Source organism: Leptospira tipperaryensis (assembly GCF_001729245.1).
GTDB lineage: Bacteria > Spirochaetota > Leptospiria > Leptospirales > Leptospiraceae > Leptospira > Leptospira tipperaryensis.
On record NZ_CP015217.1, the window covers coordinates 229,313 to 286,983 of the forward strand.

A 57,671-nucleotide genomic window follows, 5' to 3' on the forward strand; every position below is an offset into this window, starting at 1 on the left:
CATTATAAAAAATCAATATCTGATCTTCTTCAATTCTTGGAAATGAAACCCGACGTTCTTCAGAATCTTCTTACCGATTTTGTAAGTATCGAACCTGCGTCTTTGGGAAAATCGGGTTACGGGCATAGCGTTAGAATCGCGAACGAACTCGGATATACGGGCTTCCGTTCTCACTTAATCGATTTGGGCGGAGCGAGCGTAACCGGAGCGATCGGACAAGCAAGAACGATTCTTCAATCCGATCCCGAAGCTGTGGTTTTGGTTGCGGCGGCGGACATACCTAAATCGGCCTTCAAACAAGTATCCGATTTGAAACGTTTGAATGAAACCGTTTGTCATCCCGTCTTTGAGCTCAACTACGGCGCAACGTTGATCGCAATGTACGGTCTTCTTATGAAAAGAATGATGTTTGATCATGGGATCGTTCAGAATGACTTGGAAGAGATCACAAAGAAATTCAGATCCAATGCGATCTCCAATCCGAGAGCGAGCGTTTATCAACAAGAAATTACCGAAAAACAAATCTCTCGTACGATTGCGGATCCGTATTCTATTCCTATGATTGCGATTGTCACCGATCACGGCTTTGCAACTTTACTCATGTCCGAGAAAAAAGCGAAGAAACTCCAGACACAAGGAAAACTAAAAAAAGATTTGGATCCGATGTATCTCATCGGCGCAGGTCACGCGGCGCATTCCGAATACTTTATGCTCAAAGGCGACTTCGCGACACCCGCAGGATTGGCTGGTGAGATCGCTTTCGCATCCGCCGGGATTCAAAGAGAAGAGATCGACTACGCTTGGATCTATGATTGTTTTACGGGAATGGTAATTCTTCAATCCTCCGAGTATTTCGGATTATCAAAGAAAGAAATTGCAGAAACGTTAAAGAACGGAGAGTTGCAATTTAAGAACGGAAAAAAAATCAAAATTAACGAAATGGGCGGGATTTTAAATTATCAAGCCGCCATGTCCATGTCTGCCGCAACCGGACTTATCGATCTCGCCGCGCACTACGGATTGTATTCTCGAGAAGTTCCGAACATCAAGGTGACACGACCTGAAAAATCTCTCTTAGGTGGAAACGGAGGAGTGGATAGTATCAATTCGGTTGCGATTTTTTCTTCGAAACCTTCTAAGCTGAAGGCGAAGTCCGTAAAACGCCCTAAACTTTTTTTAAATCAAAACGGCGCGAAAGAGAACGAGATCGGAACTGTTTTTTCTTCGACAACAGTCAACATGAATCCCGGTTCTTTTACGAAAGCGCCTTATTCTTTGGTGCTCGTAAAGATGAAATCGGGCAGATATGTAATGGTAAATGCATATAATAAGAATGGAGAACTCTTAAAAACGGATCAAACGCTGGAAATCGATCGTTCGAAATTAAAAATCGTAAATGAAAACGGTTTTTTAAAAGGAATTTTATCTTGAATTGAAAGAAATTTTCAAGATGATAAGTCAGTACGTTTTCCGAGTATCCGCCGAGAAAAAACAGTCAAAGTAAGTGTTGGTCTTTGCGGATATCAAAATCGAAAAGCTGATTCTAAATTCAGATGCAGTTGTGGAACGATATTAGTCAGATTTCCGGATTGGTTATTTTTTAGCATTCTCCAAACATATAACGCTAATTCTAATCAAGAACGGATGAGGGAACTTCTCTCAGGATTGGTTCGAGTTATGCATATTAAGGCTGAGAATATACAGACAGGCCAGATTCGCATCTTTAACGGTTCGGATTTGATCTTAATTCCGGATTCTTCCAATGAACAAGAAGGAACCATGTTTCTTCACGGAAGAAAGGTCGAGAATTGTCTGAATCTCCGAAAATACTCAACATTCTTCGTCGTTTCCGATTCTGTCTCTAAAACCGGGTTCCCGGACAAGATCAAATTGCAAGAATTCGGCCCAGACGGGTCCGTCATTGAAATTTCAGAAAGCAAAATGGACTGTTATCGCGTAATGGGAATATTTTTGGAATAAGATTCACTTTCTGCTGGATTCGATCCAATACATAAATAGAATCCGTATCCACCATTCTTATCCGAGGGGAATTTATCATGGTCCAAAAAAAGAAGACCAAAATCCAAAAAGCTGCTCCGAAAAAAAAACGAGCTCACGTATCTTCCTCCGTAAACAAAAACGACATTCGTCTTTCGGATATGGTAGATTTAGCCGCTGAGGAATTTGTTAAGACGATTGAAATTATGGCGAAGCTGTCCTCTGGCAGTCGAACGAAATTAAAAAACTCGATTAAGTCCGCAGCGAAACAGATTCTTCAGGGGAAATAGATACGATCGATTCGTTTTAGTTTTTTTAGAATCCACTTCTCCTTTATACCTTAAACAGTTTTTTCTTTTAGAATCGATTGTGAATGTGAAAAAGAGAAATGGAATCCTCTCATCCCAGCTCTTTTCTTCTATTTTTCCTTATAGTCCTCAAGAAAAGTGTGCCAAAATATATTTCCTTTTTTTTAAAAACAGTCAATTTATTTCCAAAAAAAGGACGGTCTGAAAAAAAACTTTTGGAAAAAAATTTCCAAAAAGATTCGATTTTTTTTATGAATTATAGTCAACTGTAAGTATGGAAAACTTATTTCTGATCACCTTACTCTTCTTAATTCTCTTTGAGCAGTATAAAACCAGGGTTTCCCGGGAACGAATTCCAATTCGGGCTCTCAAACAATACGTTCACCGTTAGTTTTTGAGTAATTTCGAACCGGGAATACATTTGTGCGCCCGGTTTTTCATTTTTTAAACCCGCCCTTTTTCCGATTCTACTCATAGAATCGCTTCTTTAGAGAGTTGAAACATTCTTATTCCGCTAGAACCTTGTCTAAAGACCGAGGAAAGCATGTATAAGAAACCAATGACTCCGACCCGAGCCGTAGAAACTTTTATCCGCTCTAAAAAGAATCAGGAACCGATCTCAGAAGAAGTTGTGATGGTCTTGGATTCTTTTAAAACCTGGAATGAAATCGAACTCACCGGGCTTCTCAACGCTTCCTTTTATCAGCCGGAAGTGTTAAACGAATATAGATCCGAGGCCTCGATCCAATCTCTCCTCGAAAATTTTAAGAAAAGAATCGTGGATATCCCTATTCAATGAATCAGACGATGGAACCAAAAGTTATTTATCAAGAGGCAAATCCTTACGGAACCTTTACGGCGTTTTTAGAAGACGATGGAAGAACGGTTTATCTTTATCTTCAAGGGGAACAGAATCCTGAATTCGGCATCAAGTCGGTCTGGGTTTGTAACCGAGTGGAAGCGCCCGAAATAAGAAATCGAGAAGATCTTTCCGATGGCTTGGCTCCCATTCTTCTTCGCGCGGAAGTGCTCGATTCTAAACCGCACGCTGCGTTGGAAGAAAAAGATATTTATTTTATCTGGACGGAAGAAGGGGATGGAGTCGCTCTTTTTTACAAGGAAACGTTGTATGCGTTTCTTCCTCCTTGGTCGGGAATCAAAGGGTTCCACGGTTATTCAATTCATGCAAAAGTAGATTCTTTAACTGCTTATCCTCTGGGGAATTCCGAGTTCGGCGTAATTCCGGATCGTGTTCAAGCTTCTCGAAATTTTTGGGAAGCCCGTTCCAAAAAAGGAGCTTGGAAAGAAATTCAAGAGAAGCGTCTTCATTTTTTAGAATCAAAACTTGGTAAGCACGATAAATATTGGTCGGCGGACGGCGGTAAGTATCCTCAACTAGGAATCGTTCGTTTTCGATCATTAAACAATCCGGATATATGGATCTACACTACGATCGGCATGAGCGCTCAAAATATGCCGTCTGTAGAGCTTTTTCATAAGGATTATGAGGATTACGCACGTATAGAGCTTGTATTGGCCGTTAAAATCGGTTCTGAAGGCTTAGAGAGATCCGATTCTTGGGTTCCACATCTCATCGGCGAGCTGATTCGTTTTCCATGGAATATGGCGAAGTGGTTCGGCAATGGTCATACGATTTCTATGTCTCGGAAAGATCCCGAAGCCTTGTTCCTCAATTTCACTTCGATTTTATTTCGTGATTTAGAAACTTTCTCTTCAAATGCGGATGCTCCGGACTTAACGGGTTTGATTTCTGAAAACGGAAAGAAGGTTCGATTCTTATCCTTATTACCGGTTGCGGAAGAAGAAAAAGAATACGCTCAGAAAGACGGAATCCAATCCTTCAATCAGATCTGGGATGAAAAAAAATTTCCTTGGTTTCACGACGCGGAAAGGCAATCGCTTATCTAATGTTTCTAATGGAAGACATCATCCGTTCTATCAGACGTTATTCAAATCAGTCTGCGTTTCTTTTAACGTTGATTTGTTTCGGATTGATATGGGTGACTCTTCCTCTGTCTCTTTTATCCGAAAGCACGGACCCTCTGAGTGCGGAAGTGCAAGAAAAGATCTGGCAAGAGATTTATAATCAAGATTTTCATTCTTCTAAGAAGTTAATACAACTAGAACTATCAAAGAGTGGTAAAAATGAGACAATACCTCTCTTATCACTCTTAGAAATTTCTTTAAACGGACTTCAGAGACACAAACAAGCGAATGAAACTCGCAAAAGAATCTTATCCATCTGGGAAAAAAAGTATAAGAAGTCTTTCTTAGATGAAAATTATCCGATCAACCTCGCGACTTGGACAAGAATGATCGTAGTAAAACCGGATTCATTGTTATTAGGCGCAGAATATTTCATTCCATATCCTATCAATGCAGGAAAAGACGGGTTCTATTATCATAAGTTTACCTTATACAATCGCTTTTCGAGAAAGCCGACTCGCTTCTTCAAACTAGAAAGATCGCCTGCAACTAATCAAGAATATCGTCTTTATGAGATCAATGCGGACGGCGAATCCAAACAAATCAAAGCTTATGGCGATATTATGCCCGAGATGAAGGACGAAATGATATTTCTTACCGGATTTTTAGGATTTTAAGCTGATTTCAGCTCGAATGAACGATCTATAACGATCAATTTGATGTGTATAAAAGAAAAAACCCGCTTCGAAAAGCGGGTTTTAAAGTTTCATCCCTTCTTAGAATGAAAGTGTGTTGCGAGATTACTTATTTCTTCTTCGCAACTTTCTTTTTAGCTGCTTTTTTCTTAGCAACTTTTTTCTTAGCTGCCTTCTTTGCTGCTTTCTTTTTTGCAACCATTGACTCTTCCTCCGTGTTACTAACATCAGTTCTGAATTTTGTTCAGTTCTAAATGCCGTGATTAGGGACATAATTAATGGATCAAGATAAAAATGTAAAGTGTTTTAATAAAATTTTACAATTTTTTTTAAAATTTATTTCTCATCATAATTTTTGATTCATGATGATTACTTATCATTCACTTCAACGCAGATAAAAGATATATCATCGCTTGGATCTTTTATTCCGCGGAAGTCTTGAATCGTTTTTAATACAAGATCAGCAAGATCTTGTGGATTCAATTGATGATTACTCTTCAAAAGATTTAAAAAATTCTCATCTCCGAAGATTTCTTCATTCTCATTGAACGTTTCAGTGATCCCATCGGTGAATAAAATTAATTTATCACCTGGATAAATCGGAATCGTTAAGTGTTTATAGTCGGTAGGTAAGACTCCGAGAACTCTTTGTGTCTCGGTTCTCAATTCAATTTTGCCGCTTTTTCGAATGCAGATAGGAGAAGAGTGTCCCGCATTGATATATTTGAAGGTTTCTTCTTGAGAATTGTATTCTCCGCAGATGAAAGTCATGAACTCGCTTCCTCTATATCTTTCTATGAGAAACGAGTTGATCACTTTGAAGATCGTAGATAGGTCCGATTTTTTACGAATTTGATTCTGTATGATACCTCTGATCGCACTTACGAGGTATCCCGTTCCCAATCCATGACCGGAAACGTCTCCTAAAGCCAACAACATTCGATTTGAATTCAATTTTTGAATATCTAAGTAGTCTCCGGAGATTCCAACCGCAGGAATCGAGAAGAATCCGATCTTTGTTCCCTTGATCGCTCCTCCTTCCGCAACGTGAAGAGTCTTATCGATGATCGCTGCCATATTGAGATCACGAACGATTCTCTTTTTTTCAACTTCTTCCGCTAATAACGCGTAGTTTTGCAGCAACATAGAGGCCATTCTCGTGCATTCTTTTAGAAAATGAAGTTCTCCGAGGTTAAAATTCTTTCGATTGTTCTTTTCACCCACCAGAAACACTCCGAGGACTTCTTTTCCTTTGGAGTAATTGAAAATCGGATACGTTAGCTGCACTCCGGAGTTTTGCAGAAATTTATAGACCGATTCTCTGATTCCAAGTCCGTATGCGAGGTGCGTGGTTACGGTAACTTCCGTATTCGCCGCGAAATACTGCCAAATTTCGGAGGTGGAAGAGATTCTTATGAAATTGATGTTCCTTAGGTCAGTTCTCGGGAATTTATCGGCGGGAATCAATACAAGAACCTTGCTGATGTCCAATGCTTCCGAAACTTTTCTCATTAGGCTGTTAATCGTCGCCCTCATTGAAATCGGAGCGCTGATCATCGAAGAAACCTTTTCAAGAGCTGAATGTAACTTTTGATTTCTCTTGAAGCTCCAAGTATCGACGAGATTTGCAAGTCTTCGGTTCAAAGAGTTAAGAGTATAGATACTCATGGAAAGAAAAAGAATATTGAATTCTTCCAGATACTTGTCGGCCGCGATCGGATTGAACTTAAAAAACGCGCCTAATAGGAAAAGATAACCGCCCGCTAATATCAAAATCAAATATATCGACGTGAGAGAGGAACTAAATGCAATCTGAACCGGAACGATCGAATACGTGAACGTTCCGTAGATGATCAAGACCGGAAAAATCAGAAAAGCGAATAGAATCAGTAGTTTTGAAAGATCCGGTGAAATGATTTCGGAAAATTCTACGGAGACAAAAGGTAGAATCGAGATCGCGCTAAAAGCAAGGATCAAACTGAGTTTTTTGAATAAACTCTGAAGAGGGAATAAGTTCCGAATCGAATCCAATATCAAAAAGAAAATACAAATTACGGAACAAAGAAGAATAAAATAAACTCCGTTGGTCGCGAGAATTCCGAAAATATGCGGATCCGCTTTCTGTGAACGTCCTACAAACCCCGCGATGAGAGAGAATATGAGTTCCGGTGCAAACCAACGAGTCGGCAATTCCTTTCCTCTCAATCGAAAGGAGATGTTTAAAATTACAAAGGCAGTAAAATATAAAAAGAAGAAGAATAAAAAATGAAATTCATGAAACCCGACCAAGAAAAAATTAAATAAACTCAAACAGGATAAGGATCCAAAGAGCAAGAGCATATAAAGATCTCTTGTATAAAAGAAAAACCAAATCGCTACGGAAAGATAGATTAATGAGATCAAAATATCCCGAGTAAAATCTTTTAGAACGGAATAATCCGATTTCGGCGCGAGAATTACAGGAATTGTTTCACTCACGCCCTTATCATAGACGTGAATTCCGTTTTCGTAAGATTGACCGGACTCGGCCATCTTTACCGCAATCTCCAATTCGAGAAGATCCACTTTTTTACCGAGAACGCCGGGGAATTCTTCGTTGGTTTGAATGATCGTTCCATTCGGATAATAATAGAAGGGCGGTCTTAGACTTTCGGAAGAAGTTTGTAAAACTCCGATGAGTAACGCAAAGCTAAGTAGAATCAGAGAAATAAATAATAAAAGAATATTTCTCACGCTGGAAACCTCAGATCATAAAAGGAAATCATAGCTCGGGTTTTCCAAGTCAGGATCAAAGGATCGTTTCCGATCTCTTCTTCCACTTCCCAACCGATGGACAAAAGATTTTTACCAAAGTTGGAATTTCTATGTACTTTGAAATTTTTTCCGGAGCTTCTCAGGGAAATCGTACTTTCAGTTCTACGAATGACTCCCACTAAAAGATCGTATTCTTCGTTCCACGAAATTTCTTTGAGATACGATTCCACGAGATTCTTTACGTAATTCAAACTCTGAACGGATCGAGATGTTCTTGCTGAATAAAGAATTCCTAATATGTAGCAGAGAACCAAAACGGAAACCTGATTTGTAATTCCTAATTTTAAAATTACAAAGTAGGTTTCTTCACCGTCTGCATTTAAGAATTCTACGAGTTCTCCCGGTTCTCTGGAGAGAATTTCGGTGCGAATGTTTCCAATCATCGGAGGTTCACCCGCTTCTAAGAATTTTCTGATCTTACCGGCGGTTTCCAATTCTTTTCTGTACTTTTTGTTTTCAGCGACTTGAGAAGAAAGGATATGGTTGTGTACGGCGATTCCACATTTACCGGAAAGAAAACTTAAATCTTGGCGGACTGAGTCTTTCGGGATGTTGGAAACTGCAAGAAAACCAAAAAGCGTTTCTCTATAAACAAACGGAAGAATGAAGTTGGCTCTTAAACTTACAAAGTCTTCGTTGATTTCATGATTTTGATCCGGTTCTCCGATCATCGCGCCGTTCTTCTTATTTAAAATGTATTTTAAAAGCTTGGCTTCGGGATTGATTCCGTCGTGAGTGATTACTTTTCTTTGTTTTTTCTTTGCATATGTATAGAGTTCGAACGTTCTGAGATCGTTATTCAGGAGGGCTAATTTGCCGTAGTTGCTTTCCGTTAAACGAACTAAATCCGGAAATACGTTTTTGATCAATCCGTCGTGATCGAATCTTCTGTAAGCCATTCTGGAAGAACGAGGATCGTCGCTCAGATATTCCGAAATCAGAATTGATTTGAGTTTACCGCTGAGTTTTTCCTGAAGAGGGAATATAACAAAAACTGCAAATAGGAGCGTCGATAGAAAACTTACCTCCATATAATATTCGATCGCAGTGGGGATCATCGAAAGGATAAAAAAGTAGAGGCCTAACGCGATAAGGATGGAGATTCCTTTTGCGAATAGGTTGATGATCCCGGAAATGAGATAATAATCCGTTACGAGGGAACGAAACGCTTCTCTAAATCCGGGTTGGTTGTTTTCGCTTTCAGGTAGTATAGTAAGCATTCTCTTCGATATATTTTTCAGTGAGATCACAACCCCAAAATTTCATGGAAGTCGCTCCAACATTCAATACTACATTTAAGGAAATTTCAGTATTATTTTTTAAATATTCGGAAAGCTTTTTCAAAGTTTCAGGACTCGCCCCCTTTACGGCTAAGGACCCAAAATAAATTTCCAAACCCTCAAAAGGAATCGGTTCGTCAAAAACCTTTCCGACGGCCATCACCAAACGTCCCCAGTTGGGATCGCCTCCGTAAATCGCGGTTTTTACTAAGGGAGAATTAAGAACGGATTTACCGATCTTTCTCGCTTGGACTTCGTTTTTGGCTCCGGTGATTGTGAGTTCGATCAACTTGGTCGCACCTTCTCCGTCGATCGCGACTAGTTTCGTGAGATCGGTGCAAATTTCTAAAAGGGCTTTTGAAAAATCATCCGCTGAACTTTCGCCCGCCAATCCGTTACAGAGTAAAGCAACCGTATCGGATGTCGAAGTATCGGAATCGATCGTTAGACAATTGAAACTTTGATCCACGGAAGACTTGAGGATTGAATAAAGATCCGTGTTCTCCGGAAGAGAGACGTCCGAAAGAATATAACAGAGCATCGTCGCCATATTCGGTTCGATCATCCCGGCGCCCTTTGCGATTCCGTAGATCGTACCTTCTCCGGACTTCGTTTTAATTTTTCGGAAAGAAATTTTTTTCCGAGTATCGGTGGTCATGATTGCTTCGGCGACTTCTTCCAGATTTCCGGGCTTTAAAAGTTCCTTTGCCTTTTTACAAGCGGGGAGGATTACTTCCATTCTTAGAGGAACTCCGATGACTCCCGTGGAAGAAGGAAGTACAAGTGTTTCCGAGATGCCGAGGGATTCTGCGATGGATTTACAGATATCTCTAGAATTCTGAATTCCTTTTTCGCCGGTTGCGACGTTGGAATTTTTAGAATTGATTACGACGGCTTGAAGAACACCGGATTGAATGTGTTCCTTTCCTACTATTACGGGAGCCCCAGGAAAATTATTTTTAGTAAAAACGGCAGTCGCTTTACAAGGAACTTCGGAATAAATTACACCGAAGTCTTTCGTATTATCTTTGATTCCGATATTTATTCCAAAGGAAGAAAAACCTTTAGGCATGGTCATATATATGATCCCTCAACGTGTCTATTGGGATCTATATTTGGAAAATTATTCCTGCGGGAAAGAAGAATAATTCAGGAAACTTCGGGTTGATAACGAATCGGGATCGTGACGGAAAAAATGGTTCCACCTTCCGGATTGTCGAAAACTTTCACAGAACCATGATGAAGACGAACGATGTGTTTTACGATGGAAAGACCGAGGCCCGTCCCGCCTTCTTTTCTGGAACGGTTTTTATCCACGCGAAAGAATCTTTCGAAAATTCTACTCTTATCTTCGTCTTGAATCCCGATCCCTTGATCTATCACTTGAAATTGAACCTGGTCCGGTTTGATGGGAAGAATTTTGAGAGTGATCGTTTTTCCATCGGGGGAATAGGAAGACGCGTTTGAAATCAGATTTAAGAGCATGTGTTCTAAGAGAACCCAGTCCGCATAGATCATCAGAGGTTCGTTCATCTCGACCGCGAACTTTTGATTTTTCGAAGAGACTACGCCTTCTACCGTATAACTTAAATTCTCCACCAAAGATTTGAGGGAGAATTCCTCATCACCGGAGATCTTAGTTTGATTTTCGATTCTTGTAATCGTGAGCATATCTTCGACGATACGGACCATTCGATCCGTGTTTCTAGAAATCGCATCTAAGAATCTTTTCTCATGACTTTCCGGAGATAACTTGAGACGGTCGAGTAACGTTTCCGTATAACCTTTGATAGACGTAATCGGAGTTTTAAGTTCGTGAGACGCATTTTGAACAAATTGTTCGCGGATGATATGAGATTGTTTTTCTTCAGTGATGTTTCGGATAACGCCGATGTACATCAAAATTTTGCCGTTGGTTCTTAAGGGATACATTTTGATCGCGTAGAAATTCTGTCCGAGATCGATTTCCATTTTAGAATCCCCAGAACCTTTCAGATGAGAAGTGACGAATTCTAAAAGTCTAGAATCTCTTGTAGCGTCGGCGACCTTTCTGGATCGAGAGTTTGGTTCTATCAAAGAACCGGGAACACTTTTGTTTTGAAAAAAGAATGGAAGCGTTTTCCGGATCGATCGCAAAAACCCCTTCCTTTAAGTTTTGTAAAACCGAATCGAATTTTTCTTTTTCAATCGTGAGATCGACGAATTGATTTTTAAGTCTTGTGGACATTAAGTTGATGGAAGAGGCAAGATCTGCGAGTTCTCGAATGTCCGGAAGCGCAAGTTCCGAACCAAAGTCGCCGGCGTTGATATCGCCGGTTTTTTTTTCGATTCTGTCCAACGGTTCCGAAACGCTCTTTGCGATCGAGTAAGACATATAAAATGTCCCGAACATCGCAAACAAAACGTAAAAGGAAAAAAGAAGAATTTTGAAATCGGGAGGAACGTATTTTTCAACAAAGAGGACGGCGCCCGCCGCGACGATGAGTACGAGCAGAAGCAACCAATTGCTAAGAAGAAGTTTTGAAAATAAGCTACGCCTCATTGAATCTATAGCCGATTCCGCGGATTGTCTCGAGTCTTTCTTTTTCATCCCCGAGTTTATCGCGTAATCTTTTAATATTTACGTCGACCGCTCTGTCCGTAACGTAAATATCTTTTCCCCAAACTCGATCCAATAATTTATCTCTTGTAAATGCAACGCCAGGGTTGGTCATAAAAAGATTGAGAATTTTATATTCGATTAAGGTTAAATCGACTTCGGCATTGTTGATAAACGCTTTATGCGCTTTTAGATTAAGGAAAATATTTCCGATCGTGATATTCCCTTCGAATTGTTCTTCTTCCTCGGCGTCTTTGGTTCTTCTTAAGACCGAACGAACTCTTGCGATCAATTCTCTTGTACTAAAAGGTTTACGAACGTAATCGTCCGCACCGAGCTCCAAACCGAGAACCGCTTCCGTTTCCCCGGACTTTGCGGTTACCATAATGATCGGCATGGAATATTTCTCTTTGATTCGTTTACAAAGATCCATTCCTCCGATGCCGGGAAGCATCAGATCAAGAATGACTAGGTCGGGAGTATTCTTTTCGAGTTTAGGAAGTACTTCCAATCCGTTTTGGCACGTGTCTACTTGGTAACCGTTTTCCTCAAGGTGGAATCGGATCAAGTCGGCGATATCTTCCTCATCGTCTACAACGAGGACTTTTTGTCCCGGGTTCCCTGATTGGTTTTTCATGAGTCCTATTCTTTTTTGCCGGCTTTACAGTTTATCTTACAACTTGATTTTCGTTTTCGAAAATTCTAAAATCATAAGATTCTGACCTATGTGGACAGATTGTCTATTTCTTACCGGACAAAGTTTATAGTTCTAATATTCCAGAAATTCGTTACAATTAGAATACGAAAAAATTACAAACTCCAGAAAATCGATTCTCTTTTAGGAATTTGATGACAGAGAGAAAACAAAAGTTACTCTTTCTCACCCAATTGTGAATTTATCTTACGAATCAAAGCTCGTTGACGGAAAATCGAAAAGACTAAAAATCCCCCAAGCAGCAAGGAACCGATGAGATACACTTCGTTGAGACTTTTGAGTCTTGCTTGTTCTTCTTCGATTGCTTTGATCGCTTCCAGATGAGAGATTAAAAAGTAAAACTTATCCGCGTTCGGCCATTCCTTCTTAGATTCTTCTCGAATCTGAGTGATCAGGACGGCCGCGTCTTCTTTTTTCATTTTTTGAATCAATGGAAAGACTTGATCCAATTCTGAATTGAGATATTCCTTCGCACCCATAACGGGTTTGGAATCGGAAGAAACTTTATCCGCGAAAACGGAATGTGCGGGATTCAAAAATACAAAAATAAAAAGTGAAAAAAGAGAAGTTCTCAGTGTCGTTTGATTCATTCAAAAAAGCCTAATTTATTTTTCCATTCTTTCGTATATGGATTTCTATAATGGACAAGATAGATTCCGGCCAGTATTGCGAAAACACAAAAGAGAATACTGCTAGTTACTAAAATCAAAGGTAACAATCCCGTCTCAATCAGAAATTCCATATCTATAAAGAAGAGAACCGTTAAGGGCGAAAATCCCAAAAGAAAAAGACCGGTTAAGATAATCTTAATATGACGTACGGGAATGATGTGAAGCATCACTCTTCTTTTTAAGTCGGGAGGTACGGCCGTGTTCTCCGAAGAATTTACGGGCTGTTCCTCGAAAAAGTGAAGTCTTTCTTCGAGGTCGGCCGGAACCGGCTCGGGCGGGGAAGACTGGGAAGCTGAACTATTCTTGTTTTTCATTCTCTTCCTTATTCAACCAATCCCTCATGATTTCTTTTCCCCTGAAAATATAACTCTTTAGAGTGTTCATTTTCAAGTTTAATTTTTTCGAAATTTCTTTATAGGACATATTCTCGAAGTAGTGAAGTGCGATCGGTTTTCTATAAACGTCAGGCAGGTTCTCTACAAGATTTCGTATCTTTTCGGAGCTTTCCTGTTTTAAGAGTTTGTTTTCCTGTTCCGAGGAGATTTCTTTTTTCTTCTCTTTTTCGTTTTCGGCGAGAATCAGGGCATCGAGACCGGAAATCTCCGGGTGTTCCTTTCGGTATCTTCTGATAATTTCATTTCGGGCGATGGTGAACAACCAGGTGGAAAATTGGGAACGTCCTTGAAAGGTGGATAAACTCTCGAAGGCTTTTAGAAAAATGTCTTGGGTGAAGTCTTCGGCTTCGGTTTCGTTTCGAAACGCTTTGATTGCCTGGGAGTAAACGAGCCCTTGATACCGGTTCATCAATTGCTCGAAAGAATTAAAATCCCCTTGTAGGACTTTTTGAATGCAATCCCAGTCTTCCGGTTTGCATACAATGGGAAGATTTTCCCTCATCGAGAATATTTATAGTAGCAGAGTAATCCTAACCCGGTTCCGAGGGGAACTAGTCCGCCGAGCATCGCGAGTGATTGTCCTAATACGGAAATGAATCCGATAGAGAGGGCGATTCCGACAAATGTGAGAATCAATCCTAAGAAGAATGAATAGGTTCTAAGATCAAAGGACTCTTTCTTGTAAAGCCCCGCTTTGATGATCTCGATCCGTTGTCTATACCACCAATAAAAAACAAAAAACAACAAAGCGCATCCAAATACAATTCCAAAGATGGGTACCGAATAAAGTACAACTTTGTATTCCGATCCGGAACTGGCATTTTGATCCTGAAGGTGTTTCAGAATCAAATCCAGTGTTTGTAGTAATTTTGCTTTTTCTTCTGGGTTCATCTTACAATGGCTGTAGTAGTTTTTCTATTTTCTGCTTTGGTCTTGAAGTAAGGAAATCTTTCTTCTATGCCTGGGCGATTGATCAGAGATTGATACCATTCTTCTTCTTGAAAACTTTCTTTTAAGAATGAGTTACGAATTTCCGTTTGAAATAAGTTCTTTAGTATTTTCATCGCTTTTTACCTCCTTATAAATTATGTCCGATTAAATTATCGGCAGAATCAAAAATTCCATCGAATAATTTACAACTTCTTCCTGGTCCGCTTACTTTTTACGGAAGAAGTGAAAGCTCCGTCGTTTTGCGACAGAATCCTTATCCACAATTTTCAGACGGAGATCTAAATGAAGAAAAAAAACTCTTTTTAACTTTTTTTAGAGAATTTACGAATTGGATCAAAAAAAGGAGGAATTCCTAAGTTTGGTTCGACTCTGACGGGCTCACGATTGAATTCTGCGTGTTCTCGGAGGAAATTTACGATAATTCTTCCCGTTGCTCCCCAGAGTAATCCTTCTTCCAGGTCGAAATAATAGATTTCTAACTCTTTCGCGCCGGATCTTCGAATCCGAATCGAATAAAACGGAGACGTGTTCAACCGATTTAGATCCAATAGAATTGGTCGTTCTACTTCCTCGGGATTGGGGTTGAATTGAAAAGAACCTTTGTAACGCGCAATGAATGGAGAAATGTGAAATCCGGTATTTGTGCAAAGCCCCGGATATTCTCCTAAAACCTCGAGAACGGAACTCGATTCTCCCATTTCTTCTTCCCATTCTCGAAGCGCGGTTTCTAAAAGATTTTTATCATCAGAAGAATGGGCTCCTCCCGGAAACGAAATCTGTCCGGGATGCGATTTTAGATTGGAATTTCTTTTTTGAAGAATGATACCTTGGGTGTCGTCCGGTTTTTCATAAATCGGAAGTATGACCGAAGAAGCTTTTGTTTTTTCTTCTCCTAAGGGCGGCGCCGGAATTCCGTTAAAACTTTCCTGGGGAATTGTAAGTCTGTTTTTCAGCGCCTGAAAATCGAATTTCATTTTGAACCTTCATTCAAAAAATTGAATTTTCCTTACACGAATTTTTTATTAATCGGAATCAATCCTTTGAGATTGGATTCGTAAGGAATGTTTTCCAAAGCGGCTAAGATCGAAGGTCCGTAGTGAATGACTTTCCATTCCGAGAATAAATTCATTTCTCTCAGTTCGTCCAAGGTTTTAGGATTTCTCTGCGCGAGTTCGGCGATCATTTTATTAGAAGGCATCATCTGATGACTCATTCTTCGAATGGACATGATCGTTTCTCTCCAAATTCTCAAACGTTTGAATCTTTCGCCTTCTTCGTTTGTGAGATTTTCTCCGGGCTTTTTAAAAAGTTCAGACTTCTGAATCGGAGGTCCGCTCGGATTTGCATAGATTTGAAAGAGAGTTTCCGCGTCTTTTTTTCCAAGCACTTCCGTCAATTTCGCCATATCTCTTCTGGATTTCATGAGAAGAACCACCTTCTCATTATTAAAAACTCGAAACGGAGCCTTATTCAATTTGCGGGATTTGTCGTCGCGAAAGACTAACGTGTCGTAGATAAATCTTCTTTCGTCCGCGCTGAATTCTAAGATATCCGGAAACTTATCCATGGAAATGGAGTTTCCTTCGGATCCCGCTTCTTCCGTCGCAATTTTTTCAAATTCGGAAAGGGCTTCTTCGTAGAGGTTTCTCTTGATGAGTTCCTCTTTCATTTTTCCCCAAATCGTCTCTAAGTAAACCGTATCTAAAGCCGCGTATTGAAGCTGACTCTTTTCCAGAGGTCGCTTTTCCCAGTTAGACTTCTGTTCCTTCTTTGATAGCTTGATTTTATGATAATAATCGACAAGATGTGTTAAAGAATATTGCTCATGATCCAAAAGACGAGAGCTGAATCCTGTATCCGCGATATTCTTAAACTTAAAACCGAAGTCTTTTTTGAGAGCTTTGATATCATCGATGGCGGAATGGAAGATTTTTAGAATTTTTTCTTCTTCAAATAGCGCGCCGAGACCCTCTAAGTTTTGTAACTTTAAAGGATCGATGATGTAATTTTTTCCCTTCGCGGAAATTTGAATCAGACAGACTCTGGAAAAATACGTATAATATCCGGAGGACTCCGTATCTATGGAGATCGAGTCAGCCTGACCCAAATTGATGAGAACGAGTTGTAGGCTTCGAATTGTATCTACGACGATGTAATCGGAATTTATTTGCATGAAAAACGCGACCTGAGATTTTAAGCTTAAGAAGGCAGAGAATGAGCTCAATTCCCGATAAATCCAGAGTAAGAAGACAAGCCCAGGATGACAAACCAAAAGATGAATGCGCGATATTTGGTATTTTCAACGCACCGGAAGCTTCTAATTTCACATATTTAGGTCTCTACTCGATGCAACATCGGGGGCAGGAATCCAGCGGGATTGTTTCCTCGGACGGTGAACATCTTTACCGATATGCCGGGATGGGATTGGTCGCCAATATCTTTACCGAGACAAAACTAAAAGAACTCCAGGGCAATTCCGCCATCGGTCACAATCGTTATTCTACAACCGGGGCCAGTTTTTTAAGAAACGCCCAGCCGCTTCGGGTGGAATCCCACCTCGGTCCGGTTTCCTTAGCTCACAATGGGAATCTCGTAAATTCCTGGGAACTTCGGAGCCAGCTTGAAAAGGAAGGAAGCATCTTTCAAACCACGATCGATTCCGAAGTCATCGTACACTTGATGGCTCGTTCCGGAGAAACGGATTTTCTTTCCGCACTTTCCACGGCCCTCAAAAAAGTGAGGGGCGCGTACTCGCTCGTAATTCTTACCAAATCTCAATTGATTGCGGTTCGTGACCCGAACGGTTTCCGTCCGCTGGTGATGGGACGAAGAGAAGACGGAGGGATCGTTTTTGCATCCGAAACCTGCGCCTTTGATATAACCGATACCAAATACGAAAGGGATGTCGAGCCTGGAGAAATGATCGTCGTTGATAAGAATGGGATCAGCTCTTATTACCCATTTCCAAAAGCGACGCCGAGCCTTTGTATTTTTGAATACATCTATTTTGCGAGACCGGATTCCAATATTTTTGGAGAATCCGTCTACAAAGTACGTAAGAATTTAGGAAGATTTTTAGCCAGAGAATTGCCGGTAGAAGCCGACGTGGTAATTCCGGTGCCGGATTCCGCGAGCATCGCAGCCTTAGGTTATGCGGAAGAATCGGGAATTTCTTATCAATCCGGATTGATTCGTTCTCATTACATCGGTCGAACCTTTATCGAACCGGATCAGAAGATTCGGGACTTTGGAGCGAAGATCAAATACAACGTTGTGCGAAACGTCGTCGAAGGAAAAAGAGTCATCGTAGTCGATGATTCTATCATGAGAGGAACGACGAGCCGAAAAATCATCAAGATGATCCGCAACGCCGGTGCGAAGGAAATTCATCTTCGAGTTTCGGCGCCCCCGACGATTTCTCCTTGTTACTATGGAATTGATATTCCAACTCACAACGAACTGATCGCCGCAACACATTCGATCGAAGAAATCCGAAAGTATCTCAGAGTCGATAGCATCGCGTATCTTTCGGTCGAGTCGATGAACCGCGCGGTGATCGATCATAAGGGCGGCGGTTTCTGCAACGCTTGTTTTACCGCACAATATCCGGTAGAATTTCAGAGCGAATTGGGAAACCAGAAGAGTCTTTTCAAAGAATACCAAGTGGAAGAAAGAGTCGTTTACTAAACGGCTCTTTCTTTTTTCAAAACTTAACTTTCGTTAAACCTTATCCGGCGTAGGATGTTCCTTATCCAATTTCACTTTTAGATTGTGGAAAGGTCTTTCTATGATGAGATACAAAATCCAGCATGAGATAAAAATCTTTAGACAGACGACTGCGTAGATCGAAAAGAATCCGGACCAACTTAGATTATCCATTCCCTTTCTGACAAATCGAATCGCCAAAATTCCGTGCCATAAATAAATCGTATAACTCAATCTCGATATCGGTCTGAATAAGAACGAAGCAAAAAACTTATAGACGGGACTTGAAGGGATCATCGCTGAAATCGTAAGAAGGATAAAGACGATATGGTAGAGATTATAACTGAGCGTGTGTTCTAAGATCGGGTGTTTTCGAATCTGAACTCCGATAAAAAACAAAGCTACCGCAGCTAAGAATGTAAAGGAAGCGTGCCAACCGTTCCATTTTTCAAAATACTTACGATTGAAAATTTCGAACGTAATGATTCCCAAAAAAAGAGCATCAAAACGCGTGTGAGTCGCATAATAGATTCCGCCGGCGTCTCCGTTGAATTGATGATAAAAGCGGAAAAAAATCGGAAGAATATAAATTCCAAGAAGAACAAACATTCTTTTTTGAAAGGGAAGTTTGAACAAAACAAACAAACAAAGAAACGGAAGAACGATATAAAAATGCTGTTCTAAGGACAAAGACCAGCCGAACTCAAAGATGCGGTTCGGATTGTAATTAGAATACAAAAATATATCCGACCAAGGGTTGTTGACCGCAATGGAAGCCCGATTCAATACAAAGGCTTCGATTTCATTTAGATTCGACTTTGCCTTCATTTCCGTATAGATCACTAACGAAAATAAAAACGTGATGATCAAGACAGTATAATAAGCGGGATAAATTCTTAATATTCGCTTTAGATAAAATTCTTTGATGTTAAGCGTAGAATATTTTTCGTAAACTCGGAATAGACCCGCGTAGATCAAAAGTCCGCTCAAAAGAAAGAATAGATCCATAAAATGAATCATGCTTAGGATGGAGTTGAGAGAGGATTCCGTTACTAATCCTTGTTCTAAAAATTGGTGAGAATTGTTTTCCCATAAATGGAAAAAGAGAACGATTAAAATCGAAAAGGCTCTTAAGCCGTTGAGAGATTCGATTTCTTTGGGATCTTTTTTAAAAACGCCGAAAATATAATCCAGGATCTTAGTTTTCATTTTTTATCTTTTTACCGAACAGCCATCTTTGAATTCTTTGGAAACTTCTCCTTGATGACGGGTTGCAGGGCTATCGTCAACTCGTAAACGAGTCGCTTCGACGGCAGGAACGAATGGGTCTTGATCCTAATGGAAGTATTGAAAAAGCGGATTATAAAATCGGAAGTAGAATTAAAATTTCTACCTCACTGAGAATTTTTTAATTGAGAAGCTAATTTGCCTAACGTTTTGATTTTTTCTTCGACTTTCGTTGTTAAACGAATTCCTCCGCTTAGTCTTAGGAAGTTTTTAAAGTTTCCCGTACCGGAAAAAATCGGACCGGGCGCAATGGAGATATTGTATTTCCACGCTTCGTTTTGTAGAAGTAGGCTATCTACTTTATCGGGAAGTTCGATCCAAAATACGAGACCGCCTTGTGGATTGGAAATGGACGTGGATTCAGGAAAGTGTTTCAACACCGATTCTCTAATCTTTGCAAGATTGGAAGAAAGATTTCTTCGAAGAATTTTTATATTTCTTTCAAAGGATGTTTTGAGATATTCAGCGAGTGCAATTTGCGGAATACTCGGAAGAGCCAGCCTGGAAAGTTTGAGTTCTTTTTGAATTTCAGGTCCTCTTTTGCCCGGAAGAATCCAACCGATTCTTAAATCCGGAGAAACGATTTTAGAATAGGATGAAATTTTATATACGATTTCTTTCTTATCAAAAGACTTTAAAGACAAAGGGCGAGAAGAAGTAAAGTAAAGATCTCCATAAATATCGTCTTCGATGATAGGAATGTTTTTACTTGAACAGAGTTCGACGATGATCTTTTTATTTTCGTTAGATAAAAGACTTCCGGTTGGGTTTTGAAAATTAGGATTGAGAATGATACATTGAACCGGGTATTGATTCAATGCCTCTTCTAAATGGGGAAGACTCATTCCATGGATCGGATTTGTAGGAATTTCCAAAACCTTTCTCCCCAATCTCTGGATACTTTGCAAAATTCCAAAATAAACCGGGGATTCGACCGCGATAAGATCCCCCGGTTTTGTCAAAACTTGAATGCAAAGATTTAACGCATCCTGACATCCGTTTGTGACGATGATTTCCGATTCGTGACTCGCGATTCCTTGAAGAGAAGATCGCAAGGACAATTGTTTTCTGAGTCCGGGATAACCTTGAGAATTCTGATAGTTATGACTGTCAGCGATTAAGATCGCCTTCTTTAAATTTTTGTGTAAGGAAGGGATCGGTAGATATTCCTTCTCGGGAATTGCAGTACCTAATTGAAGAATATCAGGATTTTGTAATGAATCAAGTAGGGAGGAAATCCTTTCGTCGATTCCGAACGACGAAATCAGTTTGGGTTTTTTGGGCATTGTAGGAACTTTGGTTCCCGTTTTTCGGGAAAGTACGATGTAACCCGATTTCGGTCTCGATTCTATATAACCTTCGTTTTCCAAAAGTTCGTAAGCCAGTAGGACGGTCGATATACTGACCTTACTTTCTACGGAAACTTTTCGCAAGGACGGTAGCTTATCACCGGCCTTTAGAGTTCCGGATTCCAGCATCGATTTCAGAGAAATCGCTATGGATTCATATTTAGAATTTTGATCTGTACTGGTTGAAATGCTCATTTCTGTATCTGTTATGATTGATGTAAATTTGTTATAACATAGTGTAGAACCAAAGGAAATCATTTTTTATGAAACTAAGAATTCTTCAGATAGATGCGTTTGCCGAAAAAGTATTTCAGGGCAACCCGGCCGCGCTCTGTCCTTTGGAAAATTGGATCTCCGACGATCAGATGCAGAGTATCGCTTTCGAAAACAATCTGAGTGAAACCGTCTTTTTTGTTTCGGAAGGGGATTCATTTCGAATTCGTTGGTTTACTCCGGAACAAGAAGTCGATCTTTGCGGTCACGCAACTCTCGCGACGGCTTATTATCTTTTTGATAAAGGAATCGTTCAGGGAGATTCGGTTCGATTTCAATCTCTTTCGGGAGAATTATCAGTATTCAAAAAAGAGAATATACTCTATCTGGATTTTCCTTCGCGAAAACCGATCCGAGTTGAGGAAACACCAAAGGAGATTCTCAATTCGTTTTCCATCCTTCCAAAAGAAATCTGGAAATCCAGAGACTATCTTCTCGTTTATGAGAATGAAAAAGAACTCCGTGAACTTTCATATAAGGCAGAAATTGCGAAGAATTTGGATTCTCTGGGAATCATCGCGACTTGTCCCGGAAAAGATTACGATTTTCTATCTCGATTTTTTGCACCGGCCGCAGGATTGTATGAGGATCCAGTGACCGGGTCTTCTCATTGTTCTCTGATTCCTTTCTGGTCGGAAAGATTGGGTAAGAAAAATCTAAACGCGTACCAAGCTTCTCGAAGAGGAGGAAAATTATTTTGTGAAGATTTAGGAGATCGAGTTCGTATCGGAGGAACTTGTGTTCCGTATTTGGACGGATGGATCGATATATGAGCGAAAACGAATTTATTTTTTCCGATCGAATTCTAAAATCAAATCGATCTTTTATTCGCGAAATACTAAAGGTTACTTCTCAGCCTGAAATCATTTCTTTCGCAGGAGGACAACCGGATCCTGATTTGTTTCCTCTGGAGGAATTAAGAACGGCGTCCGAATTGGCGTTTCAAAAACACGGTTCTCAATTGCTTCAATACGGAATTTCAGAAGGTTATACACCGCTTCGAGAAAAAATTTTTGAAAGATATTATAAAAACATTAATTACCCGGGACTGAGTCCTGAAAATATTCTTATTACTACGGGATCTCAACAAGCTCTGGATTTGATCGGAAAAATTTTTATCAATCCGGGAGATCCGATTCTCATCGAACGCCCCGGATATTTGGGTGCGATTCAGGCGTTTTCACTCTATGAACCCTTTGTGATCGGGATCCCCCTGGAGGATGACGGTTTAGACATTGTCGTTTTAGAAAATACTCTTTCTAAAACGAATCCGAAATTTTTGTATTCCAATCCCACATTTCAAAACCCGACGGGTAAAACTCTTTCCGTAGAAAAAAGAAGAAGAATCTCCGAGGTTCTGAGGAGAGAGAATTGTATCTTCATCGAAGATAATCCTTACGGGGAAATTCGTTTTGAATCCAAGACGATTCCGAGCATTCAATCCTTCTATCCGGAAAGAACGATCAGCTTGGGAACTTTTTCCAAAACACTTTCTCCCGGATTTCGAGTCGGTTGGGTATGCGCGCCCAAAGAGATTTTAGACAAACTTTTGATCGCAAAGCAGGCGAGCGATCTTCATTCCAATATTCTTTCGCAGATTGTGTTAAACGAATATCTAAACCGTTATGATTTGGATTTGCAGATCGACAAAATTCGAAATTCTTACAGACTCAAAAAAGAATCTATGGAAGAATCTTTGAAAAAATATATGATCGACTTTGCCGATTGGGTTTCTCCTAAGGGCGGGATGTTTTTCTGGTTAACATTGAAAAACGAGATGAATTCTATGAAACTTTTCGAAGCTGCGATTGCGAATAACGTGGCTTTTGTTCCAGGAAATCCGTTTTATACCGGAACGCCGGAGATAAATACGATGAGGATCAACTTTTCACATTCTTCGATCGAAACGATTGAAAGAGGAATTTGTAGAATTGGAGAATCGATTCAAAAACTTTCGGCAATTTCAGTTTAGGGGTAAACTTTGATTAGTCTTGAACACTGCAAACTTATGGCGGAATACAATCGATGGATGAACGAAAAGGTTTATTCAACTTGTCTCAAGCTGACCGATTCTCAAAGAAAAGAAGATAGAGGCGCGTATTTCAAATCGATTCATTCTACTTTGAATCATATCCTTTGGGTGGATATGTCATGGATGGCGAGGTTTGGAGGAAAAGATCTTCCGAAGGGATCAGCGAGTTTGGATCTATACTCAGACTTTGACGAACTGACTCTTGCGAGGAGGGACTATGACGCTAAGATCATAGACTGGGCCGCCGGAATTGAGCCTGGTTGGCTGGAGGCTTCCTTTCGTTTTTTCAGCGTCCTTTACCAAAAGGAACTGGAAAAGCCAACTTGGGTTTTGGTGGATCATATCTTCAATCATCAAACTCATCACAGGGGTCAAATCACGACACTTCTCTCTCAACTTGGTCTCGACGTGGGAATTACGGATCTCGCTTGGATGTAAATCGAATTCAAATAACAGGATTTAGATTTTTTATTTCAAGATGGTTTTGACTCAGTCAAAATTTTCTCTTTTAAAATCAAAAACGGTCTTTCGATCAGCAGATATAAGATCCAAGAAAAAAGAAAACAATAGAGAATCGCAACAAAAGCCGCGAGCAAGAACACTCCAATACTCGGAGTTTGAAATCCGGAAATCACTTTTGAAACCGCGATTCCCGCGATCAAAATATTCCACAAATACATCGTATAACTGAGTCTTGCAATCGGTCTCCAGAAAGAAGAACCGAGTATAGATGAAAACATACCTTTGTTTTGAATAAGGAGAAAGATTAAAAACGCGTAACCTATATTAAAAAAATTGAAACCGAATGTTTTCCGAAACCAATGTTCCAAAGGGAATCCGTGTCCGATCAAAAGAAAAAGAATTCCTAAACCCAAGATTAAATTCTCTCTTAGTTTTGAATTTCCCCTCCCCGATCGCAAAAATGAAACTTGAATTTCCGCGAGGATCATGCCCGCGATCAAACTATCCATCCGAGTGTGAGAATAGATGAGAACAGAAATATCAGCTTGTATGAGAAGATAAAAAATTCTAAAAAACAATGGGATCAAATAGAAAATCGCCAATAAAAGAATTCTTCTCCGAGGTTTTATTTTTAGCAGAACAAGCGTGGAAATAAAAGGAAGAATCAAATAAAACTGTTCTTCAATCGATAAAGACCATCCTACGAGAGAAAGCCGATGAGCGGTATAATTCGAAATATAAAAAAAATCTGAATAACTATTTTGTAGGGTCAGAGAAATCGAATTCAATTCCATAGACTGAAACTCGCTTGGATTTGAAATCTGAGAGATTCTATGAAATTGTCCTTTATAATATAAAAAGAGGACGAGCAGACAAAAGTAATAAGCCGGAAAAATACGGAGCGTTCTTGCGATAAAAAATCTTTTTTTGTTAAAAAGATCGGGTTGGTTTTGATACTTTAGGATTCCTGAATATATTAAAAATCCACTCAGAACGAAAAAAAGATCCACGCCGGAATTGAAATTGGAAATGATATTTTGGAAAATTTTCGGAATGTCTGTAACCGAAAACGGAAGCCATACGTGATATATGATTACGAGAAGAATTGCAACCGCACGGATTCCGTTTAAGGATTGGATTTCCTTTTCATTTTTGAAAAAGGGGGAAAAGATATACTGAGAAAGTTTAAGCAACAAAGAAGAACTCGAGTTTAGCTTTTGGTCGCTTTTTGTTTGTATAAAAGTTCTTTGATAAGATTTTTTTCCGATCTTCCTAAAATTCCTTTTTCTTCAAAAATTCCTAAAATTTCCATAGTGATTTCCGGTTCGAGAATCGAAAGATCCGCAAAGAGAGATTGGTGATTGAGTTTTCCGGATCTGTATTTTTCAAGAATCGTATGCGAGGATTCTATGATTTGTTGTTTGCGGGAAACCAATTCTTCCATGGTGGAAAGGATCATAAAAATTTCAGGATCGTCTTCAAAAAGTTTTAGAATGTGTTCGTAAATTCCAGGACTTCGAATTGGAAGTTCGTAAATCCCGTCTTTGAGAGAAAGATATAATTCCTTTTCTTCTTCAATCGATAATCCGGCTATCGTCTTTAGATCGGAGACGGTATCGGGAGGGAGAACGGTGAGAAATTGAGAAGCGAATTCCGGGTCCTTTGCTTCTCGAACACAATAAGCTAAAAAGTTACAAATTCTTTTAGGAGATAGGGATTTCCAATAATCGTTCGATTTTAAATCCAAAAAGGCGATGTTTTTTCTTTCTCTTCTGCGTTCGTCTTCGGATTGCATGAAAATATTATATTCATGTATTACGATTTTATAAAGTAGTTTGTCGCTGAACGCGTCGATGACTTCCTTGATTTTTTCCGGTTCGATGAGCGCGAGAAAGTATCTAAGGACTTCAAAGTATCCTTCTCCCTTCGCGATAAATCCTTCTAAAACGAGAGGGTGCGCCTGTAAAAAAGCGGACGCGCCGACGTTGATCCCTACCTTCCCTTCGGCAAAGGCATTCATCTTATCTTCGGCTAAGCAGGATTCTCTGATTTCTCGACTCCATTCATTTGGAATGAGATTTTGTCTGCAATTGGTAGGACACGGTTCCCCTAGGGAAATACCGATCTTACAGCGAGTTTTTAAAGTTTTTTCCAGAACGTTTCCTTACATCAGGGAACAATATCTCCACAGTCTCTCATTTCAGGAGCGTATGGATTTTGTATTTTAGTGCCTTTGCTAACCCAGGTTTTTTGAACCATCGGACAATAGAATTTATTAAAGACTCCGTTTCCCCCCGCGAGCTTTACACTTTCGGCGAGAATTTCGGAAAATGAAGAATATGCTTGGAAGAATTTTTCGACGTCCTTTGTGTCCTTTTTTTGGAGTGAATTTAACATCTTCTCCGCCTCGTTTTTGAGACCCCCGTTCAACGCATTCAGAGCTTGAATGTTAGTTTCTAATTTAGAGACGTCGGGAATTTTTCCTTCCTCTTTCATCAGAAAACTATGAATGGATTCGTTTTCTATTAAAATAGACTGGAGAGCGTCTTTTTCAGGCTCCGTGATAGGAGTTTTTTGTTTAGCGCAAAACGTAAGAAAAATAAGAATTCCGAGGGATATTACAAATGGACGGTACATTTTCAAGATCTCCAAGATGATCATAAGGTTAAGTCTAAGATTCTAGAAAAAACATTGGTGTAAAGTAAGGAAACGATTAAAATACAAAAAATGCAAAAGACTTCTTCTCATCGTCCCTTGGTCTCGAAAAATGCAGGATGTTGGAAAAACCTTCAGATCGATAGTTGTTTATACTTCGATATAATTCAGACTGTTTATGTCCTTGATTTCCTTTGAGGCCGTCTCACCCCGAGTTTTACATTTGGGAAACAGGTTGCACATTCTGCCAGGTCTTGGATTCTACTGAAAATGAAAACGAGGTTCTTTTTCCATGACTGACTTTTACAACAAACACATATTTGTTTGCGAAAACGTAAGGGGAGAAGGGGAAAGGGTTTCCTGCGGTCGTTCCGGTTCGATTCAATTATTGGCTTCTTTAAAGAAAAAAATAAAAGACTTATCGATTCCGGGAAAAATCCGAATTCAAAGAGCGGGTTGTTTGGATCGATGCGAGCTCGGTCCTGTCCAAGTCAGTTATCCGGAAGGAAGATGGTTTTCTCTGAAGACCGAAGAGGACGTGGATATATTCTTAAAATATTATATAGAATCGGAACAAATTGAAAAGATAGAACATTTAATCATCAAGGAAAACGCATGAACCTCCCAAAAACATACAAGGCTTTAGAACTCAGAGAATACAGTGAAAACAAGAACAGAGCGCAGATCGTCGAAAAAACGATTCGTCCCTTAAAAAAGGGTGAGGTTCTGATCCGGATGCATTCGGCGTCCATCAATCCTTCGGATTTGATGTTCTTTCGCGGACTTTACGGTATTAAAAAGAAACTTCCGGTTGTTCCCGGTTTCGAGGGAAGCGGTCAAGTCGTAGCATCCGGAGGAGGATTTTACGGTTCTTATCTAAAGGGGAAGAATGTCGCGTGCACCGCGCCGGGAAGAGGGGACGGTGTTTATGCCGAATACATGATCACGGACGCATTCAGTTGTCTTCCTATCGGTAAGGATCTTTCTTTAGAACAAGGAGCTTGTCTTTATGTAAATCCGATCACCGCGATCGCAATGGTCGATCTCGCGCAAAAATACGGGGCAAAGGCGATCGTTCAAACTGCGGCTGCGAGCGCTCTGGGAAAGATGGTCGTTGGAATCGCCGCGAGAAAAGGAATGAAGGTGATCAACGTAGTACGCAAGCCGGAACAGGAAGCGGCTTTGAAAGCAGTCGGCGCGGAACATATTCTCAATTCAGAAACCAATAATTTCGAAAGACAACTCCGAGTTCTTTCCAACGAGTTGAAGGCGACGGTTTGTTTGGATGCCGTGGCCGGAGAATTGACGACCAAGGTTTTACTCGCAATGCCTTACGGAAGCCGCGCTATCATTTATGGCGCTCTTTCCGAAAAGGAAATTCCATTGCATGCAGGAATGATGATATTCCAAGATAAGAAGCTGGAAGGCTTTTGGCTTTCCACCTGGGTTCCGCAACAAAGTCCTTATAAGATTTGGAAACTTTCCAGAGAATTGAGATCCTTGGCTAAAAAAGAATTAAAAACGGATATCGCTGCAAGATTTCCATTGGAGAAAGCGGTGGAAGCGATTGACAACTACGCAGTAAACATGACAAAGGGAAAGGTATTGATTCAAACTCCTTTCGCGGAAGGAAAATAAAATTTGAGAACAATCGATTCTAAAATCCGAATCGGAAGTGTTGCACTTTTCGGATTTTTGTTATTCTTCTTTTCTTGTTCCGCTTTGAAAGACAATTACAAAGCGCTTCAGAAGTGTAAGTTCCATGTAATCTCTTTGGAAGCTCAAAAGGCGGAACTCATTTCTTTTCCTCCTGTTCCCAAGATCATCTTTTTGGCAAAGGTGGAGATCGAAAATCCGAACGAAACGGAAGTAAAAATTCACAAATTTGATCTTTCATTTTACGTTCCGGATTCTTCCGAAAAGGAATCGGAGCTGGCCCGCGTAATATCAAATGAACAGATCGTGATTCCCGCGCTTCAAAAGAAGTTAGTGGATCTTCAAGTTGAAACCGTGTTTGAAAAGAAAATGGATCGTAATCTTCTTCAAATCGCTCTGGGAATTTTGCAAGCGGGTCTTTCCGGAAAAGAACTTCTATTTTCCATCCGCGGGACTTTCGAATACGAAACGATTTTTGGAGCGGTTCAAATACCCGTGAACGAAAAAATTCCTTTGAAACCATCTAAGAAAAATTCGGTGGGGTTCTGATGGATCTTTCGTATTTGAATCCAAAACTTCTTTGGTAGAAACGATGAACACGATGCATTTTTTATTTTGGAAGAATTCTTTGCAAAAGAGCTGGAAGTCTTATACGGTCGCATTCTTATTCTTATATTGTTTTATCGGATGTTATCAAAAAAATACGGACGCCGACTTTTACGAGTTTGAAGATGCGAACACAAGATTGATCGTCGCGTATCAGGCAAAGGACGTTCTTTGTAACACGAGTCGAAGAGTAACTGCGTTTGTTCCCGGTCGAGCCAGAAAAAAAGACATAGAGCTTTGTGTGAGCGCGGTATTTGCGGTAAGCTGTCAATCCTGGTCCTCGACTTCGGCGGACGCAACTCCGGCCACTTGCAAAGGGATCGAGTTTCGATATTAAGGAAATTGAATGAAACCTGCGGAATGGTTTTTTGGAATCAGTCTCTTGCTCGCGGGTTTAATCTATCTTTTTCTTCTTTTAGTAAGAAAAAAGGAAAAGATCGGATCCAATTCGATGGTAAAATACGGTCTTCCCAAAGAGGAAGCCGCTTCCGCGTCTAACCGCGATTCCAGAGATTCTAAAAATCCAAAAACAAATATCTTAGAAGTTTTTGATTACAACGGAATCAAGATTATGCACGAGAATGGAATTTATACCGTAAACACCGGCGGCGAAATCGAAGTCTACGGTTCTTGGCAAACTCTTCCTTCTCGTTATCAAAGAATGGTCAAAGAAATGGATCATCGCGCGACCGGTGAAAAAAAAGCGGGAAAGTATTATATGGAAATTCTCAACGGAGTTTATTATGTAATTTTTCCGGATGGGAAAAAACAAAAATACAAACACTTCGAAGAAATTCCGGAAAAGATACGGAAGAATCTCGGTTATTAAACGAATTCTTTTTAAAAGTGATCTCCTTAAAGAATAAAATTCGTTTTTTCTATCACCGTTTGCGAAGTGGAAATCGTTTCCAGTTTTCTTTGATCGATTCTTATTTAAAAACACGTTATTTGGTCTTTGAACCTAACTTGTCGATCTTTGCGGAATCCTTCAATCCGACTTTGGACCGATTTCTAAAAGAACATGGAAAGAAAGAATGGGCCTATTTGACGGCTTTCAATCCGCGATCCGAAGTGATTTCTTCCGAAAAAAACCGGAGAAGAAACGACGAACTCAAACAAGAATTAGACGGATATTCGATTTTTGAAGGAGAAGGAAAGGGAGACGATCCGGATTGGATCCCCGAATCCAGTTTTCTCGTACTCGGCATTTCCGAAAGAAAGGCAATTCTCCTCGGAAAAAAATTTCAACAGAATGCGATCCTGATCGGAAGGATCGGCTGCAGATCAAAATTAAAATTTTTATACTGAATTCTAAAATCGCCTTTTCTTTTTCCCCTTTGCAGAAGAATCTTCCGTCCTGTGAATCGTTTTCCTTTCCTTATAAATTTGAGTCTGCTTTTGTCATTTTCTTGCGGACCGTTTTTTACATCGAATATCGATTCCGCAAAAGTTCGAATTCCTGCCGACGGAAAGTCGATCGCGGTTGTAACGCTTACCAATCCGTATTTCGGAGCTCCCGATTCTTTTCAATGGGATGAGAATGAATCTTCTTTGAAACTTCTTTCTCTGGAGAATTCCGGTTCTAAACAAATCATACGCTTTGTTGCAGGTTATAAGCCGGGAAGTTATATTCTTCGGACAAAGTTAGGAACCTTTGTTGAGATCGAATTGTTTTCTCTCGAAGGGGATTGGGACGAAGATGGATTTCCCGATCTTTCCGAACTTAGATCCGAAGAGGATCGTCAGGCGTTTCGACAATGGTTTATTCAGATCGCACTTTCCCAGTATTTAAAAGAAACGGGTTCTTGGAATTTACGAGAAAGAGATTGTAGCGGTTTGATTCGATTCTCTTATAAAGAAGCTTTAAAAAATCATGATTTATCTTGGCAGAAAAAAATAGGAATTCTTCTGGATAAGAATATTCCCGATGTCCGTGAATTTCAATATCCGGATATACCTTCTATTGGAATCAATTTATTTCGGACCGGTCCTAAAACTTTCGGAGCCTTCGCCGACGCGGAAAGTCTCGAACAATACAATACGTTCTTTGTTTCAAAAAACATAGAATCCGGATTTCCGGGTGATATTTTATTTTTTCGGGAAGATCGAGGAAACGGAACCAATTTTCACTCGATGATTTTGGTGGAAGAAAATAAAACGAATCCACTTTTATTGTATCATACCGGATCTCAAAGAGGAATTCAATTGATTCGGGCGAAAGAATTACACAAGAGTAATCGATTCTCGCCGGAGCCCGACAATCCTTCCTTTTTGGGAATGTATCGTTTTCGTATTTTAGATTGAGGTTATGGAATGAAACGCGTTCAAAATTTGATTCTTTGGTTGTCTTTCGGGATCGTATTGGTTTTGGGGATAGCGTATCGATTTCCAATTTCGGGAAGTCCGAATTTTTATTTGGGCACGGATCGAAGTTTTGGTCCGGGAGAAAAACCGTATATCAACTTGGAAGGCAACGGCCGAGCGGATTACGAATTTAGAATTTATAAAATCGCCGATCCTCAAGCCTTTCTTTCTAAAAAAGTAAAAGAAAGATTGATTCAAGAGAATAACGAAGGCGCCTTCGGAAATCCAATCGCGCTTTTTTCCCGGACGATGGATAAGTTTGAAAGAAACTTTAGATCCGTCGCGAGAAAAGAATTTAATTCTTCCACTCGTTCCGCATTAAAAGATACGTTAGGCGTTAATTACGAAGCTCCGTCGAAAGAAAAAACTTTAGCGGTTTCTTCGATTCTTCCGGAACACGAACTGGTATCTACATTCTTCGTTCCCAGCGTCGCGTCTTCTTGGGCTTATAGAAGAATTCCAGTTCCAGTTCAAGAAAACGGCGTCTATCTCGTGGAAGGAGTTTCCGGTTCGAACATCGCTTATACCGTTCTTGTAAGATCCGGTTTGAACTTCTTAGTAAAACAAGCCAGTTCCGAAACGTTTGTCTACGTCGCAAGAAAAGATACGGGTGAACCCGTCGGCGACGCGGATCTGAATTTGTTCAGTCTTGAAACGGGAAGTATATTCCATTCTTCTAAAACTGCATCCGACGGAACCTTTTTATATAAAGGAAATACTCCGGTTAAAACTTTAATCTTGGCAAAGAAGGGCGGAGAATACGCCGTGTCCGATCCTGAATTCTATTCCAGTTCTTTCTACGGAGAAGGTGGAGCCAGAGCTTATATTTATACGGAACGACCCGTTTATAGACCGGGGGATACGGTTTACTTCAAAGGAGTTGTTCGCAATTTCAACCGAGACGATTATAGAATCGCTTCGGGTGCGGCCACCGTTTCCATTCATTCCGAAGACGGAGAAAGTCCTCTTCCCGTTATTCCAGTTTCCATTTCGGGAGATCAAGGAACCTTTTCAGGAGAATTTCAAATTCCGAATGAAGAATCGATCAAACTCGGTAACTTCACTCTTGTCTTGAACTTTCAAGATAAAACGTTTCAAACAGAATTCTCCGTAGAAGCTTACGTCAAACCTACCTTTCTCGTTACCGTAAACGTACCGAAATCAAATTTTCTGCAAAAGGAAGAAGTCAACGCAACCGTAAAGGCGCGATATTATTACGGGCAACCTTTGAGCGGCAAAGAAGTTCAATTTCGTGTTTTTAGAAAACCGAAGTTCGATTATTCGCCGGTCGGCAAGATGAACTTTGACGCGAGCGCCGATTATCTGGAACAAGCGGGTCAGAGCGACAAACAAGAGTTAGTTCACAGTGGAACCGGTTCTTTGGATAAAAAGGGAATTTATTCTATAAAATTTAAGCCGAACAAAGTGGAAGGCGATTCGATCTATACGGTCATTGCTTCGGTTCAATCCGAAGATCTTACACTCGACGGGGCTACTTCGTTTTCGGTAAATAGAAGCGCCTTCTTTTTGAAAATGGAGAAAGACCAATCCGTCTATGAACCGGGAAAAGAAAGTAAACTTACCGTCAAACTCGTTCCTTACGACAAAACGTTAAGCGAAGAGGCTCGTAAAAAAGAAATCCAAGGACGTAAGGTAGAACTCGTTCTTTACAACCGTGAAATCCAACATTCCTCCGAGGGAGGTCGTTCTAAAATTTCAAAAACTTCCGCGACCACCAATGCGTCGGGGAGCGCAGACGTTTCGTTTCAAATTCCGAAACGAGGACAATATATCGTGACTGCGGAAACTGAGGACGGAGACGGTAACGAAACCAAAAGTGAAACTTTCTTTTGGGCTTCTTCCGTATCGGATTCTATCGATATTCCTTTTAAGGACATCAATTTAAAACCGAGCAAGGATTTGTATTCCGTCGGGGAGAACGCGGAGATTCTTGTTCTAAGTCCAATTTCCAACGGCCACGTAGTTCTTACCGTGGAAGGGAATCGTATTTTTAAAAGTCAAGTCGTCAAGATGAACGGAAACGCTCTGAAGTATTCCGTAAAGATCAGTCCGGAAATGAGTCCCAACTTTACGTTATCCGCCGTTCAATTTTCCGGAAGCGACGTTTATAAGAGTCAGGTCCGAATTGTAGCGCCTCCGGAAGAAAAATTTATCAAAGTGGATTTGGTTTCAGTTAGTAAGGTTTATCGACCCGGCGATAAGGCGGAAATCAAACTCAAAACTACAGGACTCGGAGGAAAGGCGGTTCCTGCGGAAATTTCGGTCGCGGTCGTTGACGAAGCAATCTATCAAATCAAAGAAGAAAAAATTCCTAACATCGGAACTTTTTTCTATCATCCGAGAAGAAATAACGTTCAAACAACATTAGCTTCTTCTTATAAGTTTTTTGGTTACTCGGAAGAAAAACGTCTAAAGTTGGCCTTGGGTAAAAAGGGAGAATCCGGTTATTCCGCGATCAAAAACGAAGAACAGAATCGAGATCGATTTAAGGATACGAGTTTTTGGAACGCGAAGGTCAAAACTTCTTCGGATGGAACCGCAGTCGTTAGTTTCGTTTTACCGGATAATTTAACTTCGTGGAGAGTCACTGCCATCGCGATTACCGCCGATACAAAAGTCGGTCGGGGGCAAACAAACTTTGTAACAAAAAAAGATCTGATGATTCTGGGAGGATTGCCTAGATACATTCTCAAAGGAGAATCGCAAAAGGTAAGCGCTACGATTTCCAATCAGACAAATCGAAAACTTCCTGTCAACGTCACCTTAAAAATGGAAGGTCTGAAGGCGATCGGTCCTGAAACCGTAAATATCAACCTGGAACCGGGTCAGAACCAATCCGTTCAATTTACGGTTCAAGCCGCTCAGGATCCGAAAATAAAATTAGCAAAATTGAATATACTAGCTTCCGGCGGAGGTGTTTCCGATTCGATACGATCCGAAATTCCTCTCAAGGTTTGGGGATCACCTCGTGTCAGTTCGGATAGTCTCGGGTTGAACAGGGGAACCGGCTCGGGCATTTTGAAGTTAAACGTTACTAAAGAGTTGGCGGACCCACATCTTGAAATTCGATTGAGCCCCGCTACTTTGCCGGCGTTGAAACAATCTTTGGAATACTTGGCGGATTATCCTTACGGCTGTGTTGAGCAAACGATGAGTCGTTTTTATCCTCTTCTTTCCGCGCAAAAGGCAGGATTTATCAATTCTCGAATTCAAAAAGAATTACCCAAAATGATCGATGTCGGTTTGAAAAGGGTTCAAGCGTTACAAAGGAGCGACGGAGGATTCGGTTGGTTTGAAGGAAATTCCGAGAGTGATATTTTGATGTCAGCTTATGTTCTAAAAGCTTTGGCGATCAGCCAGAAAAACGGCGCGAAGGTCACGTCGAATACGATTTATAGAGCTCGAAATTTTCTCTATTCTTCCTTAGAAAGAGGAGATGTTTCGGATAACGTAAAATCTCATATTTTGAATGCGCTGAGTGAAAGCGGTTCTCTGGAAAATTCTTTGGTCGAAAGTCTTTACAAGTCCGAATCTAAGCTGAACTTCTACGCAAAAGCGTTGTTAGGTTTGACGCTATTCAACCAAGGTAAAAAGACCGAAGCTTCTCGATTGTTTAAAAAAGCGATGGAGGAAAGCGGGTTTGGAAAAACGCCGTTTTTAAAACTGGCGTCTTACGGTAAAAATCCGAATTGGGAAGAGGATAAAATCGAAGGTCTTTCTTCCTTGCTGAGTTTAGGAATTCGCTTGAATGAAAACGAAGGCGTTTTGGAAAATCTAGCATCCACCATTCTTACCAATCGAAACGGTTATGCTTGGAACAATTCCAGGGATACTTCCTTAGCGGTTCTGAGTTTGTCAGAATACCTGACGGTGCTTCGAGAAACGGATTCTTCCGCGGAGATCGAGATCAAGCTGAATGGAACTACCTTAAAAAGTGCGACCGTTTCTCCCAAATCGGAAGATGGAGAGCTTTTTAAAATCGTGGTCGCAAACGATCTCATTCATTCGGGAGAGAATCGAGTGGAAGTGATCAAGAAGGACGGCCCCGTGTTTTACGCGACCGCTTCCTTGTTTTACAAAGATCGATCCAAAAAGATTTCCTCTTACTCGAACGGAATCCAAGTGCAAAGAAAATATTTTAAGGTAAAACCGGGTTCGGACGGTTCTGGAATCGATGTTTCGGAATCCAAGGCATTTTCCACAGGCGATATCGTATTAGTGGAATTGAATGTTTCTAAGGAAGGGAATCCGGATTCTTACTTTATGATAGAAGACGTTTTGTTACCCGGTTTTTCATTTCTTCAGAGAGACGCGGAGTATCTTTCCGGAGATAGAAAGGTAGAATACGATTCACGTCAGATCTTTGACGATCGTGCGGTCTTTTTTACCGGAGGACCAAACAAGGATTTTACGGTTCGTTATTTTCTAAGAGCAGAAGTGGGCGGGAAATACAAGGCGATCCCTGCGAGAGCTTATTTGATGTATTATCCCGAAGTAACAGGAGCGAGTTCAGATGACGAAATCAAAGTGGATTAGAAAAATTCCCATTCGATTTCGTTTAACAAAACTTAATATTCAATCGGAGATTTTAATGAAACTAAGAATTCTAAACTCGATCAAAACCCCGTTCTTATTTTTTCTCGTGGTCTTTACGTTTTCAACCGTGTCTTCTCAATCGTTGATAATCGATTCTCCAAACGGGGGATTTACTACCGAGAGAATTCAAAAAATTTCCGGATCCGTTTCCGGATTAACCGGAGACAGAATCACAATCGTACTCAACGGAATTCCTCAAACAGTTCCGGTGAGCGGTGGAAGATTTTCTATGAATGCCGTTGTTGCGCCGGGAAACAACCTCGTCGAAATCAAAGCGGGAAAAGCTTCCGAAAAGATTTCCTTTTTTGCAAAGGTTCCGCCGAGAGATATCAAGGTGGTTTTGATCTGGGATACGCAGACCGACGTGGATCTTTGGGTGATTGATCCGAAAGGGGAGAAATGTTTTTATTCACATCCATCCACACAATCGGGTGGAAATTTGGACGTGGATGTCGTCGACGGTTTTGGTCCTGAAACCTTTACGATGGCAAAGGCTCTGCCTGGAAATTATTCGGTCCAGGTTCAATACTACGGTTCTTATGATAAGCCCATTACTCGTGTGAATGCGTATGTCGTCCTTTACGAAGGTAAGTCCAACGAAAAACGAATGCAATTTCAGTTTGTGATGACTAAATCGCAACAAGTATATCATCTTGCAAATTTTGAAATCGAACCGGAGAATTGAATTTGCCTCGGTTTCTTTTTTATCTTTGGAATACGATTTTTACTCACGCGAGGATATTTTTTATTCTCATCTGTATTCAATTTTCATTGTATTCTGAAACTTCCAACGGACTTCGATTTCAATATTTGGATTCGGCAATTCGAAACTTCGAAAACGAAAATTCTCAGTCAAAGTCTTCGGTTTTGATTCTTGAAATGGAATCGGGAATCGTTCGTTATTTATTTCGTCCCGAAATGGCGATTGAAAAAAAATTCGGTCCGGGTTCCCTTTTGAAAACGTTTTCAGCTCTTATCTTTTTAAAATACAAGAGCGAGTTGGCTTTTTCACCTTCGGAGAAAATTCATTGTGAAGGTCGATTTTATCCCGAAGAGACGATGGATATTTCAAAAGGCGATCTATCTCGTTTTCATCTTCCGCAAGATCAAAATGGAAAGAGATATTTACGATGTTCCTTGAGAGAAGGTCACGGCCGAGTGGATCTCGAACAAGCGTTGATTCAATCCTGCAACGTTTATTTTTTAAAAAATGCGAGTAAGAATCCGGAGCTCTTCTATTCGAAACTGAGATCTGATTTCGATTTAACGAATTCCGCTCAATCCAGATTGAAACCGTACAAAGAAACTCCGGGAAACTTTGAAGAATCGCCTACAAATCTGAGAAGGGTGAGTTCGTCGATCGGAGAAGGCGGTTTCTTATTGAGTCCGTTGAAGGTTTCTCAATTGTATGCTTCCATCTGGTCTTCAGGACCGAGGCTTTCTCCTTCTTGGGAAACCTCCGAAAAAAGAATCAAAGTCGGCGATAACCCGTTCTCCGATAAGAACATTCATTTTGTCTTATCCGCTTTAGCCTCCGTTCCAAAAATCGGAACTCTCAAAGAACTCAAAACTTTCGACGATTCTAAGATTGAAATCGTAGGAGCAAAGACAGGCACCGGCACGATCTATACAAAAAAATACGAAACACACGGCTGGATTACTTTGTGTTTTAAGATGAAAAGAAAAAACTATATCCTGACCGCCTTTGTGGAAAAAGGCTCGGGAAGTAAACAAGCACAACGTTTGGTTTTAAAAATCCTGAACGAGATCGGAAAACAAGACAACCTCTCTTGGAGAAAAGAATGAAGGAAAAAGTAAAAATCTGGATCGAAAAATCAAAGGCTTTCTGGAACGAAACAAAGATAAAAACAAAAGAGAACTGGAATCGTTTCGTTCCTATTTTTAAAGAGAAGGTTTGGAAAGATCCGAAAACGCGTTATTCCTTTTTGTTAGTTCTTGTGTTTACTTTTTCCGCAATCTTCTACCTCATATTGAGAGATAAGTATTCCTTTGATTCTTCCATCAACGATCCCGCGCTTCTGATTCCGGATAACGCGAGTTTGGCGCTCGAAGTCTTTCGACCCGAAGAATTTATCGAAGACGTTTCAAAAACCGAAATCGGTAAAAAACTTTCCGAAGACGGAACGTTTCGAAAAACCCTAACTCTTCCTGAATTGAGAAAGGTAAGTTCGATTTTATATCTTCTGGAAGCAAAGGCGGGAGTTTTGACCGAGCCGAGTCGACTGGCGAGCTTGTTTGACGGTCCGGTTGCGATTGCGTTATTACAAAAATCGGAATGGATCGTAGTCGGAAAGGCGAGTATCAAATCCAAATTGGGAGTCAGTCTTTTAACCTTGTTTCAAGGTGAAAAAATTGCCAAAGCTAAAAAAGATACGAAGGAAACAAATGTAAAACCTCAACCCGAAGGCGAATCCAATTCCGAAGAAGCCGCTCAAACCCATAGCGCGGACGATTTTACCGATCAATTCACCGTAGGATCGGAGAAGTTTGGAAACTTGGAAATGTATCAATACGACTTTGAAAACGAGAGTGTTTATATCGCCGTAATTGGAAATTTTATATTGATCACGAATTCAAAGGAAACTTTGGATCTTTCGTTAGGCCTCGCGTCTTCTAAAAATAATTCATCCCTTGGAAATCTAAAAGGTTTTAGTCATTTGAGAGAGTCCGCACAAAAGAGAGAAAACAAACTTCTTTTCTTTGCGGGTAAGAATTCTTTGTTAACTCCTCTCCTAAAACCCAGCTTTGGAAATTCGGGTATGGGACTTTTGCTTGGTTGGAAGGAACAGGGTTTTTTGGAAGGCGAAATTTATAGAATCGGTGGCGAACAAACGGAAGTCGGTTCCAATTCGATTAATCCGAATCTTTCCAAAATTCTTCCAAAGGATCTTACGGCCTCATTTTATTCCGAAACACTCAAACCTATCGAAGTCTGGAAAACGCTGACCGATTTGAGCGGAGAATGGGAAAATTTCTCGAAAGGCCTCAACCAATTCGCCGAAGCCGGAAGAATCGATCCGAAAACTTATTTTCAAGAATCGCAAGGTGTTGCGTTTTCCTTTCACGGACTCGATTTAAAAAATGGAATGATTTATCCAAGATTCGGGATCTCGATTTCTTCCGCGGTGAAAGACGATCGAATTTTAAAATCCATTTTTAAAGTGGGGGTAAAATCGAAACAGAATTTTCAAAACGTAGAATTTGCAACGTATGCTCTCAAACAAGGAGGTTATTATTCTCCTTCTTCCGTACAATTGGGTGATTGGTCTTTTTTTGGTTCGGATAGAAAAAGCGCGGAGGAAACGATATCGACTAAGAATGGGAATAAGCCGAATCAGACGGATTTATTCTCCTCCGGAGCTATTGAAAATCAAGGCTCTTATCCTCATCATATCAGTATTCATATTCCAAATTTATTAAGTGATTTGAAAAGGTTTTATTTATACGGTGCGAGCGATACTTCGGAATATACTTCGAAAACGATCGAAAGGGACGTTCAACCTATTTTTGATAAACTGAAATCGTATTCTCATTTTTCTATGTCTTTTGGAAAGGGCAAAGGTGGGGAAGTCTGGGGAAAGGCAAAAGTAAGGGCAGAATAGAACTATCGGGATTTTAAGAATTTAGAATAGAGAATTTTCCATTCGTTCTCCGGAGTTTGATTTTCCAAAAGATTTCGAAAACGAATTTCTCCTTGGTCTTTTAAAATCCAATCTCCCCAGGACGCGAGAAGTTTGTACTTTTTTAGTTCTTCTTCTTTTTTCGAATTTTTGCTCAGGTTAATTTTTTTAAATTGTTCCCAAGATTTTGGGAAATCGAGAAATTTTTTAGAGACGATAGAGTTTGTCGGATATAGGGCTTCGCAATAGGATTCTTCAATCCATTGAAGAGTTTGTTCTTTAAGATGAGGAGAAAGGAAATGACAGATTTCATGGCGAATGGAAGAAGAAAGTATATTCCTTTTGTATAATGTATTTGGATTCTGAAAATAAAATCGATTTGAGTCGGAGAGAAAACGAGCCGCTACAAACGAGGGCTGTCCGCTGATCTGAGCGAAAACTTTGGAATTTTCGGCGATAAAAATGAAGGCTTCGGAAGGTTTTTTGAGATTGAGTCGTTCCGATTCTTTAACTGATTCTAATATAAATTGATCCGCAAAATTTCGAATGATTTCTTTCGCTTTTGTCGCAGAAGAATTCTCGGCCTCGTTTAGAAAATAAAATTCAAAGCCGTCGACTTTGTAACGGATCGTCTCCGAAAAAATCGAAAACGTAAAACACGTAAAAAATAAAAAAGTTCCAAATCGTTTCAAAGTTTTTCCAACCTTGCTTTTGGAAAATAAAACCTTAAGATCTCAGAAGACTTGGCTCCTTGGTAGGCCATTTCTCTTGCACCATATTGACAGAGACCGATTCCGTGTCCGAATCCTTTCCCTTGGATTAAAAATCCATTTTGCGAGTTTTCGATTTTGAAGTCGTTACTTTTGATTTGATTCCATCCTAGTCGTTTCCCGATTTTTGAAAGAAACAAAGAGATCGGGATCACGGATTTTCCGTTTTCTGTTTCCGCTAAAATTTCAGTGGCCCTGGATTCTCTTAGAATCGGTTGTAGATGGATTATCTTTTTTAATCCCAGAGCCTCCTCGAGTTCGGAGCGACGGATCACACTTTCCCAATGAGAATGAGGAGAAGAGTCGCAGAGGATTTGATTTTTTTTCCAGATATCTTTACCGGAACGAAATATGTTTTCTTCACTTTTATAATTCTTCCACAACACGGAGGGATGAGAAAGATTTCCACCGCAAGAGGAATGAAAGAATGCCTCCAAGATTTTCCCGTTTGAATCCTTTAAAACAAAATTCGATAAAGAATCCTTTTGAACTTTTGTTTTCCATTCCATTCTTCCGGAATACTGGAGACAGTGAGTGAGATCGCAAAGATCGTAACCTTCCGTTTTGTGGCGGTTTAAATTGGAGAGGGCGTAAGAAAGAACGACGATCTCGGCAGCGGATTTGAATTCTTTTTGCCAATCTGCGGCGGCGTTCTCCGGATTTGACTGAAACAACATTCCGAACTCGGACTCGGTAGCGGTTTGAGTATATTCTTCTTTTGGAATGGATAAAATGAGGCGCAACTTTCCGTTTATGGAAGTGATTTCTAAATTTCCAGAATAACGAAAAAGATCTTTCTGATTTGGGAAAGAAATTTCGTATCTTCCTCCTAAAAAACTCAGAAACTCTTCGGAAAATTTTTTTGATTCATAACGAATGTTGATTCGATTCGCCTTCGATTTTAATTGTAACGTCGCCTGATTTTTTACGATGAGGTGATCGCCTGCAAAGACCTTTGCGTTGGAATAATGAATCTTGATTTCGTCAGGAGAATACTTGGATAAAATTCCGACTCGAATTTTGGAAGGAATCGAGTCTGTCCAAACAGGTTTTGTTAAAAGTAAAAATCCAAGGAGAATACAGGAATACCAGATTCTTAAAATCATGGTATTATTGAATTCGAATCGCCCTTGGAAATGTAGGACAAGCGGAAACACACTGACCGCAACCCGTGCACGCTTTTGAAAAAGAAGGTTTGATTCCCTTAAAATTAACCACGCCTTCCACGGGACAACTGTCCTTACAATTGGAACAAGTCGCTTCTCCCGTTTTGTGGTTGAGACAAAACTCGAAAATTCCTTTTGCTTGTCCGAACTTAGGAGCTTCTGTTAAGGGTAGAAGGGCTTCGTCCTTGCACGCTTTGATACAAGGCCAATCTTTACAGAGCATACAAGCATTTAAGTTTACGTCCATTCTTGGAATGTGTTTTTCGGAGGTTTCGTCGAAAACGGGAAACAAAACGCTGTAAGGACACGCGTAGATACAATCTCCGCAACCGGTGCACTTTTTTAAGAACTCGGTTTCGTCTAACGCACCGGGTGGAGCTTGTATGTTCCGAATTTTTTTCTTTCGAGTCGATTTAACTTGATGAGGAAGTAAAAAGGAAGTTTCCTTCTTCGAATTCTTCTTAACTTTTTTTTTAGGAGCCGGTTGTTGGATAGGATCGGATGTGATTTCTTTAAAACCGGACGCGATGTCCGCCGCACTTTCTTGGGCGAGGTCCAGCATTCTCGCCAGACCCTTTTTAAAAAAATCCTTTCGGTTCAATCTTCTTTTACTCGTTCAATTCTCGCGCCTAACGTGCGTAGGCGAGTGTCGATGTTTTCAAAACCGCGGTCGATCTGTCCGATGTTGTGAATATAACTCGTTCCTTCCGCACACAATGCAGCGATGATCATCGCCATACCGGCGCGGATATCGGGGCTCGCGACCTTTTGCCCATAAAGTCGAGAATGTCCGATCACGATGGCTCTGTGCGGGTCACAGAGGATGATCTGTGCGCCCATAGCGATGATATTATCCACGAAGAAGAGTCTTGACTCAAACATTTTCTCATGGATCAAAACGGTTCCTCTACATTGTGTTGCTGTCACGAGCGCGACCGAAGTCATATCCGCAGGAAATCCAGGCCAAGGAGAATCGTCTATCTTCGGCGTGGCTCCGTGATAATCGGGAATAATTTCCATCTTCTGATCCGCTGGAACCAAGATTCCATTTTCATGCGGACGCACTTCGATTCCAAGACGGGAATAAACCATTCTTATCATTCGAATGTCTTCGAGTTCCACGTCACGAATCATAATTTCTCCGCCCGTTACTGCGGCTAAGCTGATAAAGGAACCGACTTCCAAATAATCGGACCCGATCTTATGATCTTTTTGGGGCGGCTTTAAAGAAGTCACACCTTCGATCGTGAGAATGTTGGAACCGATTCCGGAAATTTTTGCTCCCGCGGAATTTAGAAACTGACAGAGTCGTTGAACGTGAGGTTCGCTCGCTGCGTGTCTCAGAATTGTTGTTCCTTCCGCAAAGACCGCAGCCATCACCGCGTTCTCGGTTCCGGTAACGGAGGCTTCGTCCATAAGGATGTCCGTTCCTCGGAGTCGATCGGCTTTGATTTCGTAACCGTCGGGAAATACTTCGATGCTTGCGCCTAATGCTTGTAAGGCGAGAAGATGAGTGTCGAGCCTTCTTCTGCCGATCTTATCTCCTCCCGGTTTTGGAAGAAACACACGACCGGTCATCGCGAGAATCGGACCGGCTAACGTAACCGCTCCTCGAATCCGAGAACAGAGTTCTTCGGGAAGTTGGTTTTTCAGATTACCGTCGTGTTTGAATAAAAAAGTGCCGGGTTCTTCTTCCGTGATTTCCATCCCAAGATGACGGAGTACTTCCATGAGCATAAGAACGTCGGAGATCATCGGAATATTGCTGATTCGAACGGTTCCGGGAACCATACACACGGCGCCCAATAAGGGTAGAGCCTCATTTTTATTTCCCTGTGGAACCACGGTTCCATGAAGAGGGGTCTTTCCAATGATCTTAAAATACGAAGAACTCATAATGATAAATTGTAGAATCCGGTCTTTCTGGCAATCGAATTGTAGCCCATTGCTATTTTTGAATCACTCGTGAAACAGAATGAAACTGAGAATGGATTTGTTTGAAACGATCGCATTCTATATTTTCGGATCGACGATTCCCAATGAATTCTGTTGACTTCCCGCTCTAAAAAGGAGATGAACGTTTTATCCATGGACAATTTACACCATCGTTTTCAGCAATTTCAGAAGACAGTCTGGTTCAACCTTTTCTGTTATTTCTGGACCGGTCTTTTTTCGTTCTTAGCATTTGCTCCTATTTCCCTGAGCCATTTTGTTTGGATCGCGCCTTTTGGCCTTTTCTGGCTGAGTCTCAAATATCAGGGAAAATATAAAAAGTTATTTTATCAAGGTTTGATTATCGGAGTCGTTTTTTACGCCATCTCCTTTCACTGGATCGTTCACATGGCGATTACGTTTGGAAACTTTCCCTATGTAATTGCGTTGCTCCTCCTTCTTTTCGCGGGGCTTTTGTTTAGTTTAAAGTTTCCTCTTTTTATGATGAGCTTTTCTTTTCTTTCCGGAAAGATCGGTCGTCATTCGGTTTGGGTCGCCGGATTCTGCGGACTACTTTCGGAGCTGATCGGTCCACAGTTGTTTCCCTGGTACTGGGGAAATCTCGCCGCGGGAAATATCTTCCTCGCACAAAACGTGGAAATTACCGGCGTCTATGGATTGAGCTTTCTTGTTTTTGTCGTTTCCTATACTCTCTTTCAATCCAATCCATGGCATTGGAAAGAAATTCTTAACTCGATTGAAAAGAGAAAACAATATCTTCGTTTTGTTGCGTTACCTGCGCTCCTCCTTTTGAGTTTTGTAATTTCCGGAGCCGTTCTTTATAAAAAATGGAACGATGTAAAGCCTTCCAAATCAGTTAAAGTGCTCGTCATTCAACCGGACGCCCCTTTGAGTTTTCGCGACGGAAGAGAAGTGAAAGAATCCATCGAAGCGCTCATGGCTCGGATCGAAAAACTCGCCGAAGAAGGCGTAGCAAAGATGGGAACCAAACCGGATCTCATTGTTCTTCCGGAAGCGGGAGTTCCGTTTTTCTCAGCGCATAACACACCGGTGACGACCGTTGCCAGAAGATTGTATTGGCATCGTTTTGATTCCTTGATGTTTCTTCTCGCGAACAAATACAAGTCAAACGTATTTTTCAATGAGATTGACGCGGGTTACAAAGGAACTCCGGGTGCGAGAAACCTAAGATATTACAATAACAACGTTCTCTATGATCCGAACGGAGATAGAAGAGATTCTTATCAAAAAAAGTTTCTTCTCATGTTTGGCGAATATATGCCTTTTGATTTTCTCTACGATCTGAGTCAGCAGACGGGAAGATTTGAACCGGGCTTAAATCACAATCTGATCCGTTATTACACTCCTACGGAAAAAGAAAAATCTCCGAAGGGACTTCACCTCGGATGGTCGGATACGGAGAATCTAAATCATGAAGCCGTGCGTTCTTACTATGAACCGGCGAAGACGGAAGTGCAAGAGGCTGGAAAATTTCTTCCATTGATTTGTTACGAAGTGATTCTTCCTGAGTTTGTAAGAGAATTTAGAACCGCGGGAAATCCCGAGTTTATCGTAAATCTTACCAATGACAAGTGGTATGGAACGACGACCGAGAGCGATCAACACATGGAACTCGGAAGACTTCGTTCCATAGAATTGAGGAGATGGATGGTAAGATCTACCAATTCCGGAATTTCCGCAAACATCGATCATCTTGGCCGGTTTGTCGGCGGGAAAAAAACGGGTCTTATGACCTCGGAATCTCTTTCCGAAACAATCGACGTTATCGATTCTCCTCCGACTTTTTATACTCAGTATGGGAATTTGATTCCTTGGTTGATGCTCTTTCTTACGGGCATCTACTATTTGAATCTTTTGATCGGAATTCGGAAAGGTAAGAAGGTATAACGACTGAGTTTGAAAATTCTTTTGAACTTTCGAACTTGTTAAAACGACCTGATGAAGCGGAGACTGATCTACGTAGGATTTCTATTTTTCTTTTTAAGTCTCTGCTTTGTCATCGTCCAATTCTTTGATTCAAATCGTTTGGTTCGCGGTTTTCTGGGCGATTTGATTATCGTGATGGTTCTTTATAGCTTCTTTAAATCGATTGCAGATTTTGATTCTGTCAAATTATCGATTTTTATAATCCTATTTTCATTTGTTTTAGAAACGCTTCAGTATTTTAAGATCATTCGACTTTTAGGTTTTAAGGAAAATTATCTAACCAAAATCATTTTCGGATCCGTATTTGATCCGTTGGATTTGTTAGCCTATCTGATCGGTGTGTTCTTAATTTTTTCCATCGATACACGGATCATTCTAAAATTATTAAGAAAAGAAACATCAACCCGCATTACGGGTTGATGAGATAATACGAAAGAATTCCTCGAAACGTTTCGTTAAAACCGGGAGGCAAACTTTTACCGGGGCATTGCAAATGTAAATCCGCTAAAGAATAGATTTGATAGGGTTTTGCAAAAAACAGACGAATAAAAAAACGAAGCACCGAAGAAATATTGGAAAGCACGTTAATACTTCCCACCGATTGTCTTCTCACGATTTCAGCCGAACACCCTTCCTCAAAATAAATTTTCTCTCGAAGAGGTAATACGTAGTCCGAGAAAGGTTCTTTTTCAGTTTCCAGAACTTCAAATTTTGTAATTTTTCCCGAGAGAATATTTTTACCATCGTGATCCAGGAGCGCAACGGTTCTAAAATAACCTCCGGGAAAGGAATCGTTTCCCAAAAAACCGCCGGTATAAAAACGAAAGTCTTTTGCATTGATCGAACGAAAGAGTTCCCATCTTCTGCTGTACTTATAAACCTCGTAATTTGTAAGGAGATGTTCCAAACCTCCGGTTCCTAAAAGTTCTTTTTTCTTTCCATCCTGAATCAGATATCCCCAAGCGCTTTGAAAAGAATAGGCGATGTCCGCCTGAACAAAACTGCTCGGCTCTTTTACGGGGTGTTTTCCTCCGGAAAGAGAAACTCCTTGTCGCAAGTCGGATTTAAAAGATAAGAATAACTTAATATTCTCGGCGTCTTGTTGGATTTCAATTCCTTCGGAATTTAAGACCATTCGATTGTTTTCGATCTTCAGATCGAACTTTCCTTTTTCGGCGGTCAGTTCTTTTGCTGAGAATTCTTTTGTGATAAATTGAGTTCCTTCTCCGAGGGTATGAATGACCAAACTGATTCCGCAGTTCTTAGTTCCCGGCCCGAGATTGCTCACCAAAAAGGTGGCGTAGATAAAGGTCTTATCGTCTTTAAAAGAATAATTCCAGGCTTCGAAATAACCTTCTTGTCCGTAAGGTTGAAACGAATAATCTTTCAGGTTCGCTTTTCTGAGGAGCGTCGTATCTTCCGCTTTTGGAGATTCTATAAAAAAAACGCAACTTGCAAAAAGTAAAAATGCAATCGTTTTACGAAGAGACAGAATTCTTAAAAAACTTTTTCCCAGGCGAGGCTGCTTCGACATGCGGAAGATCCTTAACTCTGGGAAAAAATTGATCAAGCAGAAACTTATTTGGAAAATGTTTTCGTTTCTTCCTCTTCCGCAAAAACGCAATCTTTTTCGAAAAGATCGGAGACGCACACGATGTCAAAGACCGGATGAGTTTTAGTTCCTTCGTTTAAGAACCGGTCTCTTTTCTCCTGAATTCCATCGATGTGTATCCAAGATTCATATTTTTCGTTCGCCTTAAGATAGATGAGAAAGTCGTGTTCTCCCAATCTTTTTAAGAATGCTTCGAAGTCCTTAAATCCGTCTTTTTCCAACTGAATCCTCAGCTTTTGAGAATTGCTGAGTTTGCAATAAGGAGTTTTTGTAACATAGAATTGATTTAAGACGGAGACGATGTTTGCGAATTCGTCTTTTCGACTGATCAACTTCTTCCATTCTCCTTGATCTAAATCGACTGTTTCTTTCATGTTTTTTACCTCTTCGTAGAAGCGGTTCCGCAAACTTTCAGAACGGAGTTTCAAATCCGATTTTTTCTAAAAATCGCATAAAAAAGTGAGAAGAAGGATTCCAAAAGAGAATAGAATGAAGGCTTCAAGGGAATTTTGGTGAATACCTTTGGGAAGTTGTCCTTTTAATAAATCTTGCTAAAAAAGCGAAAATCAAAATAGTATCATTCAGAACTATGGAATCCGATCTACTGGGAATATTTTGGACAGAAAAAATCAAGCTGACTCAATATATTATCCAGACCACGAAACATTACAGTTCCAACCAACTTGATTTCTCAGTTACACCGAGGGAATCCGTCCGTTCCTTTCTTCAAGCGATGGTTGCAGGCGACTTTTTTCTGAGAGTTTCACTTCCGATTTCCATCGGGATCAGTTCTATTCTTCCCATCTCCAGACAATCCGAAGAAGAAATCGAAAAGGACTTGGTTCGTTTTCGAGATCAGTTTGGATCACCGGCGCTTCCGATTCACCTCAAGGATATTATCACTCAAAGCGCAGAGGAACTTTATTTCGAGGATTGTAATCCTGAACTGAAACCTCTCTTTTTACGCTGGAAAAGAATTTTGGTTCGTCTGGAAAAAACGATTCAGGGATTGAGTACGAAAGATAGTCTTAAGTATCGTTATATTTCGGTGATCGGCATTGTTTCTCTTCCGGTGGCGATCAATTATTTTGAAATGCAAAACCTCGCCTGGCTCAGAAACGGGATCATGAAAATCACGGAAAATCCAAAATTTCCTTCTCAGTAGAACTTTAAAACAAAATCATATTCTACTATAGCATCATCGCAAAATTTTAAAGGAGAATTCAATGGCAAAGATCAAGGTAAAAACCCCGCTCGTAGAGCTTGATGGGGACGAGATGACTCGAATCATCTGGAAAGAAATCAAGGATAGATTCATTCATCCATATCTCGATATCGAACTGGACTACTATGATTTAGGCGTGGAATACAGGGACAAAACCGATGACAAAGTTACCGTGGATTCCGCTCACGCGATTCAAAAATACGGAGTCGGCGTAAAATGTGCCACCATTACTCCGAACCAAGACCGAGTCAAAGAATACAATCTCAAACAAGAATGGAAATCACCTAACGGAACCATTCGTTCGATTTTGGACGGAACCGTTTTCCGTAAACCGATCATCGTAAATAATATTCCTCCCGCAGTTCGCTCTTGGAAAAAGCCGATCACGGTCGGTCGTCACGCTTTCGGAGATCTTTATAAAGATACCGAACTCTACATTCCCGAAGCCGGAAAGGTAGAATTGGTTTATACAGGAAAAGACGGAAAGGAAAAACAAAGAGCCTTGGTTCACGACTTCGACGGAGCCGGTGTGATCATGGGTCAGTTTAACTTGGATAAATCGATCGTAAGTTTTGCACAGGCTTGTTTCAACTATGCGATTTCCGAAAAGATCGATCTTTGGTTTGCGACAAAAGATACTATTTCTAAAAAGTATCACGCAAGATTCCGCGCGATCTTTGACGAACTTGCAAAAGCAAAAGAAGGCGATCTCAAAAAAGCCGGCATTGAATATTCTTATTATCTCATCGACGACGCCGTCGCACAGATCATGAAAAACGAAGGCGGAATGCTCTGGGCTCTGATGAACTACGACGGAGACGTGATGAGCGACATGGTTGCATCCGGATTCGGATCCTTAGGTCTTATGACTTCCGTATTGGTTTCTCCGGACGGAAAATTCGAATACGAAGCCGCTCACGGTACGGTGACAAGACACTACCGTAAATACCAACAAGGGGAAACCACTTCCACAAACTCCGTTGCGTCTATTTTTGCATGGACCGGAGCTCTGATCAAAAGAGGGGAATTGGACGGAACTCCGGAGGTGGTCGCTTTCGGTCATAAATTAGAAAAGGCTGTAATCGATACGATCCAAGGCGGAGAAATGACAAAAGATCTAACTCTTCTTTGCACCGATCCAAACGCAAAATCTTTGGATACCTTTCAGTTCATGGAAGCGATTCAGAAAAAACTTTAATTTGATTTGAACTCGAGTTCCCGACCAAACTTTGGTCGGGAACTCTTATCAAGACTTATGAAACTCAAAAACCTTCTCCGAAAATCAAAAGAATTTCGAAGAATCAAATGGTTCGTGGTTTTGATTTTCTTCGTTTTCTCATTCTCTCTTTTTTCTCAAAAAAATCCCAAAGAACCGATCTTACCATCCGAACCGACGATCAACGGAGATTCCCGTAATTCGAGAGGTGAAGCTGGAAAACAAAGCGGAAGCGGAGTCGATGAGAAAGGCGAAAAAAAGATCAAAGTCATTTTTTGCGACGGCAGAGAAGTGGAAGGCTTTTGGAAAAACGCACCGAACGAATTTAAGTTCAAACACAAGAAAAGCAATATCACTTATTCCAAAGCCCTTAAATTGGAAGAAGTTTCAAAAATTAAAATCGTCACCTGGAAGTTAAAGGCTTCGAATCCAAGAAAAGAAGGAACTCCGTATCGAGCGGAGCCGTATCAAATTCAGATGTTTTCTTTTTCGGGAGAATCGTTTTTGAAAGAACCTCTTGAAACCGGAGAGATTCAACAAATTTCTTTTAACAATCAATTCGGGGACGCGACCTTGTTTCTTTATTGGAACGATCTTCAATATGAAAACGGTCAATGGTTTTCCGGTTTAAAATCCTTTTCGGGAGAATTTAGATCGGACTGTCATCCGGACGTGATCCGTGAGATTCATTTCCCGGCAGTAAATTAGTTTTTCTGAATATATTCTAAGATACTTCTTTCGGAATAGGGTTTATGAAGAATCTGCACATTCTTAGGAAGTTTAGAGATACTGATCCCTTCGTTTTCTTCCAGACCGGTGATAACCGCGATCGGAATAGAATCAAAACGATTTTGTTTTCTCATCGCTTCGACAAATTCTTCTCCGGAAAAATCGGGCATAACCCAATCCGTGAAGATATGCGAAATTTCCATATCAGTTGATAAAAGAAATTCCAGTGCTTTTTTCCCTTCGGTAAACGCCTGCACTTGAAAGCCGTTTTTCTTTAATATTTTTCCGAGTAAAAGCAGATTGAGTTCCGAATCGTCCACGATGGCTATTTTTTTGTGATCCTGTGATACGACATGCGTCGTGTTCTCCTGACCATATGCCAGTTCTATGATTTTTTCGATCACGGCTTTGAATTCTTCAATTCCGGAAGGTTTTGGATAAATTCCGTCAAATCCAAATTCTATCGCTTTGTCTCGATTGGAATCGATATCGCCCGACGTAATGAGATAAATTTTAGAATCTTTGCATGCGCTCGATTTTTTATCCCGTAGGCTTCCGCGAATAATTTTACAAACGGAAAAACCGTCTGCGTCCGGAAGTACCATTCCGATCGTAATGAGATCGAAAGATTCTTGAAACGCCAAATCTAAACCTTCTTTAGCGGTCGCCGCTTCTACGATTTGAAAATCTTCAGAAGGGAAGAAGGAAGAGATGATTTTTCTCACCGTGGCTCCGGAATCTAAAACCAAAACTTTCAAATACGATTCCCACTTGAGTTGATTTCAGAAATTCCGACTTCGTAAATTTGAATGTGTCGAATCAATTCATCGATGATTTGTTTAGAGTCTTCCACAAATTCTCCACTTGGTTTCGTCCAAGCGAGCGCGTTCGAAGAGTTCGTATCTAAGCTGAGATAATAGATCGGAGAAGTTCCCGGAGAAGATTTTGAATCGGCGGGAATCAAAGTAAAAGAACCGAAGATGGAGAATATGGCTTTATATTTTTTTTCATGAAAAGATGTACGATATGCGCGAGGCCATTCCTGAGAATCCGATTCCGGTTCCAAGGAAAAAGATCCGTTTAAAAAGGAAATAAGTTCCTCCGTCTTTTTGATTCTACTTTCGAATGAACTCGTTTCGCTCATGATTCTAATTCTTTGGCCTTGTCCCAGAGTTGGTCCATCTCTTGAAGATTGGAATCCGCTGGAGTTTTTCCTTGATTTCGAAGAGTTTCTTCGATGTATTGAAATCTCGTTTTGAATTTTGCGTTAGTTCTTGTAAGAGCCGACTCAGCGGAAATTCCAAGATGTCTTCCTAAGTTTACTAGACTGAATAACAGATCTCCAAATTCTTCTTCGATACGAACCTGATTGGATCCGTCCGCTTTTGTATGACCGTATTCAACTAAGAACTCTTCCATTTCCTCTCTGACTTTCCCTTCTACATCTGAAATATCTTTCCAGTCAAATCCAACCTTCGACGCCTTCTTTTGATACTTCTCTGCTTTTAAGAGTGAGGAGAAATTTTCCGGTATGTTAGAAAAAATAGACGAGTAACTTGGTTCCTTCTTTTCCTTATCTTTGATTTTTTCCCAATTTTCTATCACTTCTTGCGAAGAAGAAAGTGTGAGCTCTTCCGGACGAAAGACATGAGGATGTCTGAAAATTAACTTATCCGCTACACGTTCGGCGACACCTGCTAAATCAAAGGCATTTCTCTCTTCGGCGAGTCTTGCGTGAAATACAACCTGAAATAAGAGATCTCCCAATTCTTCCTTTAAAAGTTCATCGTCTTTTTTGAGAATCGCTTCAATTACTTCCTGGGATTCTTCTATCAGATAAGGAACTAAGGTTTGATGATCTTGTTCTTTGTCCCAGGGACATCCGTTTTCCCCCCGAAGCGTGGCAGTTACGTCTCTCAGTTTGCTGATTTCTTCGTTAAGCGATCTGGTTGGCATGATTGTCCCCTAAAATGACAAAAGGTGAATGGTCCCATTTTTTTGAAAGGATCACAATTCGCACGCCTTTTCGGGAGGTTTTGGTTCGGGATTGGATTGACGGGAACCGCAAAAAACGAGTATAGTAATAAAAAATACTTTCTAGGCGCTATATGATACGTTCAAAAAGTCTTATTGTTTTCTCTCTCATTCTGATCGCGGTTGCAAGTCGCTATTTTCCGCATCCGGCTAATTTTACGCCGATTCTCGCGATCTCTCTTTTTGCCGGAGCTCATTTTGCTTCTAAAAAACTTTCTCTGATTCTTCCGATCGTAGCGCTTTTGATTAGCGATATGATCATCGGGTTTCACGATCTGATGCCGGTTGTCTACGGAATGTCTCTTCTACTTGTGGTTATGGGCTGGCAGTTGCGCGCTTCTTCGTCTGTTGGAAGAATCGCTCTTTCCTCTGTAATCGGATCCGTCGCGTTCTTTGCGGTTACGAACTTCTTTGTATGGCTGACCTCTGGAATGTATTCTTTGGATCTTAGCGGATTCGTTCAGTGTTATATCATGGCGATTCCGTTTTTTCCAAACGGTTTGTTGGGAGATCTTTTTTACACTACGGTTCTTTTCGGAGCGTTCGCTCTGATTGAGAAAGCGGGTTGGTTAAAACTTTCTCCCGTTCCTGTGAAGTAATTCGGATTCTAATTTAGAATTTGAATTCAGTGCAGTTCGGAGTTCCAACTTCGATCTGCACTGAAAATTCCTCTCTTCTTTTTTAGTTTAAGAATCATCTCGAATCTTTCTTACAAGATCAGAGAAACTCCCAAATAAAATCCATAATAAGAATCTACGACTTGTTTGTCCAGAGCCGGTCTTGTTGAAATTAAGTCCACCGGTTTGGTGATCGTATTCAATGCCGTCGCGCTAATCGGATCCGGGATCAAAAGAGAAGCGTTGTAGTTGTACCCGGAAACGGACGATCTCATCTCGGTGTACTGAAAACCGAACGTAAACTTTAACCAACTGGTTCTGGAAAACGAAAGCCCAGTATCCAATTGATAGCCGGTTCTTTTTACTAAATTTTCTCCGGCAGAACCTGCTGTTTCTGTTACCAGAAAATTCTGAACTCCGTTATAATTTGTAGTTCCATTGGTTTTAAGATGATATTTTCCCAGGGTTTTAAAGTAGTCTGCGCTCGCGTGAAACTGAAAATACGAATTTAGTTTTTTTATGATTCGAAATCCGATCTGCGGTCCGAGCCCTCCGGCTTTTTCCTCCATGTTTCCAAAACCTAAACCACCCGGAAGATTTCCGTATTCTTTGGAATAAGTATCTAAATTTCGAATTCCTAAAGAAGGTCCGATTCTGGTTCCGGAACCGGTTTCAAAAAAATAAAGTAGATTGAGCTGAATATCTGTTCTTCGAAGTTGCGGACCGTAAACGCTGTAGGATTGATTCAAATTCCCCGGAGATGGATTGATGTTGATGGAAGAATAAGAAGGGTTGATTCTAAAATCGAGAAACGTCGCTTCCACTCCAAATTTTTTGGATTCCGTTAAAAACAAAAAACGAATCGGATACGCGGTCTTTGTATTTCCCTGCGGGCTCGAATAGAAACTTCCGGTGTTGTTGATGAGATGAGCGTCAAAACCTCCTACAGCGGCCGCAGAATTGATACTCCGATAAGCCCCGGAGGTATAGAGATACGTATTGGTTTCGTTGGTAGAAACATTTTGTCTTCTCGCTAAGGATTCCGGAACCCAGGTTGCTTGATTAAAGAGAACTGCGATTTCGAAAGTGGCTCCTTTCGGAGATTTACTGAGTTCTTGCTCATGAAGAGTGTTTCTCAATTCTGCAGCTTCCGTTCTCTTTCTTTGGATGTCCAAAATCAACCTTTGTCTTGTGATCGGATCTTGGGCCTTTCCGGCTTTGATTTCCAGTTCGTCCGCTTCTCTTTCCAATTGATCCGGATTTGGTTGAGGCGTTTTGCTTTGAGCAAAAACTCCGGAGGAAAGGAAACCGATTAGAACGAAAAAAACGAGTGGCGTTAAGTTTTGAATTTGCTTCTTCATATAATTTTAGAGTGAGAGTTAGATAAGACGATAGAATCCGAAATTCAAACATTTTTTTCCTAAAAGATGAAAAAGAAAAACATTACAAGATTCTCTCTTTAGAAAATAAAGAAATAGAATGGTTTTAGAGGCGGATACGAAACAAGAACGATCCAACGAGAAAAGTCTGATTCTGAAAAAGAGGGCCTCGATTCTCGCACTTTTGATTTCAGGAACTTTACTCGTCATCAAATCGGGAACAGGTTGGTGGACCGATTCCATTGCGGTCTGGGCTTCCGCCACCGATAGCGGTCTTGATTTTTTAACCTCGCTTATCAATTTATTTGCGATCCTCGTCGCTTCCAAACCGGCCGACGAAGATCATCGATACGGCCATGGAAAAGCGGAAGCGATCGCGGGACTTCTTCAGAGTTTATTTATTTTTCTTTCCGGTTCTTTGATCTTATACAAAGCGATTCATTCTTTTTTTGAACCTCCGAAGGAAATACAAGATCTTCCCGGAATCATCGTGATGGTCTTTTCTTTAGCACTTACGATCTTTCTTGTGATCTATCAAAGATACGTTCTCAAAAAAACGGGTTCTCTTGTGATCTCTGCGGACAGCCTTCACTATTCTTCCGATATTTTGAGCAACAGCGCCGTGATTCTTTCCTTGATCGTTGTAAGAATGACCGGAACGGTTCAGGTCGACTTTATCGTCGGCTCCTTGATTGCATTGTATGTGATCCGGAGCAGCGCTCAGATCTTTCGTTCGAGTGTGGACATTTTGATGGATAAGGACGTTTCCCATTTTTACCGTCCTTCTATCGCTCGAATCATTCATGACTTTAAGCCTGAAGTTTCCGGATTTCAAAAATTAAGAACTCGTTCGGTCGGGGACTTACATATTTTGGAATTTCATATTTCGATGCCCGGTGATTTGACGCTTCATAAAATCAAAGAAATCACCGATGGCCTGGAAGGAAGACTGAAACTAGAATTTCCTTCCATCGAAGTTTGGATTCATCCGATTCCCGTTGTCGAAAGCGGATCTAAAATTAAAAAGGGAATTTGAATTCTTAAAAGTCTTATGAAATAGAACTAAAAAAGAGAGATTATGAATTCTATCAAGTCAGCAGTTTGTGTTTTTTGCGGTTCTCGTACCGGTAACGATCCTATTTATACAAAGGTCGCGCAGGATTTAGGGGCCTTGCTCGTAGAAAAAAATCTCGATCTCGTTTACGGCGGCGCTTCTTGCGGGATTATGGGAACGATCGCGGATGCGGTGATGGATAACGGCGGCTCCGTTTCCGGAATCATTCCTGATTTTCTGACTTTAAAGGAAATCAAACACGATCGTGTGAAAGATCTGATGATCGTTTCTTCGATGCACGAAAGAAAATTTAGAATGTATGAAAAGTCCGCAGGTTTTATCGCTCTTCCCGGAGGGATCGGAACTCTCGACGAACTCGTGGAAATCACAACTTGGAATCAACTCAAACTCATCACAAAACCATTAGGTTTATTGAATATAGACGGTTACTTTGACCATCTCCTCAAGCAGCTGGACAGAATGGTGAAAGACGGATTTATGGATTCGACTACGAAAGAAGCCTTGATCGTTTCGGAGGATCCTTCCGAACTTTTGGATTTGTTAATCCGGAAGTTTTGAAATTTTCTCTTCTCGAAAAATAATCATCAAACCGTGATCTGTTTTTTTTGGAATTTCTCGAAAAGGAAATGAGTTCTTCCGAAATTCTATCTGAGACGGACTTTAAGTCCGTTTTCAAGAAGTTTTTTCGGTTCGATACTTTGTCGGATCAAGGATGATTCTAAGCCTTGGAAGAATCGAATTTTCAACGTGAAACTATTCTTTCTCAGGTTCCGGTTCTAAGATTTGAATCAATTCTTGTTTTCCGGTTTCTTTGGCAAGATCCAATGCCGACTTTCCATCCAAATTTTTTAAGAATGGAGAAGCGTTTTCGTCAAACAAAAGCCGGATGATCGGGATCTGCTCGTGAATCACCGCGATATGAAGGGGAGTGTTTCCTTCTCGGTTGATCGAATTTGGAGGAATTTCGAGTTTAAGAATCGTCCTACAAAGATCTTCGTCTCCGGTTTTTACGGCCTCAAAAAATCTTTCTACGAGAACCTTTTTAAGAATTTTGACTGCGTGATGATATTTCTGTCTTTCCGCCTCTTCCAAACCGGTCTTTCCGGAAGTGTTTACTTTTAGAGGATCGGCTCCGATTGTAAGAAGTCTTTCGAGACATTCTACGCTATCGTGTGAAGCCGCGAGTAAGAGGGCCGTGTTTCCATCTGCATCACGATTTTCTAATATAGATTTGCTTTCTTCCTTTTCTAAAAACAAATCCAAAATTTCAAAATCATTGTGAAGCGACGTAAGATGAAGAATGGTTCTTCCTTCCGAATTCTTCTTTAGAAAATCGGCGTCTTGATCTAAAAGATATTCTACGATCGAAAGATGTCCGAGATCCACCGCGAGAAGAAGGGGAGTATATCCTTCTCCGTTTCGTTCTTCCAGATCGGGTCGCGGCTCTTCGTTTTCGTAAACCAATTCTAAGATTTCTACGTTTCCCGTGCTGACCGCTTTTGTTAGAGGTGTGTTGCCCGCAAAATCCTTCTTACCACAATCGGCGCCGGCACCCAAAAACGTTCTTATCAGGTCTTCGTTTCCAAGATCCAGAGATGTTAGTAGAGGAGTTTCTCCGCGAGAATTGGTTTCGTCGGGATCGGCGCCTACTTCTAAAAGGAGTTCGATGGCTTCTAAATCTAAATTCTTAACCGCCCAGGAAAGAACGCCTGAACCATAGTTGTCCCTATAGTCTTTCAACCAATCGGTAAGAATTTGCTCTCCTTCCATTTCGGAAAGGAGTCTTTTAATTTCTTCATTCTTCCCGGTTTTGACTGCGGAAAAAAGGTCGATCAGTGATTCAGAAAAATCAGTCAGAAAAAATTCTCCAAAAGAGTATAGAATAGAAATAGCGTCGGTATGGAAAACAATAGTCCAATTCCCGGAAATGCCGCCGAAAGCAAAGGTCTAAATCCCATCTGGAGGGAAACGATCGAGGCGGTAATCATCGGAGCCATTCCCGCTTCTAAAACAGCAACTTTTATATGTTTCGGGTTTACTTTCAAAAAGAAATAGCAAAGGAATATCAAAATCGGCGCAAAAAGCAATTTATAAATTAGGCCAATCAAAAGCGCGCTTCCAAAGGAAGTTTCAGATTCTATTTTTTGGGAATCTTTGTTAGGAAACTGCAATTGAAATCCGACCGTAAATAGAGCCATTGGCACCAACGTTTCTCCCAAGATTTTAAACACGGAATGGATCTCTTCCGGGATTGTGAAAAGTCTTAGGGAAAACGAAAAAAGTAAAGCAAGAAACGGCGGGAAAGTAAGGAGCTTCTTCAAAATGGATTTGAAGATTCTTTGATCCTTTCTTTTTTCATTCTCCGGAAGATATCTTACCGCTAAAATGAATCCCGGGATTGCGAGACAAAGAAAGGTTCCGAATTGATCCGCGATTAAGACTGCGTTTGTCACTTCTTCGCCGTAAAACATTCGTAAGATAGGAAGTCCTACGAAAGAAGTGTTTCCGAGTCCGCAACAGAGAGTCACTGCGATTCTGGTATCCACCGTCCAATCCAAGAATTTACCCGCGAAATAAAAGAATACAATCGAAGCTCCGAACACGAACCAAGGCATCAAAGCCAAGTAAGCAAACGAAAATTCTAAGAGCATGGATGGAACGTTCGCTAAGATGAGAGAAGGAAGGGAAACATAGATCACGAAACTTCCTAAAACCTGCGCTGAATTTTCAGGAAGAATTCTCCCGCGTTTGAGTAACCAACCGGCAAAGAGACAAACTGGAATTAAAATAAAATGCGTCATCCGATGACACACTGGAGAGGGGAAAGTATAGGGCAAGAGTTTTAGAAATAGCCCGCTGCCGGAATTGAACCGGCGACCTTTTCATTACGAGGGAAATGCTCTACCCCTGAGCTAAGCGGGCGGAATG

At 40.7% G+C, this 57,671-nt stretch carries 58 protein-coding genes, 1 tRNA gene and 1 pseudogene (2 of these 60 running past the window's edge); 29 read left to right on the plus strand and 31 right to left on the minus strand.

Annotation, left to right across the window (positions count from 1 at the left end; all coding sequences use genetic code 11):
- From A0128_RS01130 to A0128_RS01160, 6 genes are all read left to right on the plus strand, one after another.
- Window positions 1-1,431, plus strand: the 3' portion of a protein-coding gene (locus A0128_RS01130) for a thiolase family protein (RefSeq protein WP_069605847.1). Its footprint begins 93 nt before the window's first position; only the last 1,431 of its 1,524 coding nucleotides appear in the window; its start codon lies off the left edge, out of view; it ends in the stop codon at window positions 1,429-1,431.
- Window positions 1,432-1,677: 246 nt separating this feature from the next.
- Window positions 1,678-1,980: a hypothetical protein gene (locus tag A0128_RS01135; RefSeq protein ID WP_069605848.1), complete on the plus strand. Its 303-nt coding sequence runs from the start codon at window positions 1,678-1,680 to the stop codon at window positions 1,978-1,980.
- A gap of 77 nt (window positions 1,981-2,057) precedes the next feature.
- The gene (locus A0128_RS01140) at window positions 2,058-2,288 is read left to right on the plus strand and encodes a hypothetical protein (RefSeq protein WP_069605849.1); all 231 of its coding nucleotides are present in this window, start codon (window positions 2,058-2,060) and stop codon (window positions 2,286-2,288) included.
- A gap of 562 nt (window positions 2,289-2,850) precedes the next feature.
- A complete protein-coding gene (locus A0128_RS01150; RefSeq protein ID WP_069605851.1) occupies window positions 2,851-3,105 on the plus strand; it encodes a hypothetical protein in 255 nt (84 codons plus the stop codon).
- Window positions 3,102-4,235 (plus strand): suppressor of fused domain protein, encoded by a 1,134-nt coding sequence (locus A0128_RS01155; protein ID WP_069605852.1) that lies wholly within the window; start codon window positions 3,102-3,104, stop codon window positions 4,233-4,235. Before A0128_RS01150 ends, A0128_RS01155 begins: the two co-directional genes overlap by 4 nt.
- Window positions 4,235-4,930, plus strand: coding sequence for a hypothetical protein (locus A0128_RS01160; RefSeq protein ID WP_069605853.1), 696 nt, complete (start codon window positions 4,235-4,237; stop codon window positions 4,928-4,930). The genes A0128_RS01155 and A0128_RS01160 overlap by 1 nt, the downstream gene beginning before the upstream one ends.
- A gap of 387 nt (window positions 4,931-5,317) precedes the next feature.
- Here A0128_RS01160 and A0128_RS01165 read toward each other — a convergent pair whose 3' ends face one another.
- The 12 genes and pseudogenes from A0128_RS01165 to A0128_RS01215 form a co-directional block, all read right to left on the minus strand.
- A complete protein-coding gene (locus A0128_RS01165) occupies window positions 5,318-7,681 on the minus strand; it encodes a PP2C family protein-serine/threonine phosphatase (protein WP_069605854.1) in 2,364 nt (787 codons plus the stop codon).
- Window positions 7,678-8,982 (minus strand): hypothetical protein, encoded by a 1,305-nt coding sequence (locus A0128_RS01170; protein WP_069605855.1) that lies wholly within the window; start codon window positions 8,980-8,982, stop codon window positions 7,678-7,680. The genes A0128_RS01165 and A0128_RS01170 overlap by 4 nt, the downstream gene beginning before the upstream one ends.
- Window positions 8,963-10,114, minus strand: a complete 1,152-nt coding sequence (argJ, locus tag A0128_RS01175; RefSeq protein WP_069605856.1) for a bifunctional glutamate N-acetyltransferase/amino-acid acetyltransferase ArgJ — start codon at window positions 10,112-10,114, stop codon at window positions 8,963-8,965. The genes A0128_RS01170 and argJ overlap by 20 nt, the downstream gene beginning before the upstream one ends.
- Before the next feature lie 77 nt (window positions 10,115-10,191).
- Window positions 10,192-11,584: pseudogene (locus tag A0128_RS01180) on the minus strand (HAMP domain-containing sensor histidine kinase).
- Window positions 11,574-12,278: a response regulator gene (locus A0128_RS01185; protein ID WP_069605857.1), complete on the minus strand. Its 705-nt coding sequence runs from the start codon at window positions 12,276-12,278 to the stop codon at window positions 11,574-11,576. Before A0128_RS01185 ends, A0128_RS01180 begins: the two are co-directional and overlap by 11 nt.
- A 233-nt stretch (window positions 12,279-12,511) precedes the next feature.
- Window positions 12,512-12,946, minus strand: coding sequence for a hypothetical protein (locus A0128_RS01190; protein WP_069605858.1), 435 nt, complete (start codon window positions 12,944-12,946; stop codon window positions 12,512-12,514).
- Window positions 12,943-13,341 carry a hypothetical protein gene (locus tag A0128_RS01195; protein WP_069605859.1) on the minus strand — a complete coding sequence of 133 codons (399 nt, stop codon included), beginning with the start codon at window positions 13,339-13,341 and terminating at the stop codon, window positions 12,943-12,945. Before A0128_RS01195 ends, A0128_RS01190 begins: the two co-directional genes overlap by 4 nt.
- A complete protein-coding gene (locus tag A0128_RS01200; RefSeq protein ID WP_069605860.1) occupies window positions 13,325-13,924 on the minus strand; it encodes an RNA polymerase sigma factor in 600 nt (199 codons plus the stop codon). Before A0128_RS01200 ends, A0128_RS01195 begins: the two co-directional genes overlap by 17 nt.
- On the minus strand, window positions 13,921-14,313 hold the full coding sequence (locus tag A0128_RS01205; protein WP_069605861.1) for a DUF6249 domain-containing protein: 393 nt from the start codon (window positions 14,311-14,313) through the stop codon (window positions 13,921-13,923). Before A0128_RS01205 ends, A0128_RS01200 begins: the two co-directional genes overlap by 4 nt.
- Window positions 14,310-14,486: an LIMLP_16695 family PerRB-regulated protein gene (locus tag A0128_RS22235; protein ID WP_118966818.1), complete on the minus strand. Its 177-nt coding sequence runs from the start codon at window positions 14,484-14,486 to the stop codon at window positions 14,310-14,312. The genes A0128_RS01205 and A0128_RS22235 overlap by 4 nt, the downstream gene beginning before the upstream one ends.
- 189 nt (window positions 14,487-14,675) lie before the next feature.
- Window positions 14,676-15,347: an NUDIX hydrolase gene (locus tag A0128_RS01210; RefSeq protein WP_069605862.1), complete on the minus strand. Its 672-nt coding sequence runs from the start codon at window positions 15,345-15,347 to the stop codon at window positions 14,676-14,678.
- A gap of 32 nt (window positions 15,348-15,379) precedes the next feature.
- The gene (locus A0128_RS01215; protein WP_069605863.1) at window positions 15,380-16,546 is read right to left on the minus strand and encodes a ribonuclease D; all 1,167 of its coding nucleotides are present in this window, start codon (window positions 16,544-16,546) and stop codon (window positions 15,380-15,382) included.
- A gap of 41 nt (window positions 16,547-16,587) precedes the next feature.
- On the opposite strand from A0128_RS01215, the gene purF reads away from it, so the two are divergent.
- The gene (gene purF, locus A0128_RS01220) at window positions 16,588-18,060 is read left to right on the plus strand and encodes an amidophosphoribosyltransferase (protein ID WP_069605864.1); all 1,473 of its coding nucleotides are present in this window, start codon (window positions 16,588-16,590) and stop codon (window positions 18,058-18,060) included.
- Between the two features lie 33 nt (window positions 18,061-18,093).
- Here purF and A0128_RS01225 read toward each other — a convergent pair whose 3' ends face one another.
- The gene (locus A0128_RS01225) at window positions 18,094-19,287 is read right to left on the minus strand and encodes an acyltransferase family protein (RefSeq protein ID WP_069605865.1); all 1,194 of its coding nucleotides are present in this window, start codon (window positions 19,285-19,287) and stop codon (window positions 18,094-18,096) included.
- A gap of 185 nt (window positions 19,288-19,472) precedes the next feature.
- The gene (locus A0128_RS01230; RefSeq protein WP_069605866.1) at window positions 19,473-20,909 is read right to left on the minus strand and encodes an aminotransferase-like domain-containing protein; all 1,437 of its coding nucleotides are present in this window, start codon (window positions 20,907-20,909) and stop codon (window positions 19,473-19,475) included.
- A gap of 68 nt (window positions 20,910-20,977) precedes the next feature.
- Here A0128_RS01230 and A0128_RS01235 point away from each other — a divergent pair, with 68 nt between their 5' ends.
- From A0128_RS01235 to A0128_RS01245, 3 genes are read left to right on the plus strand one after another with little or no spacing between them, the layout of a single operon-like run.
- Entirely contained in the window at window positions 20,978-21,760 is a 783-nt protein-coding gene (locus A0128_RS01235; protein WP_069605867.1) for a PhzF family phenazine biosynthesis protein, read from the plus strand.
- The gene (locus A0128_RS01240; protein WP_069609027.1) at window positions 21,757-22,959 is read left to right on the plus strand and encodes an aminotransferase-like domain-containing protein; all 1,203 of its coding nucleotides are present in this window, start codon (window positions 21,757-21,759) and stop codon (window positions 22,957-22,959) included. The genes A0128_RS01235 and A0128_RS01240 overlap by 4 nt, the downstream gene beginning before the upstream one ends.
- A 9-nt stretch (window positions 22,960-22,968) precedes the next feature.
- A complete protein-coding gene (locus A0128_RS01245) occupies window positions 22,969-23,457 on the plus strand; it encodes a DinB family protein (protein WP_245667182.1) in 489 nt (162 codons plus the stop codon).
- A gap of 35 nt (window positions 23,458-23,492) precedes the next feature.
- On the opposite strand, the gene A0128_RS01250 is transcribed toward A0128_RS01245, so the two are convergent.
- Genes A0128_RS01250 through A0128_RS01260 form a run of 3 tightly spaced genes read right to left on the minus strand, consistent with a single transcriptional unit; the run spans window position 23,493 to window position 26,118 of the window.
- Window positions 23,493-24,677, minus strand: a complete 1,185-nt coding sequence (locus tag A0128_RS01250) for an acyltransferase family protein (protein WP_069605869.1) — start codon at window positions 24,675-24,677, stop codon at window positions 23,493-23,495.
- A 14-nt stretch (window positions 24,678-24,691) separates the two neighbouring features.
- On the minus strand, window positions 24,692-25,636 hold the full coding sequence (locus A0128_RS01255) for a hypothetical protein (RefSeq protein WP_069605870.1): 945 nt from the start codon (window positions 25,634-25,636) through the stop codon (window positions 24,692-24,694).
- A 14-nt stretch (window positions 25,637-25,650) separates the two neighbouring features.
- Window positions 25,651-26,118, minus strand: coding sequence for an LIC13259/LIC11441 family protein (locus A0128_RS01260; protein ID WP_069609028.1), 468 nt, complete (start codon window positions 26,116-26,118; stop codon window positions 25,651-25,653).
- A gap of 310 nt (window positions 26,119-26,428) precedes the next feature.
- Here A0128_RS01260 and A0128_RS01265 point away from each other — a divergent pair, with 310 nt between their 5' ends.
- The 11 genes from A0128_RS01265 to A0128_RS01315 all read left to right on the plus strand — a co-directional run bounded on the left by A0128_RS01265 (window position 26,429) and on the right by A0128_RS01315 (window position 39,002).
- A complete protein-coding gene (locus A0128_RS01265; RefSeq protein WP_069605871.1) occupies window positions 26,429-26,755 on the plus strand; it encodes a (2Fe-2S) ferredoxin domain-containing protein in 327 nt (108 codons plus the stop codon).
- Entirely contained in the window at window positions 26,752-27,774 is a 1,023-nt protein-coding gene (locus tag A0128_RS01270; protein WP_069605872.1) for a zinc-binding dehydrogenase, read from the plus strand. Before A0128_RS01265 ends, A0128_RS01270 begins: the two co-directional genes overlap by 4 nt.
- 3 nt (window positions 27,775-27,777) lie before the next feature.
- Complete coding sequence (locus A0128_RS01275; RefSeq protein ID WP_069605873.1) at window positions 27,778-28,341, plus strand: LEA/WHy family protein; 564 nt, start codon at window positions 27,778-27,780, stop codon at window positions 28,339-28,341.
- Window positions 28,342-28,372: 31 nt separating this feature from the next.
- A complete protein-coding gene (locus A0128_RS01280; RefSeq protein ID WP_427854312.1) occupies window positions 28,373-28,735 on the plus strand; it encodes an LIC13255 family lipoprotein in 363 nt (120 codons plus the stop codon).
- A 9-nt stretch (window positions 28,736-28,744) separates the two neighbouring features.
- Complete coding sequence (locus A0128_RS01285; protein ID WP_069605875.1) at window positions 28,745-29,227, plus strand: hypothetical protein; 483 nt, start codon at window positions 28,745-28,747, stop codon at window positions 29,225-29,227.
- Between the two features lie 17 nt (window positions 29,228-29,244).
- Window positions 29,245-29,706 (plus strand): DUF3293 domain-containing protein, encoded by a 462-nt coding sequence (locus A0128_RS01290; RefSeq protein ID WP_245667183.1) that lies wholly within the window; start codon window positions 29,245-29,247, stop codon window positions 29,704-29,706.
- A gap of 90 nt (window positions 29,707-29,796) precedes the next feature.
- The gene (locus tag A0128_RS01295) at window positions 29,797-30,702 is read left to right on the plus strand and encodes a DUF1175 family protein (protein ID WP_245667184.1); all 906 of its coding nucleotides are present in this window, start codon (window positions 29,797-29,799) and stop codon (window positions 30,700-30,702) included.
- 9 nt (window positions 30,703-30,711) lie between these two features.
- A complete protein-coding gene (locus A0128_RS01300) occupies window positions 30,712-35,319 on the plus strand; it encodes an alpha-2-macroglobulin family protein (RefSeq protein WP_069605877.1) in 4,608 nt (1,535 codons plus the stop codon).
- Between the two features lie 55 nt (window positions 35,320-35,374).
- The gene (locus A0128_RS01305; RefSeq protein ID WP_069609030.1) at window positions 35,375-36,064 is read left to right on the plus strand and encodes a YfaP family protein; all 690 of its coding nucleotides are present in this window, start codon (window positions 35,375-35,377) and stop codon (window positions 36,062-36,064) included.
- A 2-nt stretch (window positions 36,065-36,066) separates the two neighbouring features.
- Window positions 36,067-37,185: a penicillin-binding transpeptidase domain-containing protein gene (locus A0128_RS01310; protein ID WP_069605878.1), complete on the plus strand. Its 1,119-nt coding sequence runs from the start codon at window positions 36,067-36,069 to the stop codon at window positions 37,183-37,185.
- Window positions 37,182-39,002 carry a hypothetical protein gene (locus tag A0128_RS01315; protein ID WP_245667185.1) on the plus strand — a complete coding sequence of 607 codons (1,821 nt, stop codon included), beginning with the start codon at window positions 37,182-37,184 and terminating at the stop codon, window positions 39,000-39,002. Before A0128_RS01310 ends, A0128_RS01315 begins: the two co-directional genes overlap by 4 nt.
- A gap of 2 nt (window positions 39,003-39,004) precedes the next feature.
- Here the strand turns inward: A0128_RS01315 and A0128_RS01320 are convergent, their stop codons facing one another.
- Genes A0128_RS01320 through murA form a run of 4 tightly spaced genes read right to left on the minus strand, consistent with a single transcriptional unit; the run spans window position 39,005 to window position 42,852 of the window.
- Window positions 39,005-39,712: a hypothetical protein gene (locus A0128_RS01320; RefSeq protein WP_069605879.1), complete on the minus strand. Its 708-nt coding sequence runs from the start codon at window positions 39,710-39,712 to the stop codon at window positions 39,005-39,007.
- On the minus strand, window positions 39,709-40,896 hold the full coding sequence (locus A0128_RS01325) for a SpoIID/LytB domain-containing protein (RefSeq protein WP_069605880.1): 1,188 nt from the start codon (window positions 40,894-40,896) through the stop codon (window positions 39,709-39,711). Before A0128_RS01325 ends, A0128_RS01320 begins: the two co-directional genes overlap by 4 nt.
- 4 nt (window positions 40,897-40,900) lie before the next feature.
- Complete coding sequence (locus tag A0128_RS01330; protein WP_069605881.1) at window positions 40,901-41,557, minus strand: 4Fe-4S dicluster domain-containing protein; 657 nt, start codon at window positions 41,555-41,557, stop codon at window positions 40,901-40,903.
- A complete protein-coding gene (gene murA / locus A0128_RS01335; RefSeq protein ID WP_069605882.1) occupies window positions 41,554-42,852 on the minus strand; it encodes a UDP-N-acetylglucosamine 1-carboxyvinyltransferase in 1,299 nt (432 codons plus the stop codon). Before murA ends, A0128_RS01330 begins: the two co-directional genes overlap by 4 nt.
- 192 nt (window positions 42,853-43,044) lie before the next feature.
- Here murA and A0128_RS01340 point away from each other — a divergent pair, with 192 nt between their 5' ends.
- Entirely contained in the window at window positions 43,045-44,817 is a 1,773-nt protein-coding gene (locus A0128_RS01340) for an apolipoprotein N-acyltransferase (RefSeq protein ID WP_069605883.1), read from the plus strand.
- A gap of 51 nt (window positions 44,818-44,868) precedes the next feature.
- Entirely contained in the window at window positions 44,869-45,276 is a 408-nt protein-coding gene (locus A0128_RS01345) for a ribosomal maturation YjgA family protein (protein WP_083244021.1), read from the plus strand.
- Here A0128_RS01345 and A0128_RS01350 read toward each other — a convergent pair.
- Both A0128_RS01350 and A0128_RS01355 read right to left on the minus strand, forming a co-directional pair.
- Window positions 45,266-46,390, minus strand: coding sequence for a hypothetical protein (locus A0128_RS01350; RefSeq protein WP_069605884.1), 1,125 nt, complete (start codon window positions 46,388-46,390; stop codon window positions 45,266-45,268). The genes A0128_RS01345 and A0128_RS01350 overlap by 11 nt on opposite strands.
- Before the next feature lie 44 nt (window positions 46,391-46,434).
- Entirely contained in the window at window positions 46,435-46,842 is a 408-nt protein-coding gene (locus A0128_RS01355; RefSeq protein WP_069609033.1) for an LIC_13246 family protein, read from the minus strand.
- A 215-nt stretch (window positions 46,843-47,057) separates the two neighbouring features.
- Between A0128_RS01355 and A0128_RS01360 the strand changes: the two genes are divergently transcribed.
- The 3 genes from A0128_RS01360 to A0128_RS01370 all read left to right on the plus strand — a co-directional run bounded on the left by A0128_RS01360 (window position 47,058) and on the right by A0128_RS01370 (window position 49,617).
- On the plus strand, window positions 47,058-47,633 hold the full coding sequence (locus A0128_RS01360) for a hypothetical protein (protein WP_069605885.1): 576 nt from the start codon (window positions 47,058-47,060) through the stop codon (window positions 47,631-47,633).
- 61 nt (window positions 47,634-47,694) lie between these two features.
- The gene (locus A0128_RS01365; protein ID WP_069605886.1) at window positions 47,695-48,891 is read left to right on the plus strand and encodes an NADP-dependent isocitrate dehydrogenase; all 1,197 of its coding nucleotides are present in this window, start codon (window positions 47,695-47,697) and stop codon (window positions 48,889-48,891) included.
- Window positions 48,892-48,948: 57 nt separating this feature from the next.
- Window positions 48,949-49,617, plus strand: coding sequence for a hypothetical protein (locus A0128_RS01370; protein WP_069605887.1), 669 nt, complete (start codon window positions 48,949-48,951; stop codon window positions 49,615-49,617).
- Here A0128_RS01370 and A0128_RS01375 read toward each other — a convergent pair.
- The 3 genes from A0128_RS01375 to mazG are packed head-to-tail and all read right to left on the minus strand — an operon-like array spanning window position 49,614 to window position 51,594.
- Window positions 49,614-50,396 (minus strand): response regulator, encoded by a 783-nt coding sequence (locus A0128_RS01375; protein ID WP_069605888.1) that lies wholly within the window; start codon window positions 50,394-50,396, stop codon window positions 49,614-49,616. The two genes, A0128_RS01370 and A0128_RS01375, sit on opposite strands and share 4 nt — an antisense overlap.
- A complete protein-coding gene (locus A0128_RS01380; protein WP_069605889.1) occupies window positions 50,393-50,782 on the minus strand; it encodes an LIC_13241 domain-containing protein in 390 nt (129 codons plus the stop codon). The genes A0128_RS01375 and A0128_RS01380 overlap by 4 nt, the downstream gene beginning before the upstream one ends.
- Window positions 50,779-51,594: a nucleoside triphosphate pyrophosphohydrolase gene (mazG, locus tag A0128_RS01385; protein ID WP_069605890.1), complete on the minus strand. Its 816-nt coding sequence runs from the start codon at window positions 51,592-51,594 to the stop codon at window positions 50,779-50,781. Before mazG ends, A0128_RS01380 begins: the two co-directional genes overlap by 4 nt.
- A gap of 152 nt (window positions 51,595-51,746) precedes the next feature.
- Here mazG and A0128_RS01390 point away from each other — a divergent pair, with 152 nt between their 5' ends.
- Complete coding sequence (locus A0128_RS01390; protein WP_069605891.1) at window positions 51,747-52,271, plus strand: DUF6580 family putative transport protein; 525 nt, start codon at window positions 51,747-51,749, stop codon at window positions 52,269-52,271.
- 110 nt (window positions 52,272-52,381) lie between these two features.
- Here the strand turns inward: A0128_RS01390 and A0128_RS01395 are convergent, their stop codons facing one another.
- A complete protein-coding gene (locus tag A0128_RS01395; RefSeq protein WP_069605892.1) occupies window positions 52,382-53,650 on the minus strand; it encodes an LA_2444/LA_4059 family outer membrane protein in 1,269 nt (422 codons plus the stop codon).
- A 118-nt stretch (window positions 53,651-53,768) separates the two neighbouring features.
- Between A0128_RS01395 and A0128_RS01400 the strand changes: the two genes are divergently transcribed.
- Both A0128_RS01400 and A0128_RS01405 read left to right on the plus strand, forming a co-directional pair.
- Entirely contained in the window at window positions 53,769-54,704 is a 936-nt protein-coding gene (locus A0128_RS01400) for a cation diffusion facilitator family transporter (protein WP_069605893.1), read from the plus strand.
- Between the two features lie 42 nt (window positions 54,705-54,746).
- Window positions 54,747-55,301 (plus strand): LOG family protein, encoded by a 555-nt coding sequence (locus tag A0128_RS01405; protein WP_069605894.1) that lies wholly within the window; start codon window positions 54,747-54,749, stop codon window positions 55,299-55,301.
- A 195-nt stretch (window positions 55,302-55,496) separates the two neighbouring features.
- Here the strand turns inward: A0128_RS01405 and A0128_RS01410 are convergent, their stop codons facing one another.
- The 4 genes from A0128_RS01410 to A0128_RS21980 form a co-directional block, all read right to left on the minus strand.
- Window positions 55,497-56,513 (minus strand): ankyrin repeat domain-containing protein, encoded by a 1,017-nt coding sequence (locus A0128_RS01410; RefSeq protein ID WP_069605895.1) that lies wholly within the window; start codon window positions 56,511-56,513, stop codon window positions 55,497-55,499.
- Window positions 56,514-56,596: 83 nt separating this feature from the next.
- Window positions 56,597-57,544, minus strand: a complete 948-nt coding sequence (locus A0128_RS01415) for an AEC family transporter (protein WP_069609034.1) — start codon at window positions 57,542-57,544, stop codon at window positions 56,597-56,599.
- Window positions 57,545-57,593: 49 nt separating this feature from the next.
- Window positions 57,594-57,665 (minus strand) — tRNA-Thr (locus A0128_RS01420).
- On the minus strand, window positions 57,645-57,671 hold the final stretch of the coding sequence (locus A0128_RS21980) for a hypothetical protein (RefSeq protein WP_156781745.1). The gene runs 150 nt beyond the window's last position; the window shows 27 of its 177 coding nt (coding positions 151-177); its start codon lies off the right edge, out of view — the gene reads right to left on this strand; it ends in the stop codon at window positions 57,645-57,647. The genes A0128_RS01420 and A0128_RS21980 overlap by 21 nt, the downstream gene beginning before the upstream one ends.

Coding starts and splice junctions, on each gene's coding strand:
- argJ (WP_069605856.1), bottom strand. CDS start 10,114: ATGCCTAAAGGTTTTTCTTCCTTTGGAATAAATATCGGAATCAAAGAT.
- A0128_RS01410 (WP_069605895.1), bottom strand. CDS start 56,513: ATGGAAGGAGAGCAAATTCTTACCGATTGGTTGAAAGACTATAGGGAC.
- A0128_RS01230 (WP_069605866.1), bottom strand. CDS start 20,909: ATGAGCATTTCAACCAGTACAGATCAAAATTCTAAATATGAATCCATA.
- A0128_RS01210 (WP_069605862.1), bottom strand. CDS start 15,347: ATGAAATTCGATTTTCAGGCGCTGAAAAACAGACTTACAATTCCCCAG.
- A0128_RS01325 (WP_069605880.1), bottom strand. CDS start 40,896: ATGATTTTAAGAATCTGGTATTCCTGTATTCTCCTTGGATTTTTACTT.
- mazG (WP_069605890.1), bottom strand. CDS start 51,594: ATGCCAACCAGATCGCTTAACGAAGAAATCAGCAAACTGAGAGACGTA.
- A0128_RS01300 (WP_069605877.1), top strand. CDS start 30,712: ATGAAACGCGTTCAAAATTTGATTCTTTGGTTGTCTTTCGGGATCGTA.
- A0128_RS01150 (WP_069605851.1), top strand. CDS start 2,851: ATGTATAAGAAACCAATGACTCCGACCCGAGCCGTAGAAACTTTTATC.
- A0128_RS01315 (WP_245667185.1), top strand. CDS start 37,182: ATGAAGGAAAAAGTAAAAATCTGGATCGAAAAATCAAAGGCTTTCTGG.
- A0128_RS01160 (WP_069605853.1), top strand. CDS start 4,235: ATGTTTCTAATGGAAGACATCATCCGTTCTATCAGACGTTATTCAAAT.
- A0128_RS01195 (WP_069605859.1), bottom strand. CDS start 13,341: ATGAAAAACAAGAATAGTTCAGCTTCCCAGTCTTCCCCGCCCGAGCCG.
- A0128_RS01190 (WP_069605858.1), bottom strand. CDS start 12,946: ATGAATCAAACGACACTGAGAACTTCTCTTTTTTCACTTTTTATTTTT.
- A0128_RS01235 (WP_069605867.1), top strand. CDS start 20,978: ATGAAACTAAGAATTCTTCAGATAGATGCGTTTGCCGAAAAAGTATTT.
- A0128_RS01200 (WP_069605860.1), bottom strand. CDS start 13,924: ATGAGGGAAAATCTTCCCATTGTATGCAAACCGGAAGACTGGGATTGC.
- A0128_RS01365 (WP_069605886.1), top strand. CDS start 47,695: ATGGCAAAGATCAAGGTAAAAACCCCGCTCGTAGAGCTTGATGGGGAC.
- A0128_RS01355 (WP_069609033.1), bottom strand. CDS start 46,842: ATGAAAGAAACAGTCGATTTAGATCAAGGAGAATGGAAGAAGTTGATC.
- purF (WP_069605864.1), top strand. CDS start 16,588: ATGAGCTCAATTCCCGATAAATCCAGAGTAAGAAGACAAGCCCAGGAT.
- A0128_RS01415 (WP_069609034.1), bottom strand. CDS start 57,544: ATGACGCATTTTATTTTAATTCCAGTTTGTCTCTTTGCCGGTTGGTTA.
- A0128_RS01405 (WP_069605894.1), top strand. CDS start 54,747: ATGAATTCTATCAAGTCAGCAGTTTGTGTTTTTTGCGGTTCTCGTACC.
- A0128_RS01205 (WP_069605861.1), bottom strand. CDS start 14,313: ATGAACCCAGAAGAAAAAGCAAAATTACTACAAACACTGGATTTGATT.
- A0128_RS01170 (WP_069605855.1), bottom strand. CDS start 8,982: ATGCTTACTATACTACCTGAAAGCGAAAACAACCAACCCGGATTTAGA.
- A0128_RS01270 (WP_069605872.1), top strand. CDS start 26,752: ATGAACCTCCCAAAAACATACAAGGCTTTAGAACTCAGAGAATACAGT.
- A0128_RS01185 (WP_069605857.1), bottom strand. CDS start 12,278: ATGAAAAACCAATCAGGGAACCCGGGACAAAAAGTCCTCGTTGTAGAC.
- A0128_RS01135 (WP_069605848.1), top strand. CDS start 1,678: ATGCATATTAAGGCTGAGAATATACAGACAGGCCAGATTCGCATCTTT.
- A0128_RS01305 (WP_069609030.1), top strand. CDS start 35,375: ATGAAACTAAGAATTCTAAACTCGATCAAAACCCCGTTCTTATTTTTT.
- A0128_RS22235 (WP_118966818.1), bottom strand. CDS start 14,486: ATGAAAATACTAAAGAACTTATTTCAAACGGAAATTCGTAACTCATTC.
- A0128_RS01155 (WP_069605852.1), top strand. CDS start 3,102: ATGAATCAGACGATGGAACCAAAAGTTATTTATCAAGAGGCAAATCCT.
- A0128_RS01370 (WP_069605887.1), top strand. CDS start 48,949: ATGAAACTCAAAAACCTTCTCCGAAAATCAAAAGAATTTCGAAGAATC.
- A0128_RS01390 (WP_069605891.1), top strand. CDS start 51,747: ATGATACGTTCAAAAAGTCTTATTGTTTTCTCTCTCATTCTGATCGCG.
- A0128_RS01140 (WP_069605849.1), top strand. CDS start 2,058: ATGGTCCAAAAAAAGAAGACCAAAATCCAAAAAGCTGCTCCGAAAAAA.
- A0128_RS01225 (WP_069605865.1), bottom strand. CDS start 19,287: ATGAAAACTAAGATCCTGGATTATATTTTCGGCGTTTTTAAAAAAGAT.
- A0128_RS01215 (WP_069605863.1), bottom strand. CDS start 16,546: ATGCAAATAAATTCCGATTACATCGTCGTAGATACAATTCGAAGCCTA.
- A0128_RS01340 (WP_069605883.1), top strand. CDS start 43,045: ATGGACAATTTACACCATCGTTTTCAGCAATTTCAGAAGACAGTCTGG.
- A0128_RS01265 (WP_069605871.1), top strand. CDS start 26,429: ATGACTGACTTTTACAACAAACACATATTTGTTTGCGAAAACGTAAGG.
- A0128_RS01380 (WP_069605889.1), bottom strand. CDS start 50,782: ATGAGCGAAACGAGTTCATTCGAAAGTAGAATCAAAAAGACGGAGGAA.
- A0128_RS01360 (WP_069605885.1), top strand. CDS start 47,058: ATGGAATCCGATCTACTGGGAATATTTTGGACAGAAAAAATCAAGCTG.
- A0128_RS01285 (WP_069605875.1), top strand. CDS start 28,745: ATGAAACCTGCGGAATGGTTTTTTGGAATCAGTCTCTTGCTCGCGGGT.
- A0128_RS01400 (WP_069605893.1), top strand. CDS start 53,769: ATGGTTTTAGAGGCGGATACGAAACAAGAACGATCCAACGAGAAAAGT.
- murA (WP_069605882.1), bottom strand. CDS start 42,852: ATGAGTTCTTCGTATTTTAAGATCATTGGAAAGACCCCTCTTCATGGA.
- A0128_RS01350 (WP_069605884.1), bottom strand. CDS start 46,390: ATGTCGAAGCAGCCTCGCCTGGGAAAAAGTTTTTTAAGAATTCTGTCT.
- A0128_RS01395 (WP_069605892.1), bottom strand. CDS start 53,650: ATGAAGAAGCAAATTCAAAACTTAACGCCACTCGTTTTTTTCGTTCTA.
- A0128_RS01345 (WP_083244021.1), top strand. CDS start 44,869: ATGAAGCGGAGACTGATCTACGTAGGATTTCTATTTTTCTTTTTAAGT.
- A0128_RS01240 (WP_069609027.1), top strand. CDS start 21,757: ATGAGCGAAAACGAATTTATTTTTTCCGATCGAATTCTAAAATCAAAT.
- A0128_RS01260 (WP_069609028.1), bottom strand. CDS start 26,118: ATGTACCGTCCATTTGTAATATCCCTCGGAATTCTTATTTTTCTTACG.